The sequence below is a fragment of the Pseudovibrio sp. FO-BEG1 genome, assembly GCF_000236645.1.
Taxonomy (GTDB): Bacteria; Pseudomonadota; Alphaproteobacteria; order Rhizobiales; family Stappiaceae; genus Pseudovibrio.
In genome coordinates this window covers 3,397,051-3,454,542 of sequence record NC_016642.1, presented here as the reverse complement: position 1 = coordinate 3,454,542, position 57,492 = coordinate 3,397,051, and the positions used below count along the sequence as shown (strand labels likewise).

Genomic DNA, 57,492 nt, shown 5'->3' with positions numbered 1-57,492 from the left:
CTTTTCCCAGTCCAGCGCGTGCTTCACGATTGTCGGCAGGTCGTCGAACTGCGGCTTCCAGTCCAGATTGCTCATGATCCGAGAGTTGTCGGCCACCACTTTTGGGGAGTCACCTGCGCGGCGTGGTTCTTTTTTGACCTCAAAATTTACGTCGGAGACGGCTTTCACAGCGTCAATTACCTGGAGTACGGAATAGCCGTCGCCGTAACCAGCGTTCATGACGATGCTGTCGCCGCCATCGCGCAGGCGCTTGAGGGCGAGGTAGTGCGCGCTTGCGAGGTCGGACACATGGATGTAGTCGCGCACACCGGTGCCGTCCGGAGTGTCAAAATCATCGCCAAAAATGCCAAGATGAGTGCGCTTGCCGAGTGCTGCTTCGCAGGCAACCTTGATCAAATGAGTGGCGTTTTTGGTCGATTGACCGGTGCGGCCTTCAGGGTCCGCGCCTGCCACATTGAAGTAGCGTAATGCGGTGTATTTGAAGTCATGTGCAGCGGCGGTGTCGCGCAGCATGAGCTCTGTCATAAGCTTTGAAGTGCCGTAAGGGCTTAAGGGGGTTAGGGGTGCATCTTCAGAAACCGGAATAACTTCCGGATCCCCATAAACAGCAGCCGTAGAAGAGAAGATGAAGTGCTTGATGCCATTCTTCACGCACGCTTCAATCAGTGTGCGTGAAGCTGCCGTGTTATTATTATAGTATTTCAATGGGTTAGAGACGGACTCTGGTACAATAATTGAGCCGGCGAAGTGAATAACTGCCGTGATATCATGATTGCGGAAAATCGTCTGGAGCAGATCAAGATCTGTGATCTCACCTTCGTAAAGTTTAGCGCTCTGCGGTATCGCCCAGTCAAAGCCAGTGGACAGGTTGTCGATGACAACGAAGTCCTCTTTGGCATCGTGAAGGCACCACGTCATATGGCTTCCAATATATCCGCAGCCGCCTGTTACAAGTATGGTCATTGTCTGCTCCAAGACTCTCAAAATAGGTGTGTTTCATAGAGCGCTTCCTGTCGGATCTCTATGCAAAAGAATTAGCCTTGATTATTCGCCCTCAAGAATCTGATGGTCACGTGCGGCCTGTACTTCCAGGAAGACGCGTCCGATCACAGGGTGCGCGCGTTTGATTGTATCTTCCAGCGAGAAAATGACTTCCTCAACGGCGCCTGCGGTGAGCGCGTCTTCAAAGTCCAGAGATGCTGCAAGGAGAACGTCATTCGGGCCAAGGTGCAATGTGCGGATTTCGTTGACGCCTTTGATAGCCGATGGTGCGTTCAGAATCTCACGAACGGACGCGACGAGCTCGTCAGAGGCGCTTTCGCCGATGAGGAGGCCTTTGGTTTCAAGGGCGAGAACGAAGGCTGTGCCTGCAAGGATAAGGCCGATGACGACTGATGCCGCGCCGTCCAGCCACACGATGCCAAATGTTTGAGCACCCCAGATGCCGCCAAGAGCAACGAGAAGGCCCAGCATTGCGGCGGTGTCTTCAAACAGAACGGTGAAGACCGTTGGGTCTTTGCTGTCGCGAACTGCCGTCATGAACGGGCGCTTGCCTTTTGTTTTTTGGAATTCTTTGAACGCGACCGTCCAGGCCCAACCTTCGAAGATGATGGCAAGGCCCAGAACCACATAAGCGACAAATGCGGATTCGAGTGGGTGCGGATGGATGATCTTCTGGATGCCTTCGTAAAGCGAGATGCCGGCGCCGACTGCGAAGATCATGATGGCGACGACGAATGCCCAGAAGTAGATTTCGGAGCCGTAGCCAAATGGGTGTTTTTCGTCAGCAGGCTTTTCTGCGCGCTTCATGCCAAGCAGCAAAAGGCCCTGATTGCCTGTGTCGACGAGGGAGTGGATGCCTTCGGACAGCATTGCGGCTGAGCCGGTGTAAGCTGCGGCGCCAAACTTGGTGATTGAAATGAGTGTGTTGCCAGCAAGGGCGGCGAAAATGACCTTCTTGGAGCCGTGGGCAGCCATTCGAATCCTCCATAAAATACAAGGGTGACTTTACGAAGGGGATTTTGGACTTCAAGTCCTATCTCATTTTCGGGAAGGGTGCGCCCACAAGTGCTGCGGGCGCAAAGCAGTTTTTAAGAGTGCATCTCGATCAGCGAGAAGATGCCGTCTGCGACGAACTGAACGGACAGGGCTGCCAGGATCACACCGAAGAGACGGGTGATGATCAGCTGAACAGTTGAGCCGAGCAGTTTGTCGATGCGTGCTGCCAGCAGGAATACGAAGAAGCTGAGTGCGAGCACGGAAAGGAGGACTGCGATCAGGCTCATTTGGCCTGTGAAACCCGGTGCCTGGCCTGCGAGCAGAATGATGGCAGAGATGGTTGCCGGACCTGCAATGAGCGGAATAGCCAGCGGGAACACTGCTGTCTGAGAAAGGTCTTCCTGCTCAACCACTTTTTCGGCGCTTTCAGCTTTACGCTTCTGGCGATGTTCGAACACCATCTCAGTTGCAATGATGAAGAGCAGAAGGCCGCCCGCAACCTTAAAGGCCGCTTGAGAGATGCCGAGAACTTCCAGAAGCTGGCGTCCGGCAAAGAAGAATGCCAGGAGCGTTACGCCAGAGATGATCACGGCTTTGATCGCGATCTGACGGCGCTCAACACTGCTTGCCCCAGCGGTTACGGCCAGAAAAATCGGCGCCAGACCAATCGGGTCAATGGTGACAAACAGCATGGCAAATGCATTGATCAGAAACTCAATGAGCATTGCGCTTTACCTTGTATGTGGGGTGGGCCCGACTTCGGGCGTTTTTACCCGCAATTCTGCGGTTCTTGAGAGGGCGCTAACAGACAATGTTGTATTTGGCAAGAGTTTGATAGGTTTTTGCACCACCTGAACTGAGCTTAGTATTTTTATGAGGAAGAGCGAGGTTTTTAAGCAACGAAACTGCGTAGAAAGGCCTAGTGACCTGCCGCGGATCAGGCCGTGGGGTAAGGTAGTTGTTATTAGGTGTCTTTTCAGGGCTTGTGGCGTTTGGTTCTGCGGTTTGAATCGGCTATAAAGGTGCGGAATTCTGACTTAAATTGATGAGAATAATCCTTGGCAGATCAGGACTTAAGTACACCACCAGGTGGCCTACCCAGCGACATTCGGCCCGTCTCTATCACAGATGAAATGAAGCGCAGCTATCTCGATTATGCGATGAGCGTGATCGTAAGCCGTGCGCTTCCCGATGTTCGTGATGGTTTGAAGCCGGTTCACCGCCGTATTCTGTATTCCATGCATGAAAACGGATATGAGTGGAACAAGCCCTACCGTAAATCCGCCCGCGTCGTTGGTGACGTTATGGGTAAGTATCACCCACACGGTGATAGTGCGATTTATGATGCTCTTGTTCGTATGGCGCAGGATTTCTCCATGCGTCTGCCGCTCATTAACGGGCAGGGTAACTTTGGCTCGATTGACGGTGACCGCGCTGCGGCGATGCGTTACACCGAATGTCGCCTCGAAAAAGTTGCTCACACTCAGCTTTCCGATATCGACAAAGATACGGTCAACTTCCATGAGAACTACGATGGTTCTGAGCAGGAGCCTGAGGTTCTTCCGGCTCGCTATCCGAACCTTCTGGTCAATGGTGCTGGCGGTATTGCGGTTGGTATGGCGACCAATATTCCACCGCACAACATGGGTGAGGTGATTGACGGCACGATCGCGATGATCGAGCGCCCTGAAATCACTCTGCCTGAGCTGATGGAAATCATTCCGGGTCCTGACTTCCCGACTGGCGGCATTATTCTTGGCCGCGCGGGTATCAAAGCGGCTTATGAGAATGGCCGCGGCTCCGTCATCATGCGCAGTAAGGTGGACACGGAAGAGATCCGTGCCGGCCGCATGGCGATTATCGTCTCCGAGATCCCTTATCAGGTCAACAAGTCTGCAATGATCGAAAAGATCGCAGAGCTTGTGCGTGAGAAGCGTATCGAAGGTATCTCCGATATTCGCGATGAGTCTGACCGTCAGGGCATGCGCGTTGTTATTGAGCTGAAGAAGGATGCGGTTCCTGACGTCATCGTGAACCAGCTCTATCGCTACTCTCAGCTGCAGCAGAGCTTCGGCTGTAACATGGTGGCGCTGAATGGTGGTCGTCCTGAGCAGCTTGCTCTGAAAGACATGCTCAAGGCCTTCATCGCGTTCCGTGAAGAGGTTGTTGGGCGCCGTACACGCTTCCTGCTGGCAAAAGCACGTGACCGTGCGCATGTGTTGGTTGGTCTGGCTGTTGCGACCGCGAACATCGATGATGTTATTCATCTGATCCGCACTGCGCCGGATCCGGCGACTGCGCGTCGTCAGTTGATGGAGCGCAACTGGCCCGCAAAAGACATTGAGCCTCTGATTCAGTTGATCGATGATCCGCGTTATGCAATTCAGGAAGATGGTACATTCAAGCTTTCTGAAGATCAGGCACGCGCTATTCTGGATCTTCGCCTGCAGCGTCTGACCGCTCTGGGTCGTGATGAAATCGGCGATGAGCTGGATAAACTTGCTGCGGAAATCAAAGACTATCTGGATATTCTGAAGAGCCGAGAGCGCATCCTTGAGATCGTTCGCACTGAGCTTGAAGAAGTTCGTGATGAGTTTGCGACACCGCGCCGAACTGAGATCACTGATGGTGGTGGCGATCTGGATGATGAAGATCTCATCCAGCGTGAAGATATGGTCGTGACCGTCTCTCACTCCGGCTACATCAAACGTGTTCCTCTGGATACTTACCGTGCACAGCGTCGTGGTGGTAAAGGCCGCTCGGGCATGCAGACGAAGGACGAGGATTTCGTAACCCGTCTGTTCGTTGCCAACACCCATACGCCGGTTCTGTTCTTCTCTTCCCGCGGTATTGCCTACAAGATGAAAGTCTGGCGTTTGCCGCTGGCCGGTCCTCAGGCACGTGGTAATGCGCTGGTCAACATGCTTCCTTTGGAGCAAGGCGAACGCATCACATCTATTCTGCCGCTTCCTGAAAATGAGGAGACATGGGCAGAGCTGGATGTGTTGTTTGCGACCAAGCGCGGCACCATTCGTCGGAACAAGCTCTCTGATTTTGCGCAGATCAATAAGAACGGTAAAATCGCAATGAAGCTGGAAGAGGGCGATGGCATCGTGAACGTGATGACGTCAACCGAAGACGATGATGTTCTTCTGACGACATCTGCGGGCATGTGTATTCGCTTCCCAACGACAGACGTGCGTGTGTTCTCCGGGCGCAACTCCGTTGGTGTTCGCGGTATCAACCTTGCTGAGGGTGATCACGTTATCTCCATGACCATCCTGCGCCACTTCGACTGTGATTCAGATGAGCGCACCGCTTACCTGAAGCTTTCCCGTGCGATGAGCGGTGAAGAAGGTGCTGAGAGCGTATCCTTTGAAGATGCTGGCATGACCAAAGAGCGTTTTGAGGCAATGGACGAGAATGCAGAAGTCATTCTTACTGTTTCTGAAAACGGTTACGGCAAACGCACCAGCTCTTACGAGTACCGCACCACTGGTCGTGGCGGTAAGGGTATTGCTGCGATGACTGTGAATGATCGAAACGGTCGTCTGGTTGCTTCCTTCCGAAGTGAAGAGAGTGATGAGATCATGCTGGTGACCAACGGTGGTCAGCTGATCCGTTGTCCTGTTCACGGTATCCGTGTTGCTGGTCGTTCTACGCAGGGCGTGATCGTCTTCAATACGTCTGCGGATGAAAAAGTTGTTGCAGTGGAGCGTATTAGCGAAGCTGATGACGACGAAAACGTGGAAGCGGAAGGCGCAAGTGAAGGCGGAGCCGATAGCGGTGAAGCTGGAGCAGTCCCTCCAGCACCAGAGGGCGACGGCGGCGAGACGCCAAGCGCTGAATGATTTGAGAGTTCAGATGGGCAGAGAGAAATCTCTGCCCATTTTTTATTGATTTGGACGGATGATTTGTTCTGGCGAAAACCAAAAAAGTTGAGCTTTCAGTATCGTTGTGACTGCTGCGGGCAAGTGCATGACGATGCTCCCAGTGTAGCGTATGACGCTCCCTTTCCATTTTTGTGGCAGAATAAAGAAGTTCAGGAAACCGGTCATTTGGATGCAAATCGTTGTATTTACAAAGATGAAGATGGAGAGCACTTCTTTATCAGAGCGACGATGGACATTCCTGTACATGGGCTGCAAGAAACGTTTTTGTGGGGCATTTGGGTTTCCGTCAGCGAAGAGAGTTTTCAGGACTACGCTTTGGATTCAGAGGAGAATGTAGAGGGAAGAGGGTATTTCGGGTATTTGGCAAACAACCTTGCTTTTTATGGGGAGACCTGCGGTCTTCCTGCCAACGTAGAACTCAGGAGTAAAAACTTACGGCCTAATGTCTTGCTGCACATTGGAGACCATGAGCTGATACGTGATCAGCATCATGGAATTAGCATCGAGAAAGCTCGGCAGATCTTCCATCTTTTCCTGCATAGGCCGTCATAATGTGATGATGCAACATACTGCCTACTCTAAATGGGCAGAAACAGCTTGAAACACTTAAGAAAAATGGGTTCAATCGCGCAAACGCCCGAGAGGTAAGCGTCATCTTCGATGCTTATGGGGGAGGCATCTAGTGACGCGAGATTTAATATGAAGCGCATTGCACTTTATCCGGGGTCTTTTGATCCTATGACGCACGGCCATCTGGATATTCTGGAGCAGTCGTTGGTTCTGGCTGATGAGGTGGTTGTGGCCATCGGTATTCAGGCTTCCAAAGCTCCGTTGTTCTCTTTTGAGGAACGGGTGGAGCTGATCCGCCTTGCTTGCGAAGAACAGTTCGGCAAGGAAGACGCAGCGCGCATTCGCACTGTTTCCTTCACCGGGCTTGTTGTTGATGCAGCTCGGGAGCATGGGTCCAACATCCTGGTGCGCGGTCTTCGTGACTCGACAGATCTTAACTATGAAATGCAGATGGCTGGTATGAACGGTGCCATGGCGCCGGACATCAAGACTGTCTTTTTTCCAAGTTCGCCTGTGATGCGCCCAATTACGGCTACACTGGTGCGCCAGATTGCGAAGATGGGGGGAGATTACAGTTCGTTTGTCCCCAAGTGTGTTGAGGCTGCGCTGAAAAAGCGCTTTGAGATTGCTTAAAAACAACGCAACAGGAAAGACTGCCTATTTGATAGGGTTAGACTTTTTTAGCGCGTCGCGTTTATGTGCAATCACGCATCACCGCTAATTAATGTTTTTTACGCGCATCTTGCTCTTCAGGTCGATTGGGGCTTAGGGCGGTGCGCTTTGGTTAAGACAAGGACAGAAATCTTGCTACGTATCCTGACAGCATGTGCGATGGTTCTGGGCGCATTTATGATGCCATTTACTGCCAGCGCCAAAGATCTTGAAAACACGATTTATCTGGACCTGAAAGATGGCCGCGTTGAAATCGCGCTGCGTCCTGATCTTGCTCCTGAGCACGTCAAGCGCATCAAGCAGCTGACCCGTGAAGGTTTTTATGACGGCATCGTCTTCCACCGCGTGATTGATGGCTTCATGGCGCAGACTGGTGACCCAACCGGCACCGGCATGGGTGGTTCCGAACTGCCTGACCTGAAGGCTGAGTTCTCCAAGGCTCCTTTTAAGCGCGGTACTCTTGGTATGGCTCGTTCCCGCAGCCCACACAGCGCGAACTCCCAGTTCTTCATTATGTTCAATGAAGGGTCCTGGCTGAACGGTCAGTACACCGTATTTGGTGAAGTGGTTTCCGGAATGGACGCAGTAGACAAGATCAAACGCGGCGAACCTGTTCGTAACCCTGATAAGATCATCAAAATGCAGGTTGCGGCAGACGCCAAGTAAAGGCTATGTCTGCACTCAGACTTATTCTAAGATAAAGGACAGTCCCGTGGCTGATATCAAAGATCCAGAAAACACACTGCTGTTGGAAACCACTCAGGGTAACGTTGTTATTGAACTGCGTCCTGATCTGGCACCTAACCACGTTGCTCGCATTAAAGAGCTGGTACGTGAAGGCTTTTACAACGGCATCGTGTTCCACCGTGTGATTGACGGCTTCATGGCTCAGACCGGCTGCCCACAGGGTACAGGTACCGGCGGTTCTGGCAAGAAGCTGAAAGCTGAGTTCAACGACGCTAAGCACGTTCGCGGCACTTGCTCCATGGCGCGTTCCATGGATCCGAACTCTGGTGACAGCCAGTTCTTCATCTGCTTCGGCGAAGCAAACTGGCTCGACGGCCAGTACACCGTTTGGGGTCAGGTTGTTGAAGGCATGGACAACATCGACAAGATCAAGCGCGGTGAGCCAGTTGTAGACCCAGACAAGATCGTTTCTTTGAAGGTTGCAGCAGACGCTTAATTTTGAGCGCATTGCGATTTTTGAAAAGGCTCGGCAATTTGCCGGGCCTTTTCTTTGCCTGCATGCAAATGGACGCGGCAAGTCTAAACAGGTTGACCTTAATCGCACTAAAGGGTATCCCCCAGTGGCTTCAAGCGTTTGGCTGTGGGATAGGTGACAGTAAGGCCTGCAGGTGACCAGCGTTTGAGCCGTAATTCCAATAAGACAGCGGATAAAAGGCGACCACATTTTGTGCGGCGCTGAGATGCTGTTTTGTAAAGCTGGGTACCCTATGCTGGTTGATGATTTTGATTTTGACCTGCCGCCGGAAAACATTGCGCTCCGCCCGGCAGTTCCGCGTGACAGTTCACGCCTGTTGGTGGTGCGCCCAGATGGCGAGCAACTACTAACGGATGATCAGGTGCTGTCTCTGCCTGATCTGCTGGAGCCGGGCGATGCTCTGGTCTTCAATGATACAAAAGTAATTCCTGCACAGCTCCTCGGCTTCCGCACCCGTGATGGCGTGACGGCTAAAGTTGGTGTGACGCTACACCAACGCGCAAGTGCAAAAGAGTGGCGTGCATTTGTGCGCCCAGCAAAAAAGCTAAAAGTCGGCGATACCGTTCGCTTTGCTTTTGATGAAGAAAGCAAAGATGCTGCGGAACTTTCTGCAGTTGTTACTGAGAAGTCCGAATCAGGAGATATCCTGTTTGAGTTTGATCGCTCTGCAGGTGACCTAGACGCTGCGATTGCGCAGGTCGGCCACATCCCGCTACCGCCGTATATCGCAGCTAAACGTGCGGAAGATGATCAGGATCGTAAAGACTACCAGACGATCTATGCTAAGCATGAAGGGGCTGTTGCAGCGCCAACCGCTGGCCTGCATTTCACAGACCGTCTGTTTGCAGCTCTGGAAGAGCGCGGCGTAGAAAAGCACTTTGTGACGCTTCATGTGGGCGCCGGTACGTTTTTGCCAGTGAAGGCTGACAAGACCGAAGATCACAAAATGCACTTTGAGTATGGTGAGATCAGCGAAGAGACCGTCGCTGCGCTCAACGCTGTGCGTGCCCGTGGTAATAAGATCGTTTCTGTTGGCACAACCTCACTGCGCATTCTGGAAAGTGCTGTGACGGACGAGGGGATCATCAACCCGATCTCCCAAAGCACTGACATCTTTATTACGCCGGGCTACCAGTTCAAAGCCATCGATGCGCTGATGACCAACTTTCACCTGCCGCGCTCCACGCTGTTCATGCTGGTAAGTGCGCTGAGCGGTATGGAAGAAATGCGTGCCGCGTATGAACACGCCATCAGCTCTGGCTACCGTTTTTACAGTTATGGAGACAGCTCGCTGCTGTTCAAGAAGGCTTTAAAAATGACCGAAACGACTATCGATACACAGCAGGACGCCAAGCCGTTTTCCTTCAAACTGCTGAAGACCGATGGCATGGCTCGCCGCGGTGAAATCACTACCCCACATGGTAAAGTGCGCACGCCAGCCTTTATGCCAGTAGGCACGCAAGCGACCGTGAAAGCCATGTACCCACAGCAGGTACGTGATCTGGGCGCTGATGTCGTTCTGGGCAATACCTACCACCTGATGCTGCGCCCAACGGCTGAGCGTATCGCCAAACTGGGTGGTCTGCATAAGTTCATGGGCTGGGATCACACGATCCTGACAGATTCTGGCGGATTTCAGGTGATGTCTTTGTCTGGCCTGCGCAAGATGACCGAAGAAGGTGTGACCTTCTCCTCACATCACGATGGCTCCAAGCACTTCATGAGCCCAGAGCGCTCCGTTGAAGTCCAGGGCCTTCTGGGTTCCGATATTCAGATGCAGCTCGATGAGTGTATCGCGCTTCCTGCTGAGCGTGATGAAGTTGAGCGCGCTATGCAGCTGTCTCTGCGTTGGGCCGAGCGCTCCCGTGCTCAGTTTGAGAAAATGGGTGGACCGCAAAAGGGGCAGGGCCTCTACGGTATTGTTCAGGGTGGTGATGTACCTGATCTGCGTATCGAATCCGCTCAACGTCTCGGTGAACTTCCTATGGAAGGGTACTCAGTTGGTGGATTGGCGGTCGGTGAGCCTCAGGCTGTGATGCTGAAGATGCTGGAAATCACCACGCCAGCGATGCCAAAAGACAAGCCGCGCTACCTGATGGGCGTTGGTACGCCTGAAGATATTCTGGAAAGTGTTGCGCGCGGTATCGATCAGTTTGACTGCGTTATGCCAACTCGCGCTGGCCGCCACGGTCTGGCTTACACTCGCTTTGGCAAGGTGAACCTGAAGAACGCACGTCACGCAGAAGATCCACGTCCATTGGATGAGCTATCCAACTGTGAAGCAACTTCCAAGTACTCCCGCGCTTATTTGCATCATCTGGTGCGCGTGAACGAAGGTCTTGCAGCGATGCTCCTGACCTGGAACAACCTTGCATACTACCAGTACCTCATGCAGGGGATCCGCGACGCTATCGATGAAGGCCGCTTCGAGGAGTTTCGCCAGAAGACCAAAGAAGATTGGGCTCGTGGTGATATCGAGCCTTATGTTTGGTCATAAGACTGTATCTCATTGAACAACAATAAGGCTTGGATGTAAGTGCATCCAAGCCTTTTTTATAGGCGCCACAATTTTACGTGCTCTGGTGTCTTTTCTCGTTCCAGCAGGCCGTGGAGGTCGGCCACGAACACTTTTTCAGCGCTTAAGTAACGTTCCATGACATGCCATGGTTCTTCGTTTTCGAAGAAGGAGTGATGTGGAACTGCGAGGATAACAGCGTCGCAATCTCCGGGGGGAGAGTCTTCGTAAAGTTCAATATCAAAGTTGTCTTTGGTGTGTTGCGGATCTGCCAAAGGATCGACGGCAAAGATATGTGCGCCGAAACGCTCCAGTTCCCGGATCAAATCAATCACTTTGGAGTTTCGGGTGTCCGGCACGTCGGCTTTGTAGGTTATGCCTAAGACCGCGATCCGAGGCGGCATCGGCCGAGCGAGTTTGACGCAGCCTTGTATAACCTCCGTTGCAATGAAACGGCTCATGCTCTCATTCGTGCCCCGTCCGGCAAGGATCACTTGCGGAGAAAAACCCAGCTGGTGTGCTTTATCGGTCAGGTAATAAGGATCAACTCCGATGCAGTGGCCTCCGACCAGACCTGGGTGAAATGGCAGAAAGTTCCACTTTGTTGAAGCGCCTTCCAGCACATCCCGTGTATCGATATCCATGGCATGGAACAACATGGAGAGTTCGTTCATGAGTGCGATGTTGAGATCGCGCTGGGTGTTTTCGATGACCTTTGCTGCTTCCGCCACCTTGATTGATGAGGCCTTATAGATGCCAGCTTTGACGATCTTGCCATAAAGCTCTGCCAGTGTTTCCAAGGCTTCGTCAGAACTTGCTGAAACGATTTTGAGGAGGTTGGTGAGAGTGTGTTTCTTGTCGCCAGGATTGATCCGTTCTGGTGAGTAACCAATCTGGAAATCTCTGGGGAACCTTAGGCCAGATTCTCGTTGGAGAAGTGGTACGGCGATTTCTTCCGTGGCGCCCGGATAGACAGTGGACTCAAAGACAACAATGTCGTTGGGTTTCATGAACGCGCCAACAATCTTGGAAGCCTTTTTGATTGGTCCCAGATCGGGGCGTTTGGAGATATTGATAGGGGTGGGAACTGCCACAATGTGGATCCGCGCCTGCCTGATGTCAGGCGCAGAGTAAGTCAGTGTCAGATTTTTGGAAGAAAGTGCCGTCTTGGTGACGGATGAGGTTCGATCTTTCCCTTCAAGGAGTTCCTGAACCCGGTGACGATCAATGTCGTAACCAATTGTTTTGATACCGGCGTGGGCCAGTGCACAAGCAACGGGCAGACCTACGTAGCCAAGCCCGACAACTGAGACAATTTCTTCCATAAAATGGCACCTTGGGACGTCCTAGACATTGTAGTAATCCCGATACCATTTGACGAAGTTTGCAACCCCTGCCTTTACGGAGGTTTGCGGTTTGAAGCCTGTTGTCTCAATCAGATCTGTTACATCTGCGAAGGTTGCGGCGACGTCTCCTGCCTGAAACGGAAGGAACTCTTTCTTCGCCTCCATGCCCAGTGCTTCTTCGATCGCTGCAAGGTAATCCATCAGCTGAACAGGATCGCTGTTGCCGATGTTAAAGACCTGATATGGCGCACTGGATGTTGCTGGATCAGCGTTTTTGCCATCCCAGTCATCTGAGCGCTGAGGTGGAAGATTTGCAATGCGAACGATGCCCTCGACGATGTCATCCACATAAGTGAAGTCGCGGATCATGTTTCCGTGGTTGAACAGCGGAACAGGCTCACCTTCAAGGATGGCCTTGGTGAACTTGAAGAGGGCCATGTCTGGGCGCCCCCAAGGACCATAAACGGTGAAGAACCGGAGGCCAGTGCAGGGGATGTCAAAGAGGTGCGCATAGGAATGCGCCATCGCTTCATTGGCTTTTTTGGTCGCTGCGTAGAAGGAAACCGGATGGTTGCCACCGCGATGTGTCGACAGCGGCATAGTTTCGTCAAGACCATAAACGGAGCTGGTGGACGCATAGACAAGATGCTTTACAGAGTGGGCGCGCGCACCTTCCAGAATGGACAGGAAGCCTGTGACGTTGGCGTCCACATATGACTGAGGGCTTTCAAGGGAGTAGCGCACACCCGCTTGAGCAGCGAGGTGAATGACTTTTGACGGCACGTGCTGCTTGAAGATGCGCATAACAGCTTCTGCATCTTCAAGCCTGATCCGTTCTTCAGTGAAATGGTTTGAAGCTGCGAGGCGTTTCAGTCGCTCTTCTTTGAGTGTCACATCATAGTAGTCGGTGACGCAATCAAGTCCGATGACATGATAACCATCTTGCAACAGACGGAGGGCCACAGCATTGCCGATGAAGCCGGCAGTGCCTGTTACAAGTACTTTTTCCATTTCACGTTTCCCGATACTCAGCTGGTTTTTACAAGTAGTTTGTCCAGCATCGGACGCAGCTGAGCTGCAAGCTCCGAATCATCCAATGCGTAAGCGACATTTGCGGACAAGAACCCTGAGCGAGAACCACAGTCGTAAGTTTCTCCACGGAATTCAACGCCGTGGAAGTCCTGCTGCCCCATGAGGGTGAGCATTGCATCTGTGAGCTGAATTTCTCCACCAGCACCCGTGCTCTGGTTTTCCAGCAGGCCAAAGATCTCCGGCTGAAGGATATAACGGCCATTGATGTAAAGATTAGAAGGTGCCGTGCCTGGCTCTGGCTTCTCGACCATGCCTGTAATGGCGAATGTTTCATCCGTGCGAGGAGCGTCACGTTCAATAATGCCGTACTTATGGGTCTGATCCCACGGTACTTCCTCAACAGAAATGATGTTGCCGCCGTGGTTTTCATAGGCTTCAACCATCTGAGAGAGACAGCCTTTTGGCGCTTTCATTAGCATGTCAGGTAGCAAAATTGCGAATGGTTCGTGACCGATGATGTCGCGAGCACACCAGATTGCGTGACCAAGGCCCAGCGGCTCCTGCTGACGGGTGAAGCTTGTCGTACCTGCGGAAGGGCGGATTTTTTCAAGCAGCTCCAGCGCGTGTTCTTTGTTTCTGCGGCGCAGCGTTTCTTCCAGCTCATAAGCAATGTCGAAGTGATCTTCGATTACCTGCTTGTTGCGGCCAGTTACAAATACGATGTGCTCGATCCCAGCAGCCCGTGCTTCGTCAACCACGTATTGGATGATGGGACGATCCAAAATAGTGAGCATCTCTTTTGGAACGGCTTTTGTCGCAGGTAGGAAGCGGGTGCCCAGACCTGCAACCGGGAGAACAGCTTTTCGTATTGCAAGTGTCATATATTTGAATTCCTTAGGTCAAGGAGATCGAAACAGTCATTTTGAAAGCACTTATCGGCAGCGTGTTAGGCTCGTCAATGGTATCAAATGAATTTGTCCTAGGACATAATGCTTCGATTGCCCGAAATTTGAATTACTCATTCTTCAGAGATGTTCATTCGCAGTCAATTATCGCGAAATTGTGAAGCTCTCTTGTTTCTCCAGAACATGCTGCTTTAAAAGTTACTCCCAGATGAACAGAAAGCTATCAGGGGTATAGTTGTGATTGAAGGTTTTAAGCTTGCGGCATTAGAAGCCGGGCAACGAATTCTGGGGATTTATGAGGAAGGCTTTCAGTCTGAGACTAAAGGTGATGGATCTCCTGTCACGATTGCTGACCAGCAAGCGGAAGAAATCATCCTCAATCACCTTTCCACATTTTGCCCGGATGTACCCGTGATTGCGGAAGAGGCCATGGCTGCGGGCATCATGCCGGAAATCGGATCCCGCTTTATTCTTGTTGATCCATTGGATGGAACGCGCGAGTTCATCAGCCGCAATGGCGAGTTCACTGTCAATATTGCTCTTATTGAAGATGGAACCCCAACCAAAGGCGTCATTTATGCACCTGTGACGGGAGAATTGTTCTGGGGCGAAGTCGGGCATGGTGCGTATCGCGCAGAAGCCAATGGGCTTGAACTTGGTGAAGTCACGCAGATGAACTGCTCGGCGTTTTCTGAAAAGTTGCGTGTGCTTGCCAGCCGGTCTCATCGCAGCGAACGCACCAATGCCATGTTAGAGAAACTGGACAACTCTTCTATCGTCGCTGCAGGGTCTTCCTTGAAATTCTGTCGTCTGGCTGAAGGAAAAGCTGACTTTTATCCGCGTATGGAGCCGACAATGGAGTGGGATACGGCTGCTGGTCAGGCGATTCTTTGTGCTGCTGGTGGCTCTGTTGTTGTGGAAGGTGGTGGGCCACTTGAATATGGCAAGCTGAAAACGCCTCAGGACAAGCCCTTCGCAAATCCGTGCTTTTTAGCGGTCGCGGACGAAAAAATTATTTCCCATTATGGCTTAAGGTCGGGTTGGTAAGCTTCGGCTCAGCAATGCTCAACCGTTAAACTCTGGCTCAAGACTTAACGACACGTCCTTTGGAGACCGTGATGGGCATTGATAGCCAGTCGCATCTGCGACGACTAGAGAACGAGAGCATTCATATTATTCGCGAGGTGGCAGCAGAGTTTGATAACCCTGTGATGCTTTACTCCATTGGTAAAGACAGCGCAGTGATGCTGCACCTTGCTCTTAAAGCCTTCTATCCTTCTAAGCCTCCGTTCCCGCTTCTGCACGTGGATACCACGTGGAAGTTCAAGGAGATGATTTCCTTTCGTGACCACACGGTTGAGAAGTACGGGTTGGATCTCATTGTTCATACGAACGAAGAGGGCGTTAAAAACAACATCAACCCGTTTGATCACGGCAGCTCCAACTACACGCACATCATGAAGACGGAAGCGCTGAAAGAGGCGCTGACGAAATATAAGTTTGATGCAGCTTTTGGCGGCGCACGACGTGATGAAGAAAAATCTCGCGCAAAAGAACGCGTTTTTTCGTTCCGTTCTGCGAGCCACGGTTGGGATCCGAAAAACCAACGACCGGAACTATGGTCCCTTTACAATGGCCGTATTGCTAAGGGTGAATCCATTCGTGCGTTCCCGCTTTCCAACTGGACCGAGCTGGATATCTGGCAATATATCCTTGCTGAAGGCATCGATATCGTGCCGCTTTACTTCTCTGCAAAACGTCCGGTTGTTGAGCGGGATGGTACGTTGTTGATGCTGGATGATGATCGCTTCCGGTTGGAGCCGGGTGAGAAGGTTGAGCATCGTGATGTTCGCTTCAGAACTCTTGGCTGTTATCCGCTGACTGGTGCAGTTGAATCCACTGCAGACACTCTTGAAGACATTGTGAGTGAAATGCTGATTGCGCGGACTTCCGAGCGCAGTGGCCGCCTGATTGATCACGACAGCTCTGGTTCCATGGAGAAGAAGAAGCGTGAGGGGTATTTCTAATGAACAAGATCACGCCAGTGGCAGAAGCTTTTGATCTGTCCAACTACATCAACTCCCAGGAATCCAAGAGCTTCCTGCGTTTTCTAACCTGCGGTAGCGTGGATGACGGTAAGTCCACGCTGATCGGACGTTTGCTTTATGACACCAAGCTGATTTTTGAAGATCAGCTGGCAGCGCTCGAAAAGGACAGCCGGAAACACGGCACTGTTTCAGATGATATCGATCTGGCTTTGCTGGTGGATGGTCTGGAAGCTGAGCGCGAGCAGGGTATCACGATTGATGTGGCCTATCGCTTCTTCTCTACTGAGAAGCGCAAGTTCATCGTTGCTGATACGCCGGGTCACGAGCAGTACACCCGTAACATGGCGACAGGCGCTTCCACAGCAGATCTGGCTATCTTGTTGGTTGATGCACGCAATGGTCTGCTGACACAGACACGTCGCCATGCGTTTATCGCGTCGCTGCTTGGTGTGCGTCACGTGGTGTTGGCCGTCAATAAGATCGATCTGGTTGATTATGACCAGACACGTTTTGATGAAATCAAGGCCGAGTTCGAAAGCTTCTCATCCGGTTTTGATTTTGACAGCTGCGAAGTTATTCCGCTTTCAGCACGCTTTGGTGACAATGTTACCACCAGCAGTGACAAACTGAGCTGGTTTACTGGCCCAACACTGCTGGAGCATCTTGAAAATGTTGAACTGGGCCATGAGCATAGTGAAGCTGCGTTCCGTTTTCCGGTGCAGTGGGTGAACCGTCCAAATCTGGATTTCCGCGGCTATAGCGGTACGGTTCGTGGCGGTTCTGTCAATGTTGGTGATGAAGTTGTTGTCGCGCAGTCTGGCAAAACCAGCCGTGTTGAGAAGATTGTCACCATGGATGGGGATCAGGTACGTGCTGACGATGGTCAGTCGGTCACTCTGACCCTGACTGATGAGATCGATATTTCCCGTGGTGATGTTTTGGCTCCGGTGCATTCTCGTCCTGATGTGAGCGACCAGTTTGCTGCGCATCTGATCTGGATGTCTGAAAACGCCATGCTTCCTGGACGGCCATATCTTCTGAAATGCGGTACCAAGACTGTTGGTGCGAGCGTAACGGAGATTAAGCACAAGGTTGACGTGAACACGTTTGATCATCATGCGGCTAAGGAACTCTCTCTCAATGAGATTGCGTTTTGTAATCTGGCGCTGTCTGAGGCGATTGCATTTGATCCATATGAAGCAAACCGTGATACCGGTAGTTTCATCCTGATTGATCGTATGACCAATGAGACGGTTGCTGCTGGTTTGATCTGGTTTGGTCTGCGTCGTGCAACAAATGTCCATCGTCAGGCACTAGATGTGAACAAGAAGGCACGTGGTGGCCTGAAAGGACAAAAGCCTGCAGTTCTCTGGTTCACAGGTCTGTCTGGTTCTGGCAAATCAACCATTGCGAACGCGGTTGAGCAGAAACTGTTGAGCTTGGGTCGCCATACCTATTTGCTCGATGGAGACAATATTCGCCATGGCCTGAACAAGGATCTTGGGTTCACTGACGCTGACCGGGTGGAGAACATCCGCCGGGTTGCGGAGACGTCCAAGCTGTTTGTCGACGCAGGTCTGATCACTCTGGTTTCGTTTATCTCGCCTTTCAAAGCCGAGCGTCAGCTTGCGCGTGACCTTCTGGAGAATGACGAGTTCTACGAGATCTTCGTTGATACCTCGCTTGAGGATTGTGAAGCGCGTGATCCAAAAGGCCTTTATGCCAAAGCGCGCAAAGGAGAGATCACCAACTTCACTGGTATCGACAGTGCTTATGAAGCACCGGAAGCGCCGGAATTACATCTGAAGACGCAAGGTCGGACCGTTGAGTCTCTTGCTGATGAGATTGTAGATCGGCTGCTTGCTGATGGCTTTATTGGATCGGACAACACCTGGGTCATCTAAACTGAAAAAGTAACTTCTTTTCAAAGCCGGGGGCGAAAGTTCCCGGCTTTTTTGTATCTGCTCACATAGGAACTGCGATAAATCTGGCTATTTTCTGAGATGTTTTTTTACCAAACAAGCACCCCGTAATTTTTTGAGGAAGCGAGTTCCGTTAGGTTTCGGCCTAACTCAACCGATCTCATTTTAAGGCTATGGGAGGATCAGATGCCGAAAGCGCTTAAAAAATATAAGAATGTCAAAGAGTTCCTTAGCGGTGTGCCTGCCTTCAAAAAGGAAATGGAAAAGAAGCATAAGCTGCCAGCCAAGGACATTGATAAGTACGGCAAGCTGACAAGTGATAAGGCTGGCATTGAGAAGAAGTATATGTCGCTTGTTGAAGAAGATCCTAAGCTGAAGAAAATCTCCAGTGACATTGATAGAGCAGAAAAAGCCGTCAAAAGCCTGTCAAAGGCACAGGATGAGTACATCAAAGCGCATAATACAGTTGAGCAAATCAACAAAGGTATGAAAACCTTGGAAAATTCTGTCAGGGGAGACACAAAACAGCTTCTGGGGAATGATAAGTACCAGCAGCTTCGTCAACACCTGGATGCTGCGAACAAGAGTTATGCCGCTGCGGAAAAGAAGATTGCTCAAAGAGCGGCTCTTCAAAAGCAATTTGAGCAGCTTTTGGATGTCTACGATAAAGAGAAAGACAAGATCGCAAAGAGTTATGGGGTCACTCTCACGACCGACGCAAAAAGCCTGATCGTGCTTATGGGAAAGAGTGCGGAATACTCGATGATCATCGGATAAGCCAGTTGATGCATAGCAGAAAGTGAGAGTGCTTTTTCTGGCAGTCCTTCATGTTGAAGCGGAGCTGGCCTGAGGCTTCGCTTCCAGAATTATGATGTTCTTCATGTGATAGAGCTCTCCATGATCACTGTTACACGACATTTTAAGAGCGTTGATCACTTCCACAAGTGGGGAGCACGGGTTGTTGGAGATTGGAATCTAAGCAAAGAGGCTCTTGCTCAGTATAAGGCCATCCTTGCCGATCCGGATGCTTTGAGGCCATGGCAGTCCTCTGAAAATGAGGACTATGAACTCGGCGATCTGATGGAATTGGGAGAGATGGAAGCGGCAGAGGTTGATCAAGAACTTGCTGCTGCTGAAGATGTGTGTCGACACCTCTCAAAGAAATTGATGCGGCTGGAGAAGAACAACAACGGTGCTGAAACTGCTAGATATCAAGCTTTGCAAAGTGAATATGAAGTAACTGCCAGACAATGCGAGTTGTTGGAGGAAAAACTGCAGGCATTGAAAATCCAAGGGCAGGAGATCAGCCAAAGCAGGCAGCGCCTAAGGAAACAGAAAAGACGAACTTTAGAGCCGTTGCAGGTCAGCGTTACAAGAACAGATGAGTGCGTCGTTATACGAGTCGGTGGGAGTGTATGCTCCGTCATTCCTTGCAATGAGAATGTGCGCAGGAAAAAGAGCTACAAAAATCCGGATCCGGTCCCGAAGCAGGAGAGGTCGCTGAGAGTGCTCGCCTTGAAGCAAAAACTTCTAAATCAACGCAGATGAAGGGAAGGGTGATAACTTGCAAGTCTGCAAAATGAGCTTTGACCTTCCGAAGGTGACGCCCCCTAAAACCCTCTTCAGACGCACAACAGGGCGTTCACGCTCTTGTAATTTGGTGCCAAAGCGCCTAATCAACTTTTGGATTATATTCACGCCTTTAAGGAGATCTCTTCGTGTCTCAACCGAACTCAGAAGTTTCCGTCGGAAACGCTGTCTTTTCAAATGATAAACCGTTCTCTCTGATCGCTGGCCCGTGCCAGATGGAGAGCCGGGCGCATGCCTTGGAAATGGCGCATGCTGTCAAGGAAATTGCAGAAGAGTTGAACATTGGTTTGGTTTTCAAGGCGAGCTATGACAAAGCAAACCGGACAAGCCTTTCTGCCAGCCGTGGCATGGGCATGAAGGGTGGTCTTGAGGTCTTTGCGGAAATTAAAGAGACCTACGGTCTGCCAGTCATCACTGATGTGCACGAACCGAGCCATTGTGCGCCGGTTGGTGAAGTTTGCGATGTGTTGCAGATTCCAGCCTATCTGTGTCGCCAAACTGACCTTCTTGTTGCTGCTGCGAAAACCGGCAGAGCGCTGAATGTGAAGAAGGGACAGTTTCTCGCGCCTTGGGACATGAAAAACGTCATGACCAAGGTTGTTGAGAGCGGAAACTCCAATGTGATGTTGTGCGAGCGTGGCGCAACATTTGGTTACAACACTCTTGTTTCAGATATGCGCGCGCTGCCAATCATGGCTGAGATGGGCGCACCTGTTGTGTTTGATGCAACGCACTCCGTCCAGCAGCCAGGTGGCCTTGGCGGTTCTTCTGGTGGCCAGCGTGAGTTTGTTGCAACCCTTGCCCGTGCTGCTATTGCAGTGGGCATTGCAGGGCTGTTTGTGGAGACACACGACGATCCTGACAATACAACGTCATCTGATGGCCCGAATATGATCCCACTGAACCGACTCAAAGACCTGCTGAAGTGGCTGCAGGAGTTTGACCGGATCGCGAAAAACGGAAGTTTTACGCTTTAGATATTTCACGGCACCTAAGGTAAGTGACAAAATACTGCGTTTTTACGTAGAGGTGCGACAAAATACATTCGATTATTCCCAAGGATTTACAGAGGAGTACGGTCTCTTCTCTTCCTTGGGGGCAGCGCCTCAGGTAAAAGCTCTTAGAGCCAAAATTCCACACTCTACAAGTACATTGGAGTACTCTTAGATGACTGCTATCATCGACATTATCGGTCGCGAAATTCTTGACAGCCGCGGCAACCCAACTGTTGAAGTTGATGTGCTTTTGGAAGACGGCTCCTTCGGTCGGGCTGCTGTTCCGTCCGGCGCCTCCACTGGCGCGTTTGAAGCTGTTGAACGCCGCGATGGCGGTGAGCGTTACCTCGGCAAAGGTGTTGAGGACGCTGTTGAAGCTGTAAACGGTGAGATCTTTGATGCAATCGGCGGTATGGACGCTGAAGATCAGATCAAAATTGACCGTGCAATGATTGAACTTGACGGCACCGACAATAAAGGCCGTCTTGGTGCAAACGCTATCCTAGGCGTTTCCCTTGCTGTTGCTAAAGCTGCTGCAGAAGCTGCTGCAATGCCGCTTTACCGCTACGTTGGCGGTTTCGGTGCACGCACTCTGCCAGTTCCGATGATGAACATCATCAACGGCGGTGAGCATGCTGACAACCCAATCGACTTCCAGGAGTTCATGATCATGCCAGTGGGCGCAAGCTCTCTGCGTGAATCTGTTCGCATGGGCGCGGAAATTTTCCATACCCTGAAGAAGGGCCTTTCCGCTGCTGGCCACAACACCAACGTTGGTGATGAAGGTGGTTTTGCACCTGGTATCGGTTCTACTGATGAGGCTATTGGTTTCGTTCTGAACGCGATCGAAAAAGCTGGTTACACCCCTGGTGACGACGTGATGCTTGCATTTGATGCAGCTTCCACCGAGTTCTACAAAGACGGCAAGTACAATCTGAAGGGCGAAGGCAAGATCCTTGGTTCCGACGAGATGGTTCGCTACCTTGAAGATCTGGTTTCCAAGTACCCAGTGTTCTCCATCGAAGACGGTATGGCTGAAGAAGACTGGGATGGCTGGAAGTCCCTGACCCAGGCAATCGGCAACAAGTGTCAGCTGGTAGGTGACGACCTGTTCGTGACCAACTCTGAGCGTCTGGCTCGCGGCATCAAAAACGACACTGCAAACTCCATCCTCGTTAAAGTGAACCAGATCGGTTCTCTGACCGAGACCATGGAAGCTGTCGATATGGCGCACCGTGCAAACTACACCTCTGTTATGTCTCACCGTTCCGGTGAAACTGAAGACAACACCATTGCTGACCTGGCAGTTGCATTCAACTGTGGCCAGATCAAAACTGGTTCCCTGTCTCGTTCTGATCGTATGGCTAAGTACAACCAGCTTATCCGTATCGAAGAAGAGCTGGGTGTACAGGGCGTGTTTGCTGGTCGTTCTATCCTGCGCGGATAAGACCTTTCAGCATCTGCTTGAAATTAAGAAAGCCGGTCCATTGGGCCGGCTTTTTTTTGTTGCTTCACTGCAATGAGATTACTTCTTAAGTCGGCGATATGCATAGGCCACAATTTCATAAGCGCCCCAGCCAACAATCATGTAACTCCACAAGATGGGAACAAGCAAAAGCCCCCAAGCGGCAAACAGGCCGAGCGAGTAGAGTAACTCGCTGATATCATACCCTGCTATGGAGCACGGATTAGCAAAACCCTCGTGAACTTCGCAGCCTGCTATCTCTCCTGCTACAAGCACCAAAATTACTGAAAAGATCCAGAAGATAAGCGGTGAGGAAAACAGGAGGAGAAGTACTCTGCGTTTGCTCATTGCAAGTGCCCCTTGAACCATTGGCGCTGACATAAAGAGTGCGGCAGTTTTCAGTCAACCGGACTCATTCAGCTCATGTGATTTCAAGAGTATTGAATATTTTCAGAGCAAGGGCTATTCGCCAGTTTTCGTTTCTTCTGCGTGGCGGATGGCTGCGGCCAGTGTTTCCGGGTTTTCAGCTCCTGCGACAGCGAAGCGGCCGTCGATGACGAAAAACGGGACACCGGTGACGCCGATTTCGTGTGCGCGGAATACGTCAGCTTCAACTTCTTTGACATCCTGATCAGTATCCAGAAGATCTGAGACGAGTTTGCTGTTGAGACCAGCCCGTTCTGCTGCGTCGACAAGAACTTGCTTGTCTGTCAGATCAGCGCCTTCGGTGAAGTAGAGTTTGAACAACTCTTCGACCATCGCATCCTGCATGCCTTCAGAACGCGCCCAACGGATCAGGCGGTGGCTGTCGATGGTGTTGGGTGATTTCTTAATGGCATCGAACTGGAAGTCGATATCCTCTGCTGCACCAGCATTGCGTACGTGGGAGTAGGCTTGTTCTGCTCGCTCAGGTCCGCCGAACTTGTCTTCCAGATACTTTTTGCGATCCTTGCCTTCTTTCGGGAGGGTCGCATCCAGCTGATAGGGGTGCCATTGAACTTTGACGGTGCTTTCCGGCAACATCATGAGTGCTTTTTCCAGTCGGCGTTTGCCGATGAAGCACCATGGGCACATGACATCGGAGATCACATCAATGACAATCGGGGCATTAGTAGACATCTGAATTCTCAGTTATGGGTGTATTCGCGTTTGCTCTGTAGCCTATCAGGAAAATCCGATAGTTGCTCTGGAAATCTCTCACAGTTTCGTGAGGTTGCTGAAGGGCTTATCCGTTGCCCAAACCTGTGGTGCGCACCATCACCAGAACGCGGTTGGAGAGTTGCTCCATCCCTTTTTTGCTGCGCAGAACGGCAACCGGGCCACGGCCTTCGATGTTGGCGACAAAATCTTCATCACGGCAGACGGCCATGGCGATGGAAAGAACGGTGCCGCTCCAATACATCTGATGCTGGGCGAAGGCTTGTGGGTTGCTGCCTGTGAAACGTTCTATGAGCTCCAGAAGGTTGAGCTCGTAGATAGATTCACCACGGCGCTTGGTGGATTCTTCAAGAAGTGTCAGATAGCTGCGGTAGGTCTGCTCTGACAGGTAGTCCTCATCGTCCTGCCGGGCGAGCCATTGACTGGAGACTGTGAGGATCGCATCAGTCAAGCGCTGGCGGCGACCTCCGCGCAATGCACTAATGATGTGACCAGTGAGAGCTTTGTCTGTCACGTCGCCCAGAAGAACATCCGTTGCGCCTGCCGAATAGAGCAGGTGAGCGGATTCTTCATCCACACTGTGGGCGAGGACCGGTAGGTTGAAGTAGCGTGGGTCTGCGCGAAGTCGTTCGATCTCCTCGCAGGCCTGCCACGCTGGCATATCGATCAGCACGGCCTCAAACCGGCGAGCGGTGAGGTAGTCCTCTGTCATGTCAGAGGTGAAGCCGCCAACGATTTCAACGGGCATGTCCAGAAGAGCTTGTGTACGGCCAAAGTGCTTGCCGAAACCTGCGACGAGTAAGCCTGCGGATTTCAGCGGACCGAACTCTGTTTTGTATTCTGGGAGAGGACCAAACAGGCCGCGGCGCAAGCGGGCTTCTTCTGCTCTGTTCGCAAGACGCCTCAGGCCTGCGATGCGTGGCAGAAGCACATCCGGCGGAATCGCGTCGCTGACAGTCGCACTAGGCTTGAGCTCAAGAGGGACAGGGGCGTTGCCATTGGTGATGACGAGCAATGGGACTTCAACGCCTGGGCCTTTTCGGAAACGCTTAATGGTTTGAGTGAGTTCATCCAGCTCTGGCGGGTTTTGCTCTTGCCATGGCAGGAGGATACAGATTGGGAGAACACTCGCGCCTTCCAGCTCTTCCATAAGTTGTTGGCTTGATCGCACCGCAACGAGGCGATCAGATAGAACGGTCAAAGGTTCCAACATATCAAAGACATGATTGTGCACTGGAGCTATCAGCAGGATCTTCCCCCAGCTGGAATCGTGCGTCTCAGTCTCCAATGGTTGGCTATGCTCGGCCATTCATCCTCTCAGGCAACCGCTTCCACCGGTTTTGGCTGGGAGCGTCTGGTCAATTTCTGTCTGTCTACGCGGCCATCTTCCGTCATTGGCAGAGCGCGCAGTGACAGAATTCTGTGTGGCATCATTGTCAGGCTCACGCGTGATGCGTCGAGGTAGGCGTAAAAGGCTTCTACATCAACGAGAAGACCTTCTGACGGTACCACTGCGACCATTAGGCGTGCACCCATTAATTCATCTTCTACCAGAAAAGCAGCCGCTTCTTTTACCCCCGAGAATTCACTGTATATCTCGTCGAGACGTTCCAGCTCGAGCAATCCGGGGGCTCTTTGACCAGGTGTGCCGAAGCCGTGAATGGCTCCTGTAACTTCATGTACGCCAACAGGGATTTCGGTAATCAGGCCGTGCTCACCCTGTTCGTTGCTGAAGAAAGTGAGGTGCGAGTCATTGGATGGCCAGTCTGCATCCGGGACCATCGCGCCCTTGAGTTTGAGGTGATATCCGGTTTCCGCCTTCGCGGATTCCTGTGAGAATTCCTCATTAATTTCAATTGGATCAATATTAATTAGGCATGGCCCATGGGTGGATGTGCTTGGGGCAAACTGATTGCCTGGGATCAATGGTACAGGCTGATCTGAGGTTCCGCGCAGATGTGCCACCATTGCATATTCATCGAGCACATGGAGATCTGTGACGACACCTTTTGCCTGGTATTTTGCAGGTTTTGGTGAGGTGATGGACCATGTGGCAACGGTGTTTGTACTCCACCCTTCCAACGCTCCATCGATGTGGGATGCAAGCGGTCCAGGGGTCAAAATATAATTTGCCTCGATGGAGCGTGCATGATCCGTCAATGTGGATAAAGCGTGTGGATGATGGAGATGGAGCGTACCTTCGCTCAGCAGCCATGGCACTAAACCTGCTCCAATCCCTGTAATTCCGCAGAGAATGTATGGCAGCAGAATGCGTGCACCGGGCTCCAGTCTTGTCTCGAGAAACGGCATCAGGCCTGTGGAGACCCAGTGGTTATGACTGCGCGGGATTGGACTGATTTCAGCGCCTGAATGAACCCATGTGAGCGTTGCCACGTGATTGGCTGGCGCGCCTTCGCGCTCAATGACCGGCTCAGCGAAGGAATCTCCGTTTTCGGCCAGCATCGGCGCCATATCAATGAGGCCGTCAGGAATGTCACTGCCGAGGCCGAAAACGAAACGCAGAGAGAAGAAGTCAGCTGCCGCATCCCGTGCTTCTTCGCCAAGCATTCGTGTTTCAACGCGGTCCGCGGTGATCAGTGCTTTGGCGTCCACTGTACTGAGCGCACGAAGGATCTCAGAGTGGCGCCAGTGCAGCGGGAAGGGGGATACGATCAGGCCAGCGCGTAACGCACCGAGTATACAGAGAACATTGTCGACTGTGTTCGGGGATTGCAGGCCAAGAATATGGTCTGGTTCCATGCCAACAGCAGCGAAGAAGCCTGCAATCCGGCTGATTTCCTGCTCTGCCTCGGCGTAGGTCAGATGGCGTGGTTTGCCGCCTGTCCATTTTTCTCTGTCAGGTGCATCTACCAGTGCCAAGCGGTTTGGATGTTTTTGCGCCGCACGTCTGAACAGCATATCAAGGGTGATGTTGCCCCAAACTCCTGTTGTGCTGTGGTTTGCAATGGCATCGGTATTTGACAGTATCATTTAAGGTAAGTCCGCTAGGCGACTGAGAAATTCGAGATTCGGCAAGTTGGTTAATAGACACTTTTGTTGAGTAGGCTGCCTTCATCAAGAACGCAGCCTAATTTTTATGTGTTTATCTACTCTTTAGGTGCATCCCACCAGTTGTCGTACTGCATGCCGTATAGCGGTGTCTTCTCCGGATGCTCCACTGTGGTCCAGCGCGCGACCCATTCAGCCGGGGCGTGATAGAGCGGGATTGCATAGAAGCCGGAGATCAGAACACGGTCGAAAGCCCGCACTGTGGCAACGAACTCCTCGCGGCTACGGGCTGCGACCATGGCATCAATCAAAGCATCAATGGCAGGTTCTTTTGCGCCAACGATGTTTCTGGAGCTTTTGGTGTCAGCTGCCTGAGACGACCAACGGGCGTACTGCTCGCCGCCCGGAGATAGTGAAGCGAACCAGGTGTTGAAGAGGGCGTCGAATTCGAAAGAGGCGCGACGTTCTTCAAACTGTGCTGCATCCACCATGCGCACTGCAAGATCGATGCCCAGAAGCTTCGCAGTTCTTTGCACGGCCAGAGCGACTTTCTCTTCATCCTGAACCCGCACGAGGATTTCGAATGCAAACGGCTCGCCGGTTTCAGCGTTAACCAGTTTGCCCTGATCCAGTTTGTAGCCAGCTTGTTTGAAGAGGTTCAATGCATCGCGCAGCACCTTGCGGTCGCGTCCGGAGCCATCAGCTTCTGATGGACGCCATGTGCCAGCAAGGACATCATCAGTTACGACGTTCGGAAATGGCTCAAGCAGTTTCTTTTCCATCTCACTCGCAGGGCGACCGATGGAGGAAAGCTCTGAGTTGTCCCAGTAGCCGTCAGTGCGCTGGTACAGACCGTTGAACAGGGTTCTGTTGATCCACTTGAAGTCGAGCAGCATTCCTAGGGCCTGACGCACACGTTTATCTGCAAACTGTGCGCGGCGAGTGTTGAAGGCGATGCCAGTCATCGCTGGCGGGGTGCCGCGTTCAAATACGTCTTTGACCACCTTACCTTCTTCGAACGCCGGGAAATTGCCAGCACTTTCCCAGAGGCTTGGGTTTGCGTAGATCAGGGCTTCGGTATCGCCTTTGCGGAAGGCTTCCTGCAGGGCGTTGTAATCGCGGAAATAGTCGACGGTGACTTCGTTGAAGTTATCGAAACCGATTTTCTGTGGCAGGTCTTTGGCCCAGTAATCGTCACGGCGCGTATAAGTGGTACGACGGCCCGGATTGATTTCTGAGAAAATATAAGGACCAGTGCCGACTGGTGGTGTCAGCGTGGTGTTGCCAAAGGTCTTCGGATCGGTTGTCCGACTGTTGAAAATCGGAGCCAGTGCGATGAGGAGTGGCAGTTCACGGTCGCTGCCATCTTTAAAGTGCAGCTTTACGGAGCGCTCCCCGGTTTTTTCGAAGTTGACGACTTTTCCGTACCAGCGTGCGTATGGCGGGCGGCCATGATCGCGGATGGTTTCCAGAGAAAAGATAATATCCTCAACGGTTAACGGGTCTCCATTGGAGAACTTCGCATTCGGATTTAAGCGAAACTCGATCCAGTTGCGCTCTTCCGGCATACGCACTGCTTCTGCAAGGTGTGCATACAATGTGAATGCTTCATCGTTGCTGCGCAGAAGCAGGCTTTCCAGAATGTAGTTACCCATCTGGCGCTCTTTCATGCCGCGCGCAGAGGTCCATGCTCCTTTGAGGGCAAAGGAATTCAGACTATCAAAAGTACCTTGAACGCCGAGAGAGAGACGACCACCTTTAGGTGCTTCAGGATTGGCATAGGGCAGGTGGGTGTAATCTGCTGGCAGAGCAGGTTTGCCATGCATTGCAATACCATGGCTCCATGGCACCGTATCCTGTGCAAGGGCGGTTGAGTAAGCTAATGTTGCCACACCGGAAAGGACAACAAGACCCTTCGCAAATTTATTTATTCCATTCACATAGGATCGGAAATGAGACATTCGAATTTCTCCTAGGGCGTCCGCAGAAACTAGCAATAATACGATTCTGAGGAAAATTCAGCCTACGAGGCTTTGGAAAAGGACAGTAACCACCCCAATCTATAGGTGGAAAAATGGCTTCGAGGTGTTTAAAGAAGTACATAAGTAGCATTTAACAGGTGCGTTGCCTTTTTTTCAGCTCTGTTCTGAGTATGCTTGGCGCCGAACAAGCAGTCAAAACACTGTTGAACCTAGAAATTGGTTGCTGCGTAATTGCCGGAGGCATTGTTTTGCACCGGATCAAACTTTGAGGAAATTTGGGATGGCCGTTAATTTCAAGGGCGTTCTGACTGGTGGGATTATTGCAGCAATGGCCGCAGTTGGCTTTGCTGACACCAGTGTTGCACAGAATGCACAAGCAGAAGATGCTTGGGTGAAAGTGTGTAATACTGATCCAAAATCCAAGAAGGAATTCTGCCTTATTACACAAGAACTGCGCACGGACACTGGCCAGTTCCTTGCGCAGGCTGTTGTGCGTGAAGTGACCGGCGAAAGCCGCAAACTGCTGCACCTTGCTGTTCCTCCTGGAATGCTGATCCAGCCGGGTCTGCGTGTTCAGGTAGATGGTGGCAAACAGTCTGAAGCGAAGTATACAATTTGTTTTCCAAACGCTTGTATTGCCGAAATGGTTATTGATGACACCTTTATCGGTAGCCTGAAAAAGGGTGGCAAGCTGATCATCACCACATTGAACCAGCAGGGTAAGGCTCGTCCATTCGATCTGACCTTGAAAGGGTTCACACGTATTTATGATGGTGAAGCGATCAAGCCTGAAGAACTCCAGGCAAAGCAGGAGCGCCTGCAGTCTGAACTTCAGAAGCGCGCAGAAGCCGCTCGTCAGAAGCTGATTGAGCAGCAGCGTCAGGCAAACCAGTAATCTGGTTTCCGCGCTTTAGGCATCAAAAAACCCGAAGGAAATTATTTCCTTCGGGTTTTTATTGATCTCTTGATCACGATGACTGCTGTTTCCATGAGCGGCGTTCAGCAATAGGCCTTAATGGATCTCTACATCCTTGACGATGTAGTCGCCATCGGTTGTTTCATCAAAAAATTCTTCGACCTGCGGATGTCGCACAGGTTCGCCACTGTCGTCTTTTTCCAGATTTTGTTCCGAGACGTAGGCGATGTATTCACTTTCAGCGTTTTCAGCCAGAAGGTGATAAAAAGGCTGGTCCTTGCTTGGACGTGCTTCTTCGGGAATTGACTCCCACCATTCTTCAGTGTTGTCGAATGTTGGGTCCACGTCGAAGACTATGCCACGGAACGGGTACAGGCGGTGACGAACGACCTGTCCAATTCTGAATTTCGCGGTTCTAATTGTCTCCATAATCCACCAAGCTTTCGAAGATACTGTATCTTGTCAGGGCGCCTTAAAGGTCATGTTGCGCGCTTATTGTCAAGTTATATAGCGCAGCAAAGAGGCGAGAGGCAGCACAAACCGATCAAAATGTGACGTTTGGGGATGAATAGCTCCTCACATTTCATTGATATGCACATCCGAAGGGTTGAAGAGTGGTGTTGACCACTCTTCAGGATTGATTATGTGTAGGCTTCTGCCAAATCCGGGTCTTTGGAGATCACCAGATCCGCGAGGTCACAAATCACTTTTGCCTGTTTCCAGGTGGCATCGTCCTGCATTTTCCCGTCCAGCATGACAGCACCGGTTCCATCTGGCATTGCCTCCAGAATTCTGCGGGCGAATTTTACCTCTTCCGGTTCAGGGGAGAAGACGGATTTCGCAATGCCGATCTGGCTTGGATGCAAGGTCCATGTGCCCAGGCAACCCATGAGGAAGGAGTTGCGGAATTGTGCTTCACAGGCGGCAGGGTCGCTGAAGTCTCCGAATGGACCGTAGAATGGCTTGATGCCTGCGGCGAGACAGGCGTCTACCATTTTAGCAACGGTGTAGTGCCAGAGATCCTGTTGGTATCGGGTGCGTGGTGCATCGCCATCGGCGTCTGCCAGAACCTGATAATCCGGATGTCCGCCACCAACGCGGGTTGTTTTCATACCGCGGGAAGCTGCGAGGTCTGCTGGGCCAAGGCTCATACCATGCATGCGTGGGCTGGCTGTTGCGATGGCTTCTACGTTGTTGACACCTTCTGCCGTCTCCAGAATGGCATGGATCTGGATTGGTTTGGTGACGCCTGCTTTGGCTTCCAGTTGTGCGAGCAGCTGATCCAGATAATGGATATCCCATGGGCCGTTGACTTTCGGCAGCATGATCACGTCCAGCTTGTTGCCGCAACGAGTGACGATTTCGGTGATGTCGTCCAGAACCCACGGGCTTTCCAGTGAGTTGATGCGCGTCCAGAGTTTGGTTGAGCCAAAGTCGTTTTCGTTGGCCATCTGGATGAAGCCTTCGCGGGCATTCAGCTTTTCATCGGCTGGAATGGCATCTTCCAGATTGCCGAGAATAACGTCCACTTGAGAAATCATCTGCGGGATCTTTGCACGCATCTTTTCGATGTGCGGCGGCACGAAGTGGATCATGCGTTCCAGCGCGACAGGTGGCTCAGCAAACGGTGTCGGAGCACCAATGGCCAGAGGTTTATAAAAGGAACGATAGGTTTTCATCTGGCTAGCTCCCTCCCAAGCCGAAATGGAAATTCAGGGAGAGAGTATACAGATAATTGTGCGGTGCAAAATCAGCTCTTTGGGCTAAGTCCTGAAGACATTTGCATTTAGGTAGAGTGGTTTGAGCAGCTTAGGTGATTGCTCATCATCTCACACTTAGCGTTGAAATGGCCTGATTAAATCCACTTCTTCATGATCCACATCCACTGGGATGGTTCTTCCCGGATCCATTCTTCGAACTGGTCATGCATTGCTTGCGTTGTGGTGATGGCGTCCTGAACGCGGTCCTTGGTGCGGGCAACCGGGATCTCTTTGGCGAGAATCTCGAAGCGGGCGCCTTTTTTGCGGCGGGCAACCACAGCGATGAGCCGCTTGTTCATGGTGCGGGCCAGCGCAGCAGGGATGTGCGTTGCGGCCGAGGGTTGCTTGAAGAAGTCAATCTTCACGCCGCGGCGATCCCGAACGTCTGCGACAAAGGCTACAGATCCTTTTTTACGCAGGATTGAAATGATTTTTGCGCCGGTGTCGTGGCCTTTGCAGTACAGGCCGAGCTTGTAAAGAAAGTTACGTCGCTCAATAAGATAGGATTCGGAGTAGGGGTTCTTGAGCTTCTGGTAGACACCTGCGAGCGGCAAACCCAGTTCCTCAGCCTTGTCTGAAACCACTTCCCAGTTGCCTGAGTGCATGGTGACCAGAACGGCACCTTCGCCGACGGACGGTGCAAAGACCTCTGGATTTGCATAGGTAACGCGGCTCTTATCCTTGTGGATTTTGGAGAGCAAAACGGTCTCAGCGGCGACGCGACCCAGATTTTCCCACATATCCCGGATAATTTTGTCTGCTTCGTTGAGCGTCATTTCCGGGTAGGCGGCCATGATGTGGGCTTTGGCGCGAGCATGCCGATGGGTCATCGGCGCGACGATGCGCCAGACATTTCCCATGAATGCGGAGGACCAATCCAGTGGCAGAGAGCGCAGAATTCCGCCGATAAATCTAAGCGCCAGCCATTCAGCTCGGTAGCTGAGCTTCTCACGACGTGTAAGGGGGCGACGGGATTTTTTAGCTTTCATATTGGCCTTTGGGCGGATGGAGCTTTCCAGTTCCGTTTACTCGCATACTATAGTGTCGTAGTTGCCGGTATGCCAACCTCTGTAGAATGGCTATATACGCTCAACTCGGTCATGGTGATTAGCCAATCAGTCTTTCAAAAGCAACTCATTCTCCAGTCGGAAGCGGAGAACACCAAAGAATTGCATGGGGAAATGGTTTAGATGCTCAATGTTGTGAATTTGGCAATGCCATTTTTCCTTCTCATCTTCTTAGGGTTCGTTTCTGGTCGTGGTGCGAAGCTTTCGCGCGATGGTTTGGCGTGGATGAACTTTTTTGTGGTTTATCTGGCGCTACCTGCCTTGTTTTTTCAGCTGCTTTCCGAAACTCCGCTGGAAGAGCTGGCCACCTTTGATTTTGTAGCTGCAACCACATTTTCAACCTTTGCCATGTTCGCTGTGGCTTATTCTTTTGCGCGGTTTATTCTGCGGGGAAGCATTGGAGAGGCGACTGTTCAGGCGTTGGTTGGGTCTTATTCCAATATCGGTTACATGGGACCCGGGGTTACGCTGGCTGTGCTGGGTGCTGGTGCAGCTGTTCCAACGGCTTTGATCCTGTGTTTTGATACGATCCTGCTGTTTATTCTGGTGCCGATGATGATGTCCATTGGTGGGTCTCAGAACATCAAAGTGGGACCGTTGGCCTTAGAGATCTTCAAGAAGATTGTCACACATCCGTTCATTCTGGCGGTGTTTGCAGGCATTTTGGCAGCGGCAATTGAGTTCAAGCCACCGGTGGCGATTGATCAAACGATATCGTTCCTGCGTCAGGCAGCAGCGCCCTGTGCGTTGTTTGCCATGGGTGTGACCATCGCTTTGCAGCCAAGCCGCAGAACAGCAAAGGAACTGCCGATCCTGCTGCTGATTAAGCTGGTTGTGCATCCGGTTCTTGTGTTCATTCTGCTGGAATGGATTGGAGGCTTTGACAGTCTTTGGATTTCAACGGCAGTTTTGATGGCAGCGCTGCCGCCAGCAGCGAATGTTTATGTGCTGGCGCAGCATTATTCTGCCTATGTGGAGCGGGCGTCGACTGCCGTGCTTTATGGAACGCTGGCCTCGGTACTCACGCTGCCAACGCTCATCTATCTCATTCAGTCCGGAATACTCGTGCCTTAATTGTTCTGCGCGCGCATCAGCGTTGGCAGGCTCCAGGAAGGAGCAATGCCTTCGCGCATAAGCAGGCGGCGGACGAGTGGGATTCTTGAGGCTGTATAAAGCCCCATGGACCGCAGCATTTGCACGGGCAGGGCATCTGTCAGCAAGGACCTGTTGAGCAGGTCCACTGCTGTTGTGCGACTGATGACATCTGCTTTGCGGCTACGATCGTACTTTTGCAGCAGTTCTGCTGATCCCATATCAGCCTTTGTGTGCTTGGCGTTTGCAAGCAGTTCTGTGGCAACGGCCACATCGCGCAAAGACAGGTTGAGGCCTTGTGCGCCGATTGGTGGGAAGGCGTGGGCGGCTTCACCCATCAACAAAGAGCGGTTGCCACTCATGTGAACGGCGGTCAGACCTGAGAGTGGATAGACCTGACGCGGGCTTGCCAGCTTCAAAGAGCCGAGGACGAACTTGCTGAGCTTTTCCAGTTCTGCCTCTAGCGCTTCGTCTTTGTAGTTGTTTAACTCTTCAGCGCGTTCCGGTGTCTCCACATAGACAAGTGAGGAAGACTTGCCTGGCAGTGGCACCATGGTGAATGGGCCGGTGTTGCGGTGGAACTCGGTTGAAATGTTGTAGTGCGGTAGATCGTGTTTGAGGTTGAGAACGAGCGCCGCTTGTGGGTACTTCCAGTTCTTCGTCTCAATGCCTGCAGCGCGGCGGACCACTGAGTTTCTGCCATCGGCACCAATCACCACCTGACAAGTCAGGTCCTGTGTGTTGTTCAGCTCAATGGTTGCCTTATGGTTGTTGCTGCTCACGTTTTTGATGGTGTCTTCCACGAGCTCGATGAACTCGTTCGCATTGACCAGATCAAACAGAACGCGATTCAGATCCTTGTTGAGGATGTTGTAGCCGAATGCAGGCAGATCAAGCTCAGAGGCTGCAAAGGTTGTTTCCGGAGCGCGAATAAGACGATCTGTACCATCAATCAGGCGCATTTTTTCCAGCGGAGTGAAGGATGCGCGCAGGTCTTTCCAGATGCCGATGTTGTCCAGAAACTGACGGGAAGCGTCCATGAGAGCTGTGGTGCGGGCATCATTCAGATTGACTGGCGGGCCAATCAGAACAGTTTCAAGCCCGTTGCTGGCCAGTGCCAGTGCGGCAATCATGCCTGCGGGGCCTGTGCCTATAACAGCGCAATCATAGCTCTTTTCCTGCGAAGGCGTGTTGTTTTTGCTTTGGCCTTTGGTGCTGTCAGATGCAAGATTGGCTGCCATTTTTTCATTCCGCATTTTGTTTGCGTTCTATCCTTGAGTATCTAGGGGATAAAACCTATCGGTTTCAAGGTAGCGCAGGCGTATAGTCCCCTAATGAAAAGAGCGTAACTATCGCAGCGCCAGCTTCACCATGTCGCAGGGCCTAGTTTAGATTTGAACTAAATCAATGTCGCATTGGGACAATTACTGGTCTATTAGAGAAGCTGCATACATTGCGCTGGTTCCGAAACCAATGGGTTTTGGATGTCCTGAATGATTTCGAGGTCGGTTATGTCGCTTACCAGTCCGAAGACAGATTTTCAGTTGTCCTATCGGCTCCCTTACATTGTGCTGGGCGGAGCTGTGGTGCTGGGCTGGGTTTATCTGGCGGCTATGGTGATCGATATGATCAGCCGCATGGACATGGGCGAAATGGGGCCGGGCATGGAACTGTTCAATCAGTTCAACATGTTCAAGGGCCTGCCAGAGCATGTGCGCGTGCAGCTCGCCTCGCTGTGTCTGCCATTGGCGCAGGAAGCTTTTGGTATGCCGGGCCTCATCAACATGGGCCTCTATGACTATTTTCTGCTGTTTGTGATGTGGTTCATGATGGTGCTCGCCATGATGTTACCAACTGCCATGCCAATGCTGCAGACCTATCACGAAGCGCGGGGTGGTAAGGCGATCTATGTTGTTGCTGGTGGTTATCTGGCCGTCTGGACTGCGTTTTCCGTAGTCGCAACTGTGGCGCAGGGGCTGCTTCATGAGCTGGGCGTAATGAGCCCAATGATGATGCCTGTGTTTTCTAGCCTTACCATCACCACCGTGATTGCAGCGGCGATTTATCAGTTTACGCCTGCCAAGCAGGCCTGTCTGGACCGATGCCGGACGCCAAATGTTGCTTTGGCCGTACACTCCGGCGAGCAAAAGCAGAACGCCTTCCAGTTTGGAATCGAACAAGGTTTGTACTGTCTGGGGTGCTGCTGGGCACTAATGGTGCTCATGTTTGCAGTGGGAATCATGAATATTATCTGGATCGCGCTGCTTGGTCTCATAATGACACTTGAAAAAAAGAGCAAAACACCGTTTACAAGCTATGGAATAGGTATCGCGCTTCTGCTATGGGGCGGTGCAAACATCTATTTCGCTCGGGCGGACTTACCTCTTTTTGAAGCTTTGGGTGATAGATTGTTCTAAGTGGTACCTGCACTTAAAGAATAACAAAGGACCCCAAGTTGACCGGTCAGACCAACTCCCGGCTGTTCCTCATTCACCTTCTTACCGCATTGGGTGCGCCCATTGCGTTGCTTGCGCTTGTCGCAGGAGCGAACGGCAACCTGCCTTTGATGTTTTTCTGGCTCTGGGTCGCACTTGTTGTCGACGGGCTGGATGGTCCTTTAGCACGTAAATATGACATTCAGAATCGCCTGCCGCGTTGGAGCGGCGTTATTCTGGATCTGGTTATCGATTACGCGACCTACGTTTTTCTGCCAGCTTTTGCGCTTTATCAGAGCGGGCTTCTCTCAGAATTCTGGGGCCTTCTGTCTGGTGCGATCATTGTGTTTACCGGCGCGATCTACTTCGCTGACGGCAACATGAAGACCGAAAGCGGCGGTTTCCTGGGCTTCCCAGGTGTCTGGAACATGGTGATCGTTGTGCTGGTTGCGCTGCAGTCTCCGCCATGGATCATCATTGGCATGGTGGTCTTGTGCTCTGTGCTGACCTTCGCACCGGTTGAGTTTGTTCATCCAGTGCGTACCGTCAAATGGCGCCCGCTGACCCTGAGCATTCTCATGGTATGGAGTGCGGCACTTGCCATGGCGCTTTATCAGGATTTCGTAATCGAAACCTGGCTGTTTGCGCTGATTACTGCAACGAGCCTTTACCTCTTCTGCGTGGGTGCTTTGCACCAGGTGTTTCGCAAGATGTGATTCTCGATCTTGATGAGTTTTGAAAGCCCGGCCATTTGGTCGGGCTTTTTTGTTTTGCTGATCAGGTTTTCCTCTGTGGAATAGAGTTTCACCAAAGACGCTTGCAACTTAACGGCAATCTGTCCAAACTCCGCATCCAGCCGTTTATAAGGGGAATTCCATATGGCCTATGCTGTTCGCGTTGAAAAAACCGGTGATCCATCCGTTCTGACACACGTGGATGTGGACCTGCCAGAGCTGGGGATTGGTGAAGTCAGGATTCGCCATACGGCCATTGGGCTCAACTTTATCGATACATATTTCCGTTCCGGCCTATATCCGGCTCCCAACGGTTTGCCGTTTGTACCCGGCAACGAAGGAGCTGGCATTGTTGTCGCGCTTGGGGAGGGTGTGACGGACTTTGCGCTAGGAGACCGTGTTGCCTATGCCGGTCCGCTGGGGGCTTACGCGGAAGAGCGGAACATTCCAGCCAGTGTTCTTGTGAAAATCCCGGAAGGTGTGAGTGATGAGCAGGCGGCTGCGCTGATGCTGAAAGGCATGACAGCGCGCTATCTGCTGCGCGAAACCTTCAAGGTGGATGCAGACACGACGCTGCTATACCACGCGGCGGCTGGTGGTGTTGGCCTTATCGTTGGCCAGTGGGCGTCTGCGCTTGGTGCCACCGTCATTGGTACTGTGAGTTCTGAAGAGAAGGCGCGGTTGGCGTCTGACAACGGCTATGAGTACGTGATCAACTACAAGACCGAGGATTGGGTGTCCCGCGTGCGACAGATCACCGATGGCCGCGGCTGTGATGTGGTTTATGACAGCGTGGGCAAGGATACATTTCCGGCCTCACTGGATTGTTTACGGCCTCGCGGACTGTGGTGTTCGTTTGGTCAGTCTTCCGGCCCGCTGCCTGAGTTCAATATGGCGATCCTCTCGCAAAAAGGCTCGCTGTTTGCAACGCGTCCGACGCTGTTCAACTACATTGCTGAGCGGTGGGAACTGGAAGAGACGGCAGGTGATCTGTTTGCTGCTGTGGCGGATGGTACTATCAATATTCAGATTAACCAGCGTTACAGCCTGAAGGACATTGCGCAGGCTCATTCTGATCTGGAAGGGCGTAAGTCCACCGGTGCCACTGTGATCATACCTTGATGGCTGGGGGATCAGGACGTTGATGGATCGATCGCGGTATCTTTACGGCCCAGCGCTGCGCTACTTTGCGGCGGCGGCAGAGGAAAGCTCTATTCGAGCAGCAGCACGCAAACTCAATGTGGCCTCATCCGCTGTGAACCGGCAAATCCTGACGCTGGAAAAACAGCTTGGGATGGAGTTGTTTGAGCGGGTGGGCCGCACGATACGCCTTTCTTCAGCTGGTGAAATTCTGCTCGCTCATATCCGGCGCACACTTTCCGACTTGGAGGCAACCGGTGCCGAACTGGATGCGCTCAAAGGGCTGCGTCGTGGTGTGGTTTCTATCGCAACGGTTGAGAGTGTTACGGAAGCTTTGTTGCCTGAGGTGATTGCCAAGTTTCACAAGGACTACAGCGGCATTCACGTGGACGTGCAGGTGATGGGTGCTGAGCGGGTCGCTGAGGCCGTTGAGAAGGCTGAGGTAGATGTCGGGTTCACGTTTGAACCGCCAGATACAGACGCGCTCAAGATCACCTACAAGAAAGCGCTGGAGATTGGGGCGATCGTTGCTCCTTCACATCCATTGGCGGGCGAAAAGCAGTTGAACCTGGCACGGTGCTTTGAGTATCCGGTTGCCATGCCTGCTCCGGGCATTTCCATTCGGGCTCGTTTGGATGTGGCTCTGTCTCATAGCTCCGCTGATGGGCAAAGCAGTGTAGAGGCAAACTCTTTGCGCTTCATGAAGCATTTGGTGCGGTCAGGCGAGATGGTGGCGTTTCAGACTGTGGTGGGGCTTGAAGAGGAGCTGGCCAATGAACGGTTGTTGTTCAAACCTCTTGCAGATGAGCAGCTGACACGCGGGCATTTCTGCATCATTACCTCGTCTTTGCGCGGTCTTGCTCTGGCTCCTGCGATCTTTCTAGAGCAGGCTGTTGCAAGATTGGAAAAGATGCTTCCATCATCTGATGCCTAAATGGCATCAATAAGCGCTCTTTTTTGTTCTTTTGTTATCACAGGAATGGGTGCACTCTGTAGTTTCACTTAGAATCTGACATCTATTGCAGATGCCATTTGATAGACGAGGAAACTATGGGGCGATTGACCACCCACGTTTTGGACAGTGCTCAGGGGAAACCTGCGGCGGGGCTGCGGGTTGAGCTTGTTCGTGTTGATGGGGACAGCTTTTCCAAACTTGGAGAATTTTCCACCAACAGTGACGGGCGTGTTGATGGGCCTTTGCTGGAAGGTGAGAGCCTGACTGCAGGAACATATGAGCTGCAGTTCCATGCGGGTGATTACCTGCGCGGGGAAGGTATTGCGCTTCCTGAACCTGCTTTCCTTGATGTTGTTCCGATCCGCTTTGGTATAGCGGATGTCAGCAGCCATTATCACGTGCCGCTGCTGCTTTCTCCGTTTGGTTACACCACTTACAGAGGGAGCTGAGTGATGCGCACGGCAATCCGCTTCCTACGAAAAGGTCAGGTTGTTGAGTTGGATCGTTTTGAGCCGACGACCACTCTCCTTGAGTATCTGCGCCTGAGCGAACATGCGAGCGGCACCAAAGAAGGCTGCGGTGAAGGGGATTGCGGTGCCTGCACCATCGCGCTTGGACGTTTGCGTGATGGCAAGCTGGTGTATGAGCCTGTGAACAGTTGCATTTTGCTGCTTGGGCAGATCGATGGCTGTGAGCTTGTGACCGTGGAAGATCTGGAAGGGCCTGATGGATTACACCCTGTCCAACAGGCGCTGGTAGATCTTCATGGTTCGCAGTGCGGTTTCTGTACGCCCGGGTTCGTGATGAACCTGTTTACGCTCTACCACACCAACACACCGGGCCTGACCCGTCAGGATGTGAACACCTGGATTGCTGGTAATCTTTGCCGGTGCACCGGATATCGTCCTATCGTGGATGCTGCGCTGGAGGCGTGTCGCAATGGTCTGAACGATGCGTTTGCAGATCGTGCTGCAGAGACAGAAAGCAAACTGGCTGCGCTTCAGGATGGGCAGGATGTGCGTGTTGGTGATGGGGAACAGTTCTTCTTTGCTCCAAGCAGCTTTCAAAGTCTTCTGGAGACCTATGGAGAGCACCCTGATGCGACGCTGGTTTCCGGTTCTACAGATGTGGGGCTATGGATCACCAAGCATCTGCGAGATTTGCCGAAGGTGATTTATCTGGGCCGCGTGAACGGACTGAGCACTTGTTACGAGGATGAGCAAGGTATTCGGCTTGGTGCCGGAGCATCCTATGCGGTTGCTGAGCAGTTTCTGACGGCGATTGATCCTGACCTTGAGTTGGTGATCAGTCGGATCGGATCAAAGCAAGTTCGTGCCTCAGGTACAGTTGGCGGGAACATCGCGAATGGTTCGCCGATTGGTGACATGCCGCCGATGTTGATTGTTCTTGGTGCTGAGATTGAACTGCAGAGCAATCGTGGCCGGCGGACGTTGCCCCTGGAAAGCTTCTTTATCGATTACGGCAAGCAGGACATTGCCGAGAACGAAGTGCTGACATCCATCAGCGTGCCCCGATTGAGTGAAGGGCAGCAGTTCAGAGCCTACAAGATTTCCAAGAGGTTCGATCAGGACATTTCTGCTGTGATGGCTGCGTTTTGTCTGACGGTGACAGATGGTGTCATTGAGGTCGCACGCATGGCTTTTGGTGGTATGGCGGGCATTCCGAAACGTGCGAGTGGTGCGGAAGCTGCTCTACTTGGAGCTTCGTTGGCTAATCCAAAATCCTGGCAGGATGCGTTGAATGCCATTGAGGGTGATTTTATCCCAATGAGCGATATGCGGGCCTCCAGTTCCTACCGTCGTGATGTGGCGCGCGGTCTGTTGGAAAAGGCGCTTTTGGAGATTTCGGAGGCATCTTCCCATCAAACACGGGTCCACGGGCAGCGTGAACTTGCTGCGGGAGGTGCTCATGTCAACTGATCTTCTGGTGAAATCAAAGAGCCGGACCTCTAAGTCCCAGGCGGTTGGAAAGTCATACAAACACGACAGTGCGCTGAAGCATGTGGCGGGTAAGGCGACCTATATCGATGATATGATCGAGCCTCGCGGCACGCTTCATGTGGCGCCGGGCTATGCGACGGGTGCGACGTGTGGCCGGATTGCGAAGGTCGACCTGAGTGCCGTCCGGGCTGCTCCGGGTGTTGTTGCTGTTTTGGAAGCGGCGGATATTCCCGGTGTGAATGACTGCTCGCCAGCCATGGGTGATGATCCGGTGCTGGTGGCCGATAAGATCGTGTTCCATGGGCAGTTGGTGTTCCTTGTTGTGGCTGAAACACGCCTGCAAGCTCGCAAGGCAGTGAAACTGGCTGAGATCGAGGTTGAGGCGGAAACGCCATTGGTGAGCGTTGCCGATGCGCTGAAAGCAGATCAGACCGTCTTACCGGACTATGAGTTCCGCCGTGGAACGCCTGAACAGACGATGGAGCAATCTGCGCAGCAGGTGAAGAGCAGCTTTGCGCTTGGCGGACAGGAGCACTTTTACCTCGAAGGTCAGGTTGCTTTTGCCTTTCCCGGTGAGGATGGGGATATGACGGTTTACTCGTCTACCCAGCATCCAACTGAGGTGCAGCACACTGTTGCCAAGGTGCTTGGCGTGGATGAGGCGGCTGTGACTATTGAAGTGCGCCGCATGGGTGGTGCGTTTGGTGGTAAGGAGTCTCAGGCCAACCAATGGGCTGCTCTAGCGGCTTTGGCGGCCAATGCCACAGGGCGTCCATGTAAGTGCCGGTTGGATCGTGATGACGATATGATCCTGACGGGCAAGCGTCATGACTTTCTGGTGGATGTGGCTGCCGGATGTGATGCGTCGGGCAAGATTGAAGCGGTTGAGATCTCTTTGAACTCCCGCTGCGGACACTCTGCGGATTTGTCGCTTGGCATCAACGACCGCGCCATGTTCCATGCGGATAACAGCTACTTCTATCCTGAAGTTCGGATTGGCTCTAAGAGACTGAAAACAAATACGGTTTCCAATACAGCGTTCCGTGGTTTCGGTGGGCCTCAGGGGATGTTTGCGGCTGAACGGTTGATGGATGCGATTGCGATCAAGATGGGGCAGGACCCGCTTGATGTGCGCAAGGCGAACTTCTATCGCGACGGCCAGAACACCACGCCTTACGGACAATCTGTCGATGAGCATGATGTGCTGGCCAAACTGGTAGATCAGCTGGAGGAAAGCTCGGAGTATCGTGCTCGCCGGAAAGCAGTAGAGGCGTTCAACGCTCAAAATACGATCCTGAAAAAAGGGATCGCGCTGACGCCAGTGAAGTTCGGTATTTCGTTCACGCTGACCCATCTCAATCAGGCTGGGGCGCTTGTGCATCTTTATCGGGATGGCTCCGTACATCTGAACCATGGCGGCACCGAAATGGGGCAAGGCCTTTATCAGAAGGTTGCCCAGATTGCGGCCACTGAGATGGGCGTGAGCCTTGAAAAGGTGAAGATTACCGCCACCAACACGTCCAAAGTGGCCAATACCTCTCCGACTGCGGCCTCATCGGGTACGGATCTGAATGGTATGGCCGCGGCGATTGCGTGCCGGGAGATTGTTGGGCGGCTGAAAACCTTTGTGGCACAGCATTTTGAGGTGTCAGAGGAAGATGTTGAGCTGGTTGATGATCAGATGCTGATCAATGGCAAGCCGAAGCTTTCCATCAAGCAACTGGCGCAGTTGGCTTATGAGCATCGTATCCATCTGTCGTCCTCCGGTTTTTATAAAACGCCGAAGATCATCTGGGACCGTGAGCGGGTGAAGGGGCGTCCATTCCTGTACTTTGCCTATGGTGCCTCTTGCTCTGAAGTGGTGATTGATACGCTGACCGGTGAAATGAAAGTTGAGCGTGTTGATGTGCTTCATGATGTCGGCAAATCACTCAATCCTGCGCTGGATATCGGCCAGATTGAAGGCGGGTTTGTGCAGGGCATGGGTTGGCTGACCACGGAAGAGCTGTGGTTTGATGATGCCGGACGCCTTCGGACCCATGCGCCGTCTACCTACAAAATTCCAACGGCTTCTGATGTGCCCGAGGAGTTCAACGTTTCTCTTTATGAGAGTGAGGGAAATCCGGAGCCGACGATTTATCGGTCCAAGGCTGTTGGTGAGCCACCTTTGATGCTGCCGATCTCGGTTTTCTGCGCAATCAATGATGCCATTGCAAGCCTGAACAAGGGCGTTCTGCCTAAACTGGACGCACCAGCAACGCCTGAAGCGATCTTGAAAGCTGTCAAAGCGATCAAGGCTGGAGAGGAGGGCTAAATGCTGGTCTGGGGTGAAGTTCTGTCTGCTCTGGATGCTGCTGGTCAATGTGTACTGGTGAGCATCATCAAAGTTGCCGGGTCATCTCCCCGTGAAGCCGGTGCACGCATGGTTGTGCGTCCGGATATGTCGTTCAAGGGCACCATTGGTGGTGGTCGCCTTGAATACGATGTTTTGCATGAAGCAGTTTCATTTATGAAGAATGGCGGCCCGGTCTTCCAGACGCGCTCTTATGCACTTGGTCCCGACCTTGGGCAGTGCTGCGGCGGGCGCGTTGAAATCGCATTTGAGCAATTTGATCTCAATTATCGAGGTCGTGCACAAGATTTTTCCACACAAGAAGGGGTGGGAATTTTTTCAACGACTGCAAATACTTGCAGCTCTGGCCCCCTTGAAAGGCACGTATTACCCCCTGCAATGGAGGACCCGAATTCCGCTGAAATTGTTTTAAATCAAGGCAAATTGACGGAGAGGTTCGGGGAGGATAGACCACATCTGTATCTGTTTGGAGCTGGCCATGTGGGTAAGGCTTTGGTACTTGCGATGGCACCTTTGGGCTTCAAGATCACCTGGATCGATGAACGGCGCGAAATTTTTCCCAAATATGTGCCTTCCAATATTCGCTGCATTCATCTAAATGAGCCTCAAGTCATCGTAAAGAACCTTGAGCCGGGAAACTATGTCATCGTAATGACCCATGATCACAAGCGTGATCATGCTATAGTAGATGCCGCTGTTCGTAGAACCGATCTGGCATTTATTGGATTGATAGGCAGTGCAACTAAGCGCGCGCGAACACTTAAACGGTTCAAAGACTCCGGAATATCGGAGGCGCACAGCAAACAGCTTGTTTGTCCGGTCGGAATTACTGAGATTAAAAGCAAAAAGCCGTCTGATATTGCAATTTCCATTGCCGCTCAACTCCTAGTGGTAAAGGAAGAACAAGCCAGCAATGCTCAGGGAGGTTATCGTTTTGCTTCTTAGGTTCAAGGAGAACGTCTTGATCTGATTTTTATGTTGGGGGAACGGGTAACACGATGGAAAATGAGCAGAGGTCCGGCCCGGTGACAGGGGGCGAGGATCTCATAGAAGCCAAGGGTATTACTAAGCGATTTGGTGATATTCTAGCGAACGACAATGTCGATCTCGTCATCAAGCAAGGTGAAATCCATGCGTTGCTTGGCGAAAACGGAGCGGGCAAGTCCACGCTCGTGAAAATACTCTACGGCGCCCTTGAACCGGGTGCGGGAGAGATCCTCTGGAAGGGGAAACGCGTTTCAATCTCAAATCCTGCTGCTGCCCGCAAACTGGGTGTTGGTATGGTGTTCCAGCACTTCTCGCTGTTTGAAGCGCTGAGTGTGGTTGAGAATATCGCGCTGGCCTTGCCTAAAGGCGAAAAAATCGAGGCCCTTTCCAAGCGTATCACTGAGGTTTCCCAAAAGTATGGCCTGCCTCTTGATCCTGCAGCACTGGTTGCAGATCTGCCGGTTGGCATCCGTCAGCGTATTGAAATTGTACGTTGCCTTTTGCAGAACCCCAGCCTCATTATCATGGATGAGCCGACATCTGTTCTGACACCGCAAGAAGCGGATCAGCTTTTCATCACACTCCAGCGTCTAGCCTCTGAAGGTTGTGCGATCCTTTACATCTCTCACCGTTTGGAAGAGGTGAAGAAGATCTGTCACAACGCGACAATCATGCGTCATGGCCGCGTGGTGGGTGGATGTGATCCTGCTGTCGAGACGCCAGCCAGCCTTGCTCGCATGATGGTGGGTGGTGACGTGCATGATATCACTGCAGGGGCTACCGAAGCCCAGCCGGGTGATGTGATGCTTAAGTTGCGCAACCTGTCTATTCCATCGGACGGCGCATTTGGCATTGAGCTGAAGAACGTCAACATGGATCTGCGCGGCGGTGAGATTGTTGCCATTGCTGGTATTGCGGCAAACGGCCAGAGTGAGCTGTTTGATGCGATCTCCGGTGAGACGCAGGTGAAAGACGCTTATGCTGTTGAGATCTGCGGTGTGCCGGTTGGCAAGCGCAAGATCAACGACCGCCGCCTGCTGGGCTCTGCTTTCGTTCCTGAAGAGCGATTAGGACATGGCGCGGTGCCGGGCTTTGTTCTTTCCGATAACATCCTGCTGACCCGCTACAAATCTGATCCTGAGCTCATCAAGCATGGCATGCTCAATCAGAAGCTTGCGGGTGAAATGGAAAAGCGCATCACGGTTTCTTACGATGTGCGCATGTCACATGACAATCCTGAGGCGCGGTCGCTCTCTGGCGGTAACCTGCAGAAGTTTGTGGTTGGCCGTGAGCTGGACCGGGTGCCGAAAGTGCTGGTGATCAATCAGCCTACCTGGGGTGTTGATGCAGGTGCTGCAGCACTTATCCGGCAAGCAATCATTGATCTGGCTCGTGGTGGTTCTGCCGTTCTGGTGATCTCTCAGGATCTGGATGAGATCTATGAGGTTGCGGATCGCATTGCTGTTATTTCCCGTGGTGAACTTTCTCCGGCAGAGCCTTCTGCCGAGATGACACGAGAGAAAATCGGTCTTCTGATGGCTGGTATGGGTGAAGGAAAACCTTCTTCTTCCCAGGTAAAGGCGGGAGAAACCCATGCGCATTGAGCTTGAAAAACGCGCTGAACACTCTCAGCTGATGACCGTTGTTTCGCCGCTGATTGCGATTGGTCTTACGCTTGTGTGTGGCTCCATCCTGTTCGTCAGTATGGGTTACAATCCGGTTGAAGCGCTTTACGCGTATTTCATTGAGCCGCTGACAACCAGCTGGTCCATTGAAGAGCTGCTGGTGAAAGCAGGACCATTGGTTCTGATTGCGGTTGGCTTGTCCGTCTGCTTCCTTTCCAACTCCTGGAACATTGGTGCAGAGGGTCAGTTCACCATGGGTGCGCTGGCTGGGTCCATCATTCCGGTGCTGTTTTACGACTTCACCAGTCCGCTGGCACTGCCGCTGATGGTGCTGATGGGCATTCTGGGCGGTATGGCTTGGGCGTCTATTCCAGCGTTCCTGAAGGTTCGCTTTGGCACCAACGAGATCCTCACCAGCCTGATGCTGGTGTATATCGCGCAGTACATTCTCGACTTCCTTGTGCGTGGTCCATGGCGTGATCCTGAGGGCTTCAACTTCCCGGAAAGCCGTATTTTTGATGCTGCACATGTGCTGCCGAAGATCGGTGAGGGGCGTTTGCACATCGGTATGATCTTTGCCGTTGTCGCTGTTCTTGTTGTCTGGTGGATGCTCTCCCGCACGCTGAAGGGCTTTGAGATTAAGGTGATGGGTGAAACCCCACGCGCCGGTCGTTTCGCTGGTTTCTCCGGCAATGGTGTCGTGTGGTTTGGGTTTCTCGTTTCCGGTGGTTTGGCTGGACTTGCAGGTATGGCGGAAGTTTCCGGCTCCATTGAGCAGCTGACACCTGTTATCTCTCCGGGCTACGGCTTTACGGCGATTATCGTGGCGTTTCTTGGACGTTTGAACCCGATCGGCATTCTGTTTGCTGGCTTGCTGCTGGGGCTTTCCTATATCGGCGGCGAGTCTGCGCAGGTGAGCCTGGGCCTGACTGATAAGGTGACCCGCGTGTTCCAGGGCATGTTGCTGTTCTTCGTGCTCGCGTGTGACACGCTCATTCTTTACAAGTTCAAGTTTGCTTCCAACGCGAAGGGCGTGAAGGAGGCAGCCAATGTCTGATCTTTCCATGATTGAAGCTGTTCTTCTGACAATTATCACCGCCTCCACACCGCTGCTGCTTGCTGCGATTGGTGAGTTGGTGGTGGAACGCTCCGGTGTGCTGAACCTTGGCGTTGAAGGCATGATGATCGTTGGTGCTGTGATGGGCTTTGCGGCCACGCAGGCGACCGGATCTCCTTACATCGGTATTCTCGCTGCGATGATCTCCGGTGTTGCCATGAGCGTTCTGTTCGGCTTCCTGACGCTGAACCTGATGACAAACCAAGTGGCGACGGGCCTTGCTCTGACCATTCTGGGCCTTGGACTTTCGGGTATGATCGGGGAAGCGTTTATCGGGCAGCCAGGCATCAGCTTGAAGCCGATTGCTATTCCGGGGCTATCCGCCATCCCGTTCATCGGGCCGCTGCTGTTTAATCAGGATATTCTGGTTTATGCCTCTTATGGACTGGTGATTGCGGTTTACTTTGTGCTGTTCAAGTCCCGTACGGGTCTGATCATCCGCGCAGTTGGTGACAATCACGGCTCTGCGCACTCCCTTGGTTACTCCGTAATCAAGGTGCGGTATCTGGCGGTGATGTTTGGTGGGGCTTGTTCCGGTCTGGCTGGGGCTTACCTGTCGCTGATCTACACGCCGCAGTGGGTTGAGGGCATGACTGCTGGTCGTGGCTGGATCGCGCTGGCTCTGGTGGTGTTTGCAAGCTGGCGTCCGGCGCGGGTGCTGGTGGGGGCTTACCTGTTTGGTGCGGTTTCCATTTTGCAGTTCCACGCGCAGGCGGCTGGCATCGGGTTGCCGACGCAGTTCATGTCTGCACTGCCGTATCTGGCGACCATCATCGTGCTGATCATGATTTCGCGTAACAAGACACTTGCCAAGGTTAATACACCTGCATGTCTTGGAAAGCCTTTTGTGCCTGATCGCTAAGAAAAACCTGATTTGACCAATGTGCTCATAGTAGACATTGGTCAAATTGCCAATATTTCGACCTTCGTATACATGAAGGCGAGAGAACGAAGATAACAGAGACCTTGATCTCTGAGTGCAAATAACACGGCTCACCGTTGCACAGATCGCGGAAACCTGCCCGCACTCGAATAAAAGATCGCATCTACATGCGAGATACAACAAAGCAGGAAACAACTTGATAGCGCACAAATGCGCAGAACGACCTTCGGGTTTGTTCCTATCGTGTTTGCTTGGCGCCGTCGTTCACATAGTTCTCTGGTGCATTTCGCCACGCTTATTAGGGTGTTACGTGGCTGGAATGCAGGTTAACCTATAAAGGGGAGCGCACAATGCGCAGTATCTTCAAACTGGCAGCGACAGCTGCAGTTGCACTTGGTCTTTCCGCTGGGGCTTCAAATGCTGCTGATCCACTGAAAGTGGGTTTCATTTACGTTGGTCCTGTTTCTGACCATGGCTGGTCTTACCAGCACGATCAGGGTCGTCAGGCGATTGAAAAGCACTTTGGCGACAAAGTTGAAACCACCTACATTGAGAGCGTGCCAGAAGGTGCGGATGCTGAGCGCGCGATTGAGCGTCTGGCTCGCTCCGGTCACGAGCTGATCTTCACCACGTCCTTTGGTTACATGAACCCAACCCTGAAGGTTGCGCGTAAGTTCCCAAAAGTGAAGTTTGAGCACGCAACCGGCTACAAACAGGCGAAGAACGTTTCTTCTTATGGCGCTCGCTTCTACGAAGGCCGTTATGTTCTGGGTCAGATCGCTGCGAAGATCTCCAAGTCCGGCACTGCTGGTTACATCGGTTCCTTCCCGATCCCTGAAGTTGTGCGCGGCATCAACTCCTTCATGCTGGGTGCGCAGTCTGTGAACCCAGACTTCAAGATCAAAACCATCTGGGTGAACTCCTGGTACGATCCGGGCCGTGAAGCAGATGCTGCAAAAGCACTGATCGACCAGGGCGTTGACATCATGGTGCAGCACACTGACTCCCCAGCGCCTCTGCAGGTTGCTGAAGAGCGTGGCATCATGGGCTTTGGTCAGGCTTCCGACATGATCAAGTTTGCGCCTAAGGCTCAGGCAACTGCGATCATCGACGACTGGTCCGCTTACTACATTTCCCGCGTTCAGGCAGTTATGGATGGTAACTGGAAAGGTCAGGACACCTGGGGTGGTCTGGATGCAGACATGGTTCACATGGCTCCGTTCACCAACATCCCGCAGGATGTTGCGGATGAAGCAGCAAAAACTCTTGCAGCTATCAAGTCTGGTGAGCTGAAGCCATTTACCGGCCCAATCACCAAGCAGGATGGTTCTGAGTTCCTGAAAGCTGGCGAATCTGCTGATGATGGCGCGCTGCTGTCCATGAACTTCTACGTGAAGGGCATCGACGACCAGCTGCCTAAATAAGCCCAGCGCTTAAATTTTCGGAGAGCGCCGCACTTTTTTCATGGTGCTCTCATACGATTTTCGCAGTGGGGGCAAACTCCCACTGCCTACGCATTTCAATTGAACTTAAAAGAACAAGACAATGACAGCCACGTTCCTTAGTGAATGGCTCAATCTGCTTTTCCGCTGGTTTCACTTGATAGTGGGCGTAGCCTGGATTGGGACATCGTTTTACTTCATCGCTCTCGACCTTTCCTTGCGCAAACGGGAAGGGCAGGCACAGGGCATCTTTGGCAGCGCATGGGAAGTCCATGGCGGCGGGTTCTACCATGTTGAGAAGTACATGGTTGCGCCAAAAGAACTGCCCAAAGATCTGATCTGGTACAAATGGGATGCTTATCTGACCTGGGTGTCAGGTTTTGCTCTTTTAACGGTTCAATACTACTTCAACGCAACGGTTTACCTCATTGATCCGGAAGTTATGAAGCTTCTGCCGTCTGAGGCTGTTGCAATCTCCATCGCGTCTCTGGCATTTGGCTGGGTGGTGTATGACCGCCTGTGCCGGTCACCCATTGGAAAGAACACACCGTTGCTGGCTGTGTGCCTGCTGGTGATCATTCTGGGCGCGACCTACGGTTATTCTCAGGTCTTTTCTGGCCGCGGAGTTCTCATTCATATTGGTGCGTTGATCGGCACGTTTATGGCCTTCAACGTGTTCATGGTGATCATTCCGAACCAGAAGAAGATCACAGCAGACTTGCTGGCAGGGCGTGAGCCTGATGCAGCGCTTGGCCTGATTGGCAAGCAGCGCTCGGTTCACAACAACTACCTGACCTTGCCTGTGCTTCTGATGATGGTTTCCAACCACTATCCATTGCTGACAGGACACAGCCAGCCGGTGCTGGTGGTGGCGCTGATCCTGGTGATGGGCGGTATGGTGCGGCACTTCATCAACCGTCACGATGCTCATGATAACTTCGCCAATTTCTGGTGGGCACTGCCTGCAGCAGCTGTCAGCCTGATTGCCGCGGTGATTGTGACAACGCCGGCCAAGCTGGGTGGTGATGTTGCTGTCTCAGATACGCAGGCACTGCAAATTGCGCAGGCTCACTGTGCAAGCTGTCATAGTGCAACGCCGACCAAAGAGGCCTTTACCGAAGCGCCCAAGAACATTGAGCTGGATAGCGTTGCGGATTTGCGCCGCTACGATACCTTGATCATGGCGCAAGCGGTTCGCTCTAACGCCATGCCATTGGGCAATGAGACTGGCATGACCAAGCACGAGCGTGAGCTGCTTGGTGCCTGGCTGCAAGCGCACTGAGGTGGTGAGGATGACAACATATTCTCTGGAGGAGGTGAACCAGTTTGCGCTGGACACCTTTACCGAGGTGTTTGGCAATGTGGCTGAGCATTCTCCCTGGGTGGCTGTGGTTGCGCACCGGGAGGCGCCATATGGGTCTCGTGAGGCTCTGATTGAAGCATTTGCCAGTTCCTTGCAAGGGGCAGAGGAAGATGCGCAGCTGGCTCTGATCCGCGCCCATCCGGATTTGGCGGGCAAAGCTGCGCGGGCTGGAGAAATGGCTGAGGCCTCCGTGAACGAACAGGCCGGGGCTGGTCTGGATCAACTGACGGACGCTGAGTATGAGCAGTTCACCCAGCTTAACGATGCTTACAAATCCAGTTATGGCTTTCCTTTCATTTTTGCTGTGAAAGGCGCGACCAAGCACCAGATTCTGGAGGCTTTTGAGTTGCGCCTGCAAAACTCTGCGGAAGATGAGTTTGTGGAGGCACTGCATCAGATTTGCCGTATTTTCCGGTTCCGTCTGGAGGATCTGGTTTCAGATGAGCAGAGCGCCGTCAGTTCCTGATCCGATTAAACCTGCCTTTCCTACAGTTACGTAATGGGCAGTAATCCACTGGAACATGAGGGTACGCAAAACAAGAGGCTTGCAACCATCATCGTTATCCTTTGGATTAGCGAGACTATGAAATTCAAGGGGAGCGTTCATGAAGGCCGCAGTAGAAAGCCGGTTTGCGGAGCAGGTTGAGTTCCTGCGCGAATTGGTCAAGGTGCCAAGCGATAACCCGCCGGGGGATACGGAGCGCCACGCAATGCGGACTGCTGAGCTGCTTGAAGGCCTTGGCTTTACCGTTGAGAAACATCCTGTTCCAGAACCATTTGTGCGCCAGAACGGCATGGTGTCTGTCACCAACCTGATTGTGCGCGAAAAATTTGGCAGCGGCCTTGGCCCTGTGATTGCGCTTAACGCCCATGGCGATGTGGTGCCTCCGGGTGAAGGCTGGTCCAAAGAGCCTTATGGGGCTGAGATTGAGGATGATGCGCTTTATGGGCGCGGGGCGGCTGTTTCCAAGGGAGACTTTGCCACTTACGCCTTTGCGCTGCTGGCACTGCGTGAGTATGCGGATGAGCTGGAAGGCTCCGTTGAGCTGCACCTGACCTATGATGAGGAAGCTGGTGGGTTTGTTGGTCCGAAATGGCTGCTGGAGCAAGAGCTGACCCAGCCGGACTATGCCATCTCCGCAGGCTTTTCCTATGCCGCAACGACTGCGCATAACGGCTGTTTGCACATGGAAGTGATTTTCCGTGGTCGTCAGGCCCATGCGGCCATGCCAGAAACTGGCGCTGATGCGTTGCAGGCTGCAACGCCAGTTCTCGCCGCGATCTATGCTGAGCGGGAGCGTCTGAAGTCCATTGAAAGCGAGCAGGACGGCATTGGCTCACCCCAGATCACCATTGGTCTCATTTCCGGTGGCATTAACACCAATGTGGTGCCGGATCGGGTTTCTCTGCGCGTGGACCGGCGTTTGATCCCGGAAGAAAACGGCGAGCAGGTGGAAGAGCAGCTGATTGAGCTGATTGAGTCTGTTGTGCCGGAGGATTGCGGGGTTGAAGTAGAATGTCGGCGTATCATGATTGCCGAACCACTTCGCGAGCTGCCGGGTGCCAAGAAGCTGATTGAAGCGCTGAAATGGCCAGCCAAAGAGGTTTTGGGTATTGAGCTGAAAGCCACGGGTGCACCGCTTTATACGGACGCTCGCCACTATGCAGAGGCTGGCATTCCAACTGTGCTTTATGGTGCTGGGCCGCGCACGATTGTGGAGGCAAACGCCCATGGGGCCGATGAGCATCTGCAATTATCGGATCTGAAGGCCGCAACGATTATTGTGGCGGATGCCTTGAAGACACTTCTTCGGTAGATGAGAAAAGCCCGGATGATCCGGGCTTTTTTGTTAGCTGACGCGGCCAGATAGGGCCGTGAAGATGCCCGCTCCCAATAGGCCTGTGCCGCCGACCTTGTTCAGGCGCTTCAATGTGCTTGGGCCGTTGACCACCTTGCGCAAGCCACCGGCCATGGAGACCCAGAACAGGGTGTTGATGCCGCCGAGGGTGACGAATGTCAGACCCAGAATGAAGAACTGGGTCAGTACTGGCTGGGTTTGATCCACGAACTGAGGCAGAAACGCCACAAAGAACAGCATGCCTTTAGGGTTGAAGGTGGTGACCAGCAGCGTATCGCGGAAGATGCGCTTGGCCGGGACCACTGGCATTTCCACTTGCGCTGCCACGCCGGAGTTGGTGCGCCACATCTTGATGCCGATGTAGATGAGATAAGCCGCGCCAATGTACTTCATGATCTGAAAGAGCATGGCAGAGGTTGCCAGAACCGCGCCAAGGCCTGCCAAGGCAGCGGTGATGGCAAACATATCGCCCAGCATCACTCCGGTGACGGAGGCAACAGCCGCGCGCTTGCCCTGACTGAGGCTGTAACTGATGACCATCAACACGGTTGGGCCAGGAATGATCAGCAGCAGCATGCTAGCGGCGGCAAACGCGAGCCAAGTTTCAAATGCCATAAGGAAACTCCGAGAAGTCCAGAGCAGGACTGAAAGAGGTGTATTGAGCGATACTCACTCACTAATCGTAATGATTATGAGCTTACCCATGGAGAGGGCGTTTGGGTAGTGGGGCTGTTTTGAGAAAATCTGGAGTGAGTTTGAGCTAACTGCACTTGCTCTTTTACGGGAACTTGCCGGACAGAGCGATGAACAGGCCAGCACTCAGCAAACCAGTGCCGCCAATTCTGTTGAGCCGTCGTGCGCTTTTCCCGCCTGTGAGCATGGCCCTGCAACTGCCAGCCATGGAGGTCCAGAACATGGTGTTGATTCCGCCCAGAACCACGAAGGTCACGGCCAGCAGTACAAACTGAGGGATAACTGGGACGGTGTCATCCACGAACTGGGGGAGAAAGGCGACGAAGAACAGCATGTCTTTGGGATTGAAGGCAGAGACGAGGAACGTGTCTCTGAAAATATGAAAGCGAGAGGTGGCGGTGACACCAAGCTGGCCTTTGACGACGGATTTCCTGCGCCACATGCTGACGCCCAGATAGATGAGGTAGGTTGCGCCCGCATATTGGAGCAGGTCATAAAGCAGAGCTGAGGTGGAAATGACGGCCCCCAGTCCTGCCAGAGCAACAGAAATGAGTAGGATGCTTCCTAAGCTCACCCCAAGAGCGGAAGCGACGACGGCCCGCAGGCCCTGACTGATGCCGTAACTGGAGACCATGAGGACGGTTGGGCCAGGGATGATTAGTAGGATGATGCAGGCGATCACGTAAGTCAGCCAAACTTCGATGGCCATGACTTTTCTCCTGAAACACTGTTGAGACCGGGAGAGATAGGCGCCAAATGTGACCAAATTTCTGTTCAGGATATGACGAAATACAACACTGGAAACAATAGTTTACGTCTCACATATTGTTTCAGTTTCTGCCCATGTTTGATGAGATTTTGAGTGGTTGTTTGCTGTTGCGCGAAAAACGCGCTTAGCAGCCAGAATATGGTTTGTGCCAGACCTTCAGCTTGCCGGATGTTTCAAATCCAGCAGTGCGGGCGTTCAACAGTGCATCCCCCCGGGCGTAGCCAGTCACTGGCTTCTCCGGCTTCCACCTTTGCAACAGCGCGGCCATTTGCCTGAAGGTGTGGGGTGAAAGGTCTTCTGCAAAGAAATTTGACAGGCCTACCGAGGTGCCTGAATGGTTGCCGATGAAGCCTTTAGTGATCTCTGATCCTTCAAAATAACCCCAGAACGCGAAATCAGGATTGTCCAGCAGTTTTGGCGGGAACATCGCACGATCTGTCTGGTTTCCGGCGTTCTTCCAGCTGGCCTCCCAACTCTGCAACTGCTTAGGAGTGGAAATCTGCTGCCAGCCTGAGGTGTCTGCCTGAACAGGTGCTTCCAGATAAAACCAGCAGGCTTCAAAGAGTGAGCTGAAGCCTAAGGTTTCCAGAGACAGATCCGCAAAACTATCCTTGATGAAGACGGGAAAGGATGCGTTGGCGGTGAGTTCGTTGATGGTCTGAAGTGATACCGCAGGTTCCAACGTCACAATGCTTGAATAGAACGGTAGAGGCTGTTCTGAGGTGTAAAACAGCCCCGAAGACCACTCAAACGAAACCCCATGCGCCTCAAACATATGTTTGTAGAGATCAGCATTGTTATCAGCAGCCTCCTGCTGCCGTGTTGTCTGGTCTGTCTTCATTTGCACGTGCTGTCGTCCGCCTAGCTGATTGGAACGTGCATCATAGGCGAAAGTGTATGGTGATCAATATCCCGCTGCTGCATAAGGGCCTTTGCCTTCGCGGTAGACGAGGAGGGTGCGGGTGTAGGAGAGGGCTTCCTGGGCGGTTTGGTCTTGGGCGACGGTTTTTACGGTCAAAATGCCCTGATCTGGTCTGGAGCGGCTTTCGCGCGTCGCCAGGACTTCGCTTGTGACTTTGAAACGGTCTTCTGCGTAAAAGTGGCGAGACAGCTTTGTATCGGTCCAGCCCAGATTGGCAACCACACGGCCAAAGGTTGAGGTGGTTGCTGCAGTGACGAGGGAGAGCACGTGGAGTTCGGAGGCAGGCAGGCGGTCTCTGCCGTAGATGTCACGGGCAAACTCTCTGTCGTTGTACAATGGGTGCCATTGCATGGTCTGGACGGCGTGGCGGAGCATGGAGGAGGGATGCAGGGTGATTTCCGGGCTGTGCTCGAAGATCTGGCCCTTGGCAAAGCCTTCGAAGAAAATGCCGGTTGCTTCCTGCAGGGAGCCATCCTCGCGCTGGTGATAGGCAAGAAACCACGGATTACTGCAGGTGTTGGGCTGATTGCCCCAGACCGGATGCTGGCCTTTTTTGAAGATGCTGACTGTGTAAGTGAGGTTTGCGACCTCGACGCCATTCTGGTTGGTGCAGGAGGCCTTTACGGTGACGTCGCCCGTTTTACCGGTGGTGTCGTCGGTCTTGATGATCTGGCTGGTGCAATAGAGTGTGTCGCCGCCGAAGATGGGGGCGGTCATGGAGATATTCTCAAATGCTGTGATGCGGTCCTTGCGGGCGAAGGTCTTCCAGCTCATGCCGAAGATCTTTTGCAAGGTGAGCGTGGAGACGACCAGCGGCTTTTTAAACTCAGTCTGGGCGGCGTAGTGCTCGTCATAATGCAGCATTGCGGAGTTGAAGGTGTCAAACGCTTCCTCTGCATTTTCCTGCTGAGAAACCGTCATGCCGGGGCGATGATGAAACACCTGACCCTCTGCAAACTCTTCAAAATTCAGGCCATAGATCTCCAGAAACCGTGTTTCGGAGATTTGTGCGTAGGCTGAGTACATGGCGGGCTCCTTTCAGCCTAGTAGATGGTCAGTTTTTTGGCCTCTTCGCGCAGCTCATCGCGAAACTGCGGGGCAGCAAGCTCAATGAGAGCATGGGCGCGCTCTGAGGTGGACATGCCGAACAGGTTGGTGCAGCCGTATTCCGTAACGACAAAGCTGACATCGTTGCGCGGTGTGGTGACGATGTTTTGCAGGCGCGGGACGATCTTGGAGACCCTCCCGTTTTTTGCTGTGGCGTGTGCTGCCAGCACGGCGATCCCTTCCTTGGAGCGGAAGGCGCCGCGCACGAAGTCCAACTGGCCACCGCTGCCGGAAATCTGGCGCCAGTTGACGGATTCTGAGGCGACCTGCCCGAAGAGATCGATCTCCACGAAAGAGTTGACGGAAACCATGCGATCGTTCTGTGCGATGATGTGTGGGTTGTTGACGTAGTGGGCCGGATGACACGCCATGGTGGGGTTGTTGTCCATGAAGTCGTAGTAGTCGCGGTTGGAAAACAGAGCGACGTTGAAGACGGAGTGGCCTACATCCAGCTGCTTGTAGCGATTGGAGACGTTACCGGCCTGTATCAGCTCTATCATGGTGTCGCCGAGCACTTCGGTGTGCACGCCCAGATCATTCTTGTGTTTCAGGCGTTTGCCAACCTCATTGGGCACAGCGCCGATGCCCAACTGCACGCAAGCATGGTCCGGCACAAGTTCTGCTACGAAATCGGCGATTTTGCTGTCTTCCGGGCTCTCGGCCTTTTCAGGAACGATGGTGAGATCGCTGGTGTGCTCGATGATTGTGGAGACCTGTGAGACGTGGATGACGCCGGGCCCGAAGGTGCGAGGCATATTGGGATTGACTTCCACAATGAGCTTTTCAGCTGCAAAGGCGAGCGGAATGGACATGCTGCCATCCACGCCAAAGCTGAAGTAGCCGTGCTCGTCCATGGGAGAGACCTGAAAAAGGTGCACATCCGGCTTGCCACGGCGAGCCAGCACGCCTCTGGCGTAGAGACTGAAGTGCTCCGGCAGATAATGTGGGATGATCAGGTCAGGATGACTCTCGCTCATCTCCTGAGCCCGGTCGGCCAGCTGGCGGACGCTGCCGCCCAGAAACGGGCAGAGGAGGCGGATGCGCTTGAGCACCTCCACGTTGATGTATTGGTCGACGACCTCTTTGCCAGAACGCAGCAGGTAGACATCCGGAGTGCCGGTGAAATAATCGGCGGCGGCAGCTTCACAGAATGCGCGGGTGAGGCGTGGAGGGGTGCCGCAATAGCAGCCGAAGGTGATCAGCTTCGTGTCTCGTGCCAGTGTTTTGATGGCCTCATCGGGGCTCATGAGTTTTTGATGATACAGCTGATCATAGTTGGCTGCTGGCATGAGGCTCTTTCCGGGATCTGCTTAATGGAACCAGCTTGATCCTATCCATTCTCAGGAAATTAATTGTTACTGAGCTAGTTTATGACCCAACGGCATCAAAGGATTAAGTTGGAGTTCCGGTGTGAAGAGCCTGTTATTCTTACCTGCAGATAAAGCCCATCTTTTTTCAAAGGCAACAGCATCCGGAGCAGGGTGCGTGGTGCTGGATCTGGAAGATGGAGTTGCTGAAGCACAGAAGCCCGCTGCGCGAGACCTACTGCGTGGTTTGCAGGATCAAATACGGGAGCAGGAGGGGTGTGAGATCGGCATCCGCATCTCCTCTCTGGGCACGCCAGATGGCTTACATGACATGCTGCGGTTGATGGAGCTGACCCATCTGCCGGACTGGGTGTTCCTGCCCAAATGTGAGAGCCCGCGAGATCTGGAACAGCTGGACCATTTGTTGCAGGCGCATCCCAGTAAGGAAATGACACGGATCTGTGCGCTGCTGGAAACGCCTGCTGGTCTTTCCAATGCGGAGGCGATTGCGTCTACCCATGCGCCGCTACATGCGCTGGCCTTTGGTTACGCGGACTATACGGCGGAGACAGGCGGTACCATGGGGTGGAACAGCCTTGTATGGCCGCGTGGGCAACTGCTGAATGCTGCGGTTCAGAACCATCTTTGGGCGATTGATGGTGTGTTTTTAGACTTCAACGACC

51 protein-coding genes and 1 pseudogene (2 of these 52 cut by a window edge) are annotated in these 57,492 nt (G+C 52.7%); 32 read left to right on the top strand and 20 right to left on the bottom strand.

Translation table 11 applies throughout. The features are described 5' to 3' along the window. The 3 genes from galE to PSE_RS15685 form a co-directional block, all read right to left on the bottom strand. Positions 1–963, bottom strand: the 5' portion of a protein-coding gene (galE, locus tag PSE_RS15695; protein ID WP_083416392.1) for a UDP-glucose 4-epimerase GalE. 27 nt of this gene lie to the left of the window's left edge; only the first 963 of its 990 coding nucleotides appear in the window; it begins with the start codon at positions 961–963; the stop codon falls past the left edge of the window. Between the two features lie 81 nt (positions 964–1,044). Beyond that, the gene (locus PSE_RS15690; protein ID WP_014285770.1) at positions 1,045–1,977 is read right to left on the bottom strand and encodes a cation diffusion facilitator family transporter; all 933 of its coding nucleotides are present in this window, start codon (positions 1,975–1,977) and stop codon (positions 1,045–1,047) included. A 113-nt stretch (positions 1,978–2,090) separates the two neighbouring features. Next, positions 2,091–2,723 carry a MarC family protein gene (locus tag PSE_RS15685; RefSeq protein WP_008546602.1) on the bottom strand — a complete coding sequence of 211 codons (633 nt, stop codon included), beginning with the start codon at positions 2,721–2,723 and terminating at the stop codon, positions 2,091–2,093. 408 nt (positions 2,724–3,131) lie between these two features. Between PSE_RS15685 and gyrA the strand changes: the two genes are divergently transcribed. The 7 genes and pseudogenes from gyrA (at position 3,132) to tgt (ending at position 10,852) form a co-directional block, all read left to right on the top strand. Further along, the gene (gene gyrA / locus PSE_RS15680) at positions 3,132–5,849 is read left to right on the top strand and encodes a DNA gyrase subunit A (protein ID WP_014285769.1); all 2,718 of its coding nucleotides are present in this window, start codon (positions 3,132–3,134) and stop codon (positions 5,847–5,849) included. A 63-nt stretch (positions 5,850–5,912) separates the two neighbouring features. Beyond that, entirely contained in the window at positions 5,913–6,443 is a 531-nt protein-coding gene (locus PSE_RS15675; RefSeq protein ID WP_158309191.1) for a DUF2199 domain-containing protein, read from the top strand. Positions 6,444–6,590: 147 nt separating this feature from the next. Continuing rightward, positions 6,591–7,094, top strand: a complete 504-nt coding sequence (gene coaD, locus PSE_RS15670; protein ID WP_014285767.1) for a pantetheine-phosphate adenylyltransferase — start codon at positions 6,591–6,593, stop codon at positions 7,092–7,094. A 198-nt stretch (positions 7,095–7,292) separates the two neighbouring features. Beyond that, positions 7,293–7,799: a peptidylprolyl isomerase gene (locus tag PSE_RS15665; RefSeq protein WP_014285766.1), complete on the top strand. Its 507-nt coding sequence runs from the start codon at positions 7,293–7,295 to the stop codon at positions 7,797–7,799. A gap of 55 nt (positions 7,800–7,854) precedes the next feature. After that, positions 7,855–8,316 (top strand): peptidylprolyl isomerase, encoded by a 462-nt coding sequence (locus tag PSE_RS15660; RefSeq protein WP_086003620.1) that lies wholly within the window; start codon positions 7,855–7,857, stop codon positions 8,314–8,316. A 244-nt stretch (positions 8,317–8,560) separates the two neighbouring features. Continuing rightward, a pseudogene (queA, locus tag PSE_RS27695) lies at positions 8,561–9,649 on the top strand (tRNA preQ1(34) S-adenosylmethionine ribosyltransferase-isomerase QueA); the annotation flags it as partial. Between the two features lie 21 nt (positions 9,650–9,670). Beyond that, a complete protein-coding gene (gene tgt / locus PSE_RS27690) occupies positions 9,671–10,852 on the top strand; it encodes a tRNA guanosine(34) transglycosylase Tgt (RefSeq protein ID WP_041769043.1) in 1,182 nt (393 codons plus the stop codon). 56 nt (positions 10,853–10,908) lie between these two features. Here tgt and PSE_RS15645 read toward each other — a convergent pair whose 3' ends face one another. Genes PSE_RS15645 through galU form a run of 3 tightly spaced genes read right to left on the bottom strand, consistent with a single transcriptional unit; the run spans position 10,909 to position 14,129 of the window. Then, the gene (locus PSE_RS15645) at positions 10,909–12,195 is read right to left on the bottom strand and encodes a nucleotide sugar dehydrogenase (protein WP_014285764.1); all 1,287 of its coding nucleotides are present in this window, start codon (positions 12,193–12,195) and stop codon (positions 10,909–10,911) included. Between the two features lie 21 nt (positions 12,196–12,216). Beyond that, positions 12,217–13,227: an NAD-dependent epimerase gene (locus tag PSE_RS15640; protein WP_014285763.1), complete on the bottom strand. Its 1,011-nt coding sequence runs from the start codon at positions 13,225–13,227 to the stop codon at positions 12,217–12,219. Between the two features lie 17 nt (positions 13,228–13,244). Beyond that, positions 13,245–14,129, bottom strand: a complete 885-nt coding sequence (galU, locus tag PSE_RS15635; protein ID WP_014285762.1) for a UTP--glucose-1-phosphate uridylyltransferase GalU — start codon at positions 14,127–14,129, stop codon at positions 13,245–13,247. A gap of 261 nt (positions 14,130–14,390) precedes the next feature. Here galU and cysQ point away from each other — a divergent pair, with 261 nt between their 5' ends. The 7 genes from cysQ (at position 14,391) to eno (ending at position 22,155) form a co-directional block, all read left to right on the top strand. Continuing rightward, a complete protein-coding gene (cysQ, locus tag PSE_RS15630) occupies positions 14,391–15,200 on the top strand; it encodes a 3'(2'),5'-bisphosphate nucleotidase CysQ (RefSeq protein ID WP_014285761.1) in 810 nt (269 codons plus the stop codon). 71 nt (positions 15,201–15,271) lie between these two features. Further along, positions 15,272–16,180, top strand: coding sequence for a sulfate adenylyltransferase subunit CysD (gene cysD / locus PSE_RS15625; protein ID WP_008546802.1), 909 nt, complete (start codon positions 15,272–15,274; stop codon positions 16,178–16,180). Beyond that, a complete protein-coding gene (gene cysN / locus PSE_RS15620) occupies positions 16,180–18,105 on the top strand; it encodes a sulfate adenylyltransferase subunit CysN (RefSeq protein ID WP_014285759.1) in 1,926 nt (641 codons plus the stop codon). The genes cysD and cysN overlap by 1 nt, the downstream gene beginning before the upstream one ends. 204 nt (positions 18,106–18,309) lie before the next feature. Then, a complete protein-coding gene (locus tag PSE_RS15615) occupies positions 18,310–18,900 on the top strand; it encodes a hypothetical protein (protein ID WP_008547185.1) in 591 nt (196 codons plus the stop codon). A 120-nt stretch (positions 18,901–19,020) separates the two neighbouring features. Continuing rightward, positions 19,021–19,671, top strand: coding sequence for a hypothetical protein (locus PSE_RS15610; RefSeq protein ID WP_148266160.1), 651 nt, complete (start codon positions 19,021–19,023; stop codon positions 19,669–19,671). A 170-nt stretch (positions 19,672–19,841) separates the two neighbouring features. Beyond that, positions 19,842–20,690 carry a 3-deoxy-8-phosphooctulonate synthase gene (gene kdsA, locus PSE_RS15605; protein ID WP_008547281.1) on the top strand — a complete coding sequence of 283 codons (849 nt, stop codon included), beginning with the start codon at positions 19,842–19,844 and terminating at the stop codon, positions 20,688–20,690. 190 nt (positions 20,691–20,880) lie between these two features. After that, a complete protein-coding gene (eno, locus tag PSE_RS15600; RefSeq protein ID WP_014285757.1) occupies positions 20,881–22,155 on the top strand; it encodes a phosphopyruvate hydratase in 1,275 nt (424 codons plus the stop codon). Positions 22,156–22,233: 78 nt separating this feature from the next. On the opposite strand, the gene PSE_RS15595 is transcribed toward eno, so the two are convergent. From PSE_RS15595 to PSE_RS15575, 5 genes are all read right to left on the bottom strand, one after another. Beyond that, positions 22,234–22,521 (bottom strand): hypothetical protein, encoded by a 288-nt coding sequence (locus tag PSE_RS15595; protein WP_148266159.1) that lies wholly within the window; start codon positions 22,519–22,521, stop codon positions 22,234–22,236. A 114-nt stretch (positions 22,522–22,635) separates the two neighbouring features. Next, positions 22,636–23,292, bottom strand: coding sequence for a DsbA family oxidoreductase (locus PSE_RS15590; protein WP_014285755.1), 657 nt, complete (start codon positions 23,290–23,292; stop codon positions 22,636–22,638). Positions 23,293–23,398: 106 nt separating this feature from the next. Beyond that, positions 23,399–24,640: a response regulator transcription factor gene (locus tag PSE_RS15585; protein WP_014285754.1), complete on the bottom strand. Its 1,242-nt coding sequence runs from the start codon at positions 24,638–24,640 to the stop codon at positions 23,399–23,401. An 8-nt stretch (positions 24,641–24,648) separates the two neighbouring features. Further along, positions 24,649–26,322: a class I adenylate-forming enzyme family protein gene (locus PSE_RS15580; protein ID WP_014285753.1), complete on the bottom strand. Its 1,674-nt coding sequence runs from the start codon at positions 26,320–26,322 to the stop codon at positions 24,649–24,651. A gap of 116 nt (positions 26,323–26,438) precedes the next feature. Next, positions 26,439–28,301 (bottom strand): extracellular solute-binding protein, encoded by a 1,863-nt coding sequence (locus PSE_RS15575; protein WP_014285752.1) that lies wholly within the window; start codon positions 28,299–28,301, stop codon positions 26,439–26,441. 301 nt (positions 28,302–28,602) lie between these two features. On the opposite strand from PSE_RS15575, the gene PSE_RS15570 reads away from it, so the two are divergent. Continuing rightward, positions 28,603–29,217: an invasion associated locus B family protein gene (locus tag PSE_RS15570; RefSeq protein ID WP_014285751.1), complete on the top strand. Its 615-nt coding sequence runs from the start codon at positions 28,603–28,605 to the stop codon at positions 29,215–29,217. A gap of 117 nt (positions 29,218–29,334) precedes the next feature. Here PSE_RS15570 and hspQ read toward each other — a convergent pair whose 3' ends face one another. The 3 genes from hspQ to PSE_RS15555 all read right to left on the bottom strand — a co-directional run bounded on the left by hspQ (position 29,335) and on the right by PSE_RS15555 (position 31,987). Continuing rightward, positions 29,335–29,667 carry a heat shock protein HspQ gene (gene hspQ / locus PSE_RS15565; protein WP_008546550.1) on the bottom strand — a complete coding sequence of 111 codons (333 nt, stop codon included), beginning with the start codon at positions 29,665–29,667 and terminating at the stop codon, positions 29,335–29,337. Positions 29,668–29,879: 212 nt separating this feature from the next. Continuing rightward, the gene (locus PSE_RS15560; RefSeq protein WP_014285749.1) at positions 29,880–30,917 is read right to left on the bottom strand and encodes a CoA ester lyase; all 1,038 of its coding nucleotides are present in this window, start codon (positions 30,915–30,917) and stop codon (positions 29,880–29,882) included. A 176-nt stretch (positions 30,918–31,093) separates the two neighbouring features. After that, positions 31,094–31,987, bottom strand: coding sequence for a lysophospholipid acyltransferase family protein (locus PSE_RS15555; RefSeq protein ID WP_014285748.1), 894 nt, complete (start codon positions 31,985–31,987; stop codon positions 31,094–31,096). A gap of 201 nt (positions 31,988–32,188) precedes the next feature. Here PSE_RS15555 and PSE_RS15550 point away from each other — a divergent pair, with 201 nt between their 5' ends. Next, positions 32,189–33,139 (top strand): AEC family transporter, encoded by a 951-nt coding sequence (locus PSE_RS15550; protein ID WP_014285746.1) that lies wholly within the window; start codon positions 32,189–32,191, stop codon positions 33,137–33,139. Here the strand turns inward: PSE_RS15550 and PSE_RS15545 are convergent. Further along, positions 33,136–34,398, bottom strand: a complete 1,263-nt coding sequence (locus tag PSE_RS15545; protein WP_051125922.1) for a UbiH/UbiF family hydroxylase — start codon at positions 34,396–34,398, stop codon at positions 33,136–33,138. The genes PSE_RS15550 and PSE_RS15545 overlap by 4 nt on opposite strands. Positions 34,399–34,668: 270 nt before the next feature. Between PSE_RS15545 and PSE_RS15540 the strand changes: the two genes are divergently transcribed. From PSE_RS15540 to PSE_RS15470, 15 genes are all read left to right on the top strand, one after another. After that, positions 34,669–35,574: a DUF2182 domain-containing protein gene (locus tag PSE_RS15540; protein WP_051125921.1), complete on the top strand. Its 906-nt coding sequence runs from the start codon at positions 34,669–34,671 to the stop codon at positions 35,572–35,574. A gap of 38 nt (positions 35,575–35,612) precedes the next feature. After that, a complete protein-coding gene (locus tag PSE_RS15535) occupies positions 35,613–36,308 on the top strand; it encodes a phosphatidylcholine/phosphatidylserine synthase (protein WP_014285743.1) in 696 nt (231 codons plus the stop codon). Between the two features lie 162 nt (positions 36,309–36,470). Next, complete coding sequence (locus tag PSE_RS15530; protein WP_014285742.1) at positions 36,471–37,448, top strand: quinone oxidoreductase; 978 nt, start codon at positions 36,471–36,473, stop codon at positions 37,446–37,448. A 22-nt stretch (positions 37,449–37,470) separates the two neighbouring features. Continuing rightward, the gene (locus tag PSE_RS15525) at positions 37,471–38,400 is read left to right on the top strand and encodes a LysR family transcriptional regulator (protein ID WP_014285741.1); all 930 of its coding nucleotides are present in this window, start codon (positions 37,471–37,473) and stop codon (positions 38,398–38,400) included. Positions 38,401–38,516: 116 nt separating this feature from the next. Then, positions 38,517–38,870, top strand: coding sequence for a hydroxyisourate hydrolase (gene uraH / locus PSE_RS15520; RefSeq protein WP_008546607.1), 354 nt, complete (start codon positions 38,517–38,519; stop codon positions 38,868–38,870). 3 nt (positions 38,871–38,873) lie between these two features. After that, positions 38,874–40,361 carry a xanthine dehydrogenase small subunit gene (gene xdhA / locus PSE_RS15515; protein WP_041768596.1) on the top strand — a complete coding sequence of 496 codons (1,488 nt, stop codon included), beginning with the start codon at positions 38,874–38,876 and terminating at the stop codon, positions 40,359–40,361. Beyond that, on the top strand, positions 40,351–42,696 hold the full coding sequence (xdhB, locus tag PSE_RS15510; RefSeq protein ID WP_014285739.1) for a xanthine dehydrogenase molybdopterin binding subunit: 2,346 nt from the start codon (positions 40,351–40,353) through the stop codon (positions 42,694–42,696). Before xdhA ends, xdhB begins: the two co-directional genes overlap by 11 nt. After that, positions 42,697–43,680 (top strand): xanthine dehydrogenase accessory protein XdhC, encoded by a 984-nt coding sequence (xdhC, locus tag PSE_RS15505; RefSeq protein WP_014285738.1) that lies wholly within the window; start codon positions 42,697–42,699, stop codon positions 43,678–43,680. It begins immediately after the preceding gene. 53 nt (positions 43,681–43,733) lie between these two features. Next, the gene (locus tag PSE_RS15500; protein WP_208997951.1) at positions 43,734–45,326 is read left to right on the top strand and encodes an ABC transporter ATP-binding protein; all 1,593 of its coding nucleotides are present in this window, start codon (positions 43,734–43,736) and stop codon (positions 45,324–45,326) included. Then, positions 45,316–46,404, top strand: coding sequence for an ABC transporter permease (locus PSE_RS15495; RefSeq protein ID WP_014285736.1), 1,089 nt, complete (start codon positions 45,316–45,318; stop codon positions 46,402–46,404). The genes PSE_RS15500 and PSE_RS15495 overlap by 11 nt, the downstream gene beginning before the upstream one ends. Then, on the top strand, positions 46,397–47,326 hold the full coding sequence (locus PSE_RS15490; RefSeq protein WP_014285735.1) for an ABC transporter permease: 930 nt from the start codon (positions 46,397–46,399) through the stop codon (positions 47,324–47,326). Before PSE_RS15495 ends, PSE_RS15490 begins: the two co-directional genes overlap by 8 nt. A 371-nt stretch (positions 47,327–47,697) precedes the next feature. After that, positions 47,698–48,771 carry a BMP family ABC transporter substrate-binding protein gene (locus PSE_RS15485; protein ID WP_014285734.1) on the top strand — a complete coding sequence of 358 codons (1,074 nt, stop codon included), beginning with the start codon at positions 47,698–47,700 and terminating at the stop codon, positions 48,769–48,771. Between the two features lie 121 nt (positions 48,772–48,892). Then, the gene (locus PSE_RS15480; protein WP_014285733.1) at positions 48,893–50,071 is read left to right on the top strand and encodes a urate hydroxylase PuuD; all 1,179 of its coding nucleotides are present in this window, start codon (positions 48,893–48,895) and stop codon (positions 50,069–50,071) included. 10 nt (positions 50,072–50,081) lie between these two features. After that, entirely contained in the window at positions 50,082–50,618 is a 537-nt protein-coding gene (gene uraD, locus PSE_RS15475; protein ID WP_014285732.1) for a 2-oxo-4-hydroxy-4-carboxy-5-ureidoimidazoline decarboxylase, read from the top strand. 139 nt (positions 50,619–50,757) lie between these two features. Beyond that, positions 50,758–51,969, top strand: coding sequence for an ArgE/DapE family deacylase (locus PSE_RS15470; RefSeq protein ID WP_014285731.1), 1,212 nt, complete (start codon positions 50,758–50,760; stop codon positions 51,967–51,969). Positions 51,970–52,002: 33 nt separating this feature from the next. On the opposite strand, the gene PSE_RS15465 is transcribed toward PSE_RS15470, so the two are convergent. The 5 genes from PSE_RS15465 to PSE_RS15445 all read right to left on the bottom strand — a co-directional run bounded on the left by PSE_RS15465 (position 52,003) and on the right by PSE_RS15445 (position 56,791). After that, positions 52,003–52,626: a LysE family translocator gene (locus PSE_RS15465; protein ID WP_008547143.1), complete on the bottom strand. Its 624-nt coding sequence runs from the start codon at positions 52,624–52,626 to the stop codon at positions 52,003–52,005. Between the two features lie 163 nt (positions 52,627–52,789). Then, positions 52,790–53,413: a LysE family translocator gene (locus PSE_RS15460; RefSeq protein WP_014285729.1), complete on the bottom strand. Its 624-nt coding sequence runs from the start codon at positions 53,411–53,413 to the stop codon at positions 52,790–52,792. A 184-nt stretch (positions 53,414–53,597) separates the two neighbouring features. Continuing rightward, complete coding sequence (locus tag PSE_RS15455; protein ID WP_014285728.1) at positions 53,598–54,314, bottom strand: hypothetical protein; 717 nt, start codon at positions 54,312–54,314, stop codon at positions 53,598–53,600. 63 nt (positions 54,315–54,377) lie between these two features. Beyond that, the gene (locus PSE_RS15450) at positions 54,378–55,421 is read right to left on the bottom strand and encodes a MaoC family dehydratase (protein WP_014285727.1); all 1,044 of its coding nucleotides are present in this window, start codon (positions 55,419–55,421) and stop codon (positions 54,378–54,380) included. A 17-nt stretch (positions 55,422–55,438) separates the two neighbouring features. Continuing rightward, entirely contained in the window at positions 55,439–56,791 is a 1,353-nt protein-coding gene (locus tag PSE_RS15445; RefSeq protein ID WP_014285726.1) for an acetyl-CoA hydrolase/transferase family protein, read from the bottom strand. Positions 56,792–56,912: 121 nt separating this feature from the next. Between PSE_RS15445 and PSE_RS15440 the strand changes: the two genes are divergently transcribed. Further along, positions 56,913–57,492: the 5' portion of a CoA ester lyase gene (locus PSE_RS15440; protein ID WP_208997950.1), read on the top strand. It continues 266 nt past the right edge of the window; 580 of the gene's 846 nt are visible here — the first part of the coding sequence; it begins with the start codon at positions 56,913–56,915; its stop codon lies off the right edge, out of view.

What these genes read in the sequence shown, in the direction of transcription:
- PSE_RS15690 (WP_014285770.1), bottom strand. Translation starts at nt 1,977, where the DNA reads ATGGCTGCCCACGGCTCCAAGAAGGTCATTTTCGCCGCCCTTGCTGGC.
- PSE_RS15685 (WP_008546602.1), bottom strand. Translation starts at nt 2,723, where the DNA reads ATGCTCATTGAGTTTCTGATCAATGCATTTGCCATGCTGTTTGTCACC.
- gyrA (WP_014285769.1), top strand. Translation starts at nt 3,132, where the DNA reads ATGAAGCGCAGCTATCTCGATTATGCGATGAGCGTGATCGTAAGCCGT.
- coaD (WP_014285767.1), top strand. Translation starts at nt 6,591, where the DNA reads ATGAAGCGCATTGCACTTTATCCGGGGTCTTTTGATCCTATGACGCAC.
- PSE_RS15665 (WP_014285766.1), top strand. Translation starts at nt 7,293, where the DNA reads ATGGTTCTGGGCGCATTTATGATGCCATTTACTGCCAGCGCCAAAGAT.
- tgt (WP_041769043.1), top strand. Translation starts at nt 9,671, where the DNA reads ATGACCGAAACGACTATCGATACACAGCAGGACGCCAAGCCGTTTTCC.
- PSE_RS15645 (WP_014285764.1), bottom strand. Translation starts at nt 12,195, where the DNA reads ATGGAAGAAATTGTCTCAGTTGTCGGGCTTGGCTACGTAGGTCTGCCC.
- PSE_RS15640 (WP_014285763.1), bottom strand. Translation starts at nt 13,227, where the DNA reads ATGGAAAAAGTACTTGTAACAGGCACTGCCGGCTTCATCGGCAATGCT.
- galU (WP_014285762.1), bottom strand. Translation starts at nt 14,129, where the DNA reads ATGACACTTGCAATACGAAAAGCTGTTCTCCCGGTTGCAGGTCTGGGC.
- cysD (WP_008546802.1), top strand. Translation starts at nt 15,272, where the DNA reads ATGGGCATTGATAGCCAGTCGCATCTGCGACGACTAGAGAACGAGAGC.
- cysN (WP_014285759.1), top strand. Translation starts at nt 16,180, where the DNA reads ATGAACAAGATCACGCCAGTGGCAGAAGCTTTTGATCTGTCCAACTAC.
- PSE_RS15615 (WP_008547185.1), top strand. Translation starts at nt 18,310, where the DNA reads ATGCCGAAAGCGCTTAAAAAATATAAGAATGTCAAAGAGTTCCTTAGC.
- PSE_RS15610 (WP_148266160.1), top strand. Translation starts at nt 19,021, where the DNA reads ATGATCACTGTTACACGACATTTTAAGAGCGTTGATCACTTCCACAAG.
- eno (WP_014285757.1), top strand. Translation starts at nt 20,881, where the DNA reads ATGACTGCTATCATCGACATTATCGGTCGCGAAATTCTTGACAGCCGC.
- PSE_RS15595 (WP_148266159.1), bottom strand. Translation starts at nt 22,521, where the DNA reads ATGAGCAAACGCAGAGTACTTCTCCTCCTGTTTTCCTCACCGCTTATC.
- PSE_RS15590 (WP_014285755.1), bottom strand. Translation starts at nt 23,292, where the DNA reads ATGTCTACTAATGCCCCGATTGTCATTGATGTGATCTCCGATGTCATG.
- PSE_RS15585 (WP_014285754.1), bottom strand. Translation starts at nt 24,640, where the DNA reads ATGGCCGAGCATAGCCAACCATTGGAGACTGAGACGCACGATTCCAGC.
- PSE_RS15580 (WP_014285753.1), bottom strand. Translation starts at nt 26,322, where the DNA reads ATGATACTGTCAAATACCGATGCCATTGCAAACCACAGCACAACAGGA.
- PSE_RS15575 (WP_014285752.1), bottom strand. Translation starts at nt 28,301, where the DNA reads ATGTCTCATTTCCGATCCTATGTGAATGGAATAAATAAATTTGCGAAG.
- PSE_RS15570 (WP_014285751.1), top strand. Translation starts at nt 28,603, where the DNA reads ATGGCCGTTAATTTCAAGGGCGTTCTGACTGGTGGGATTATTGCAGCA.
- hspQ (WP_008546550.1), bottom strand. Translation starts at nt 29,667, where the DNA reads ATGGAGACAATTAGAACCGCGAAATTCAGAATTGGACAGGTCGTTCGT.
- PSE_RS15560 (WP_014285749.1), bottom strand. Translation starts at nt 30,917, where the DNA reads ATGAAAACCTATCGTTCCTTTTATAAACCTCTGGCCATTGGTGCTCCG.
- PSE_RS15555 (WP_014285748.1), bottom strand. Translation starts at nt 31,987, where the DNA reads ATGAAAGCTAAAAAATCCCGTCGCCCCCTTACACGTCGTGAGAAGCTC.
- PSE_RS15550 (WP_014285746.1), top strand. Translation starts at nt 32,189, where the DNA reads ATGCTCAATGTTGTGAATTTGGCAATGCCATTTTTCCTTCTCATCTTC.
- PSE_RS15545 (WP_051125922.1), bottom strand. Translation starts at nt 34,398, where the DNA reads ATGGCAGCCAATCTTGCATCTGACAGCACCAAAGGCCAAAGCAAAAAC.
- PSE_RS15540 (WP_051125921.1), top strand. Translation starts at nt 34,669, where the DNA reads ATGTCGCTTACCAGTCCGAAGACAGATTTTCAGTTGTCCTATCGGCTC.
- PSE_RS15530 (WP_014285742.1), top strand. Translation starts at nt 36,471, where the DNA reads ATGGCCTATGCTGTTCGCGTTGAAAAAACCGGTGATCCATCCGTTCTG.
- PSE_RS15525 (WP_014285741.1), top strand. Translation starts at nt 37,471, where the DNA reads ATGGATCGATCGCGGTATCTTTACGGCCCAGCGCTGCGCTACTTTGCG.
- uraH (WP_008546607.1), top strand. Translation starts at nt 38,517, where the DNA reads ATGGGGCGATTGACCACCCACGTTTTGGACAGTGCTCAGGGGAAACCT.
- xdhA (WP_041768596.1), top strand. Translation starts at nt 38,874, where the DNA reads ATGCGCACGGCAATCCGCTTCCTACGAAAAGGTCAGGTTGTTGAGTTG.
- xdhB (WP_014285739.1), top strand. Translation starts at nt 40,351, where the DNA reads ATGTCAACTGATCTTCTGGTGAAATCAAAGAGCCGGACCTCTAAGTCC.
- xdhC (WP_014285738.1), top strand. Translation starts at nt 42,697, where the DNA reads ATGCTGGTCTGGGGTGAAGTTCTGTCTGCTCTGGATGCTGCTGGTCAA.
- PSE_RS15500 (WP_208997951.1), top strand. Translation starts at nt 43,734, where the DNA reads ATGGAAAATGAGCAGAGGTCCGGCCCGGTGACAGGGGGCGAGGATCTC.
- PSE_RS15495 (WP_014285736.1), top strand. Translation starts at nt 45,316, where the DNA reads ATGCGCATTGAGCTTGAAAAACGCGCTGAACACTCTCAGCTGATGACC.
- PSE_RS15490 (WP_014285735.1), top strand. Translation starts at nt 46,397, where the DNA reads ATGTCTGATCTTTCCATGATTGAAGCTGTTCTTCTGACAATTATCACC.
- PSE_RS15485 (WP_014285734.1), top strand. Translation starts at nt 47,698, where the DNA reads ATGCGCAGTATCTTCAAACTGGCAGCGACAGCTGCAGTTGCACTTGGT.
- PSE_RS15480 (WP_014285733.1), top strand. Translation starts at nt 48,893, where the DNA reads ATGACAGCCACGTTCCTTAGTGAATGGCTCAATCTGCTTTTCCGCTGG.
- uraD (WP_014285732.1), top strand. Translation starts at nt 50,082, where the DNA reads ATGACAACATATTCTCTGGAGGAGGTGAACCAGTTTGCGCTGGACACC.
- PSE_RS15470 (WP_014285731.1), top strand. Translation starts at nt 50,758, where the DNA reads ATGAAGGCCGCAGTAGAAAGCCGGTTTGCGGAGCAGGTTGAGTTCCTG.
- PSE_RS15465 (WP_008547143.1), bottom strand. Translation starts at nt 52,626, where the DNA reads ATGGCATTTGAAACTTGGCTCGCGTTTGCCGCCGCTAGCATGCTGCTG.
- PSE_RS15460 (WP_014285729.1), bottom strand. Translation starts at nt 53,413, where the DNA reads ATGGCCATCGAAGTTTGGCTGACTTACGTGATCGCCTGCATCATCCTA.
- PSE_RS15455 (WP_014285728.1), bottom strand. Translation starts at nt 54,314, where the DNA reads ATGAAGACAGACCAGACAACACGGCAGCAGGAGGCTGCTGATAACAAT.
- PSE_RS15450 (WP_014285727.1), bottom strand. Translation starts at nt 55,421, where the DNA reads ATGTACTCAGCCTACGCACAAATCTCCGAAACACGGTTTCTGGAGATC.
- PSE_RS15445 (WP_014285726.1), bottom strand. Translation starts at nt 56,791, where the DNA reads ATGCCAGCAGCCAACTATGATCAGCTGTATCATCAAAAACTCATGAGC.